Source organism: Salinilacihabitans rarus, assembly GCF_024296665.1.
In the GTDB taxonomy this organism is placed as follows: domain Archaea; phylum Halobacteriota; class Halobacteria; order Halobacteriales; family Natrialbaceae; genus Salinilacihabitans; species Salinilacihabitans rarus.
In genome coordinates, this window is sequence record NZ_CP100762.1 from 1 (window position 1) to 53,751 (window position 53,751).

Genomic DNA, 53,751 nt, shown 5'->3' on the forward strand with positions numbered 1-53,751 from the left:
AATTTCCGCGAGGCGGGTACCCTACCCGAAGCCTCTTAAGAGGCAACGCCCTACGACTGCGTGATGAGCGACACTGTGGACGACGTCGACCTCCCTTACGACGAGGACGAGGCGTCCCAACAGGAGAAAATACGGGCGCTCGAGGAACGCCTGGAGGTCCTCGAGTCGCAAAACGAGGAGATGCGCGACAAACTCCTCGACGCGAACGCCGAGAACAACAAGTACCAGCAAAAGCTCGAGCGACTCACCCACGAGAACAAGAAGCTCAAGCAGTCCCCGCTTTTCGTCGCCACGGTCCAGGAACTCACCGACGAGGGCGTCATCATCAAACAGCACGGGAACAACCAGGAGGCGCTGACCGAGGTCACCGAGGAGATGCGCGAGCGACTCCAGCCGGACGCTCGCGTCGCGGTCAACAACTCTCTATCTATCGTCAAGACCCTCTCCAACGAGACCGACGTCCGCGCCCGCGTGATGGAAGTGACCGAGAGCCCGGACGTCAGCTACGAGGACATCGGCGGCCTCGACGAACAGCTCCAGGAGGTCCGCGAGACCGTCGAGATGCCCCTCGAGAAACCCGAGATGTTCCAGAACGTCGGCATCGAGCCGCCGTCGGGCGTGTTGCTCTACGGGCCGCCGGGGACGGGCAAGACGATGCTGGCGAAGGCCGTCGCCAACCAGACCGACGCCACCTTCATCAAGATGGCCGGCTCCGAACTCGTCCACAAGTTCATCGGGGAGGGCGCCAAACTCGTCCGCGACCTCTTCGACGTCGCCCGCGACCACGAACCCGCCGTCATCTTCATCGACGAGATCGACGCCATCGCCGCCAAGCGCACGGAGTCGAAGACCTCCGGCGACGCCGAGGTCCAGCGGACGATGATGCAACTGCTCTCGGAGATGGACGGCTTCGAGGAGCGCGGCGAGATCCGGATCATCGCGGCGACGAACCGCTTCGACATGCTCGACCGCGCCATCTTGCGCCCGGGCCGGTTCGACCGCCTCATCGAGGTGCCAAAGCCCGACGAGGAGGGGCGCGAACTCATCTTCAAGATCCACACCCGCGACATGAACGTCGCCGACGACGTCGACTTCGAGGCGCTGGCCGCCGAGGCCGAGGACGCCTCCGGCGCCGACATCAAGGCGATCTGCACCGAGGCCGGCATGTTCGCCATCCGCGACGACCGCACCGAGATCCGGATGGAGGACTTCCGCGAGGCCTGGAAGAAGGTACAGGCCGAGGCCGAGGAGAACGCCGAGGTCTCGAAGACCTTCGCCTGATCGCTCGGCTCGACGCCCGTTTTCTCCAGTTTCAGCCCGTAGCCGCCGCGTTTTTACGACCTCGCGTGTGTCCTCGTCCTCGCCGTCACGGCGCGCCCAGCGTCGCGAACGCGAGGTACGGCAGGACGAACAGCGCGACGAACAGCAGGAGGAGGATCAGGAGGTAGCCGACGCCGGTGCCCGCGGCGGTCAGCCACGACGGGTGCTCGAACTGCGCGCGGTCGAGTGCCATGGGTACACGCTGGCCCGACGCCGCTATAAGCGTACCGGGAATCCCGGTCAACGATCGTCCGGTTTCCCGGTTCGGACCGTTTTTATCGCTCGGGTCGCTACCGCTCTCCAATGACGAAAATCGTCGTGGTGGACAACCACGGGCAGTTCACCCACCTCGAACACCGGGCGCTTCGCGACCTCGGCGTCGACGCCGACCTGATCGACAACGACACCCCGCCCGAGGACGTCGACGCCGACGGCGTGGTCCTCTCCGGCGGCCCGGACATGGACCGGATCGGCCGCTCGGCGGCGTACCTCGACGCCGACGTGCCCGTCCTCGGCATCTGTCTCGGGATGCAACTGATGGCCGCGGAACTCGGCGGCCGCGTCGGCGGCGGCGAGTACGGCGGCTACGCCGACGTCACCGTCGAGGTGCTCGACGAGGAGGACCCGCTGATCGGCTCGCTGGCCCCCGAGACGCGCGTCTGGGCGAGCCACGCCGACGAGGTCAAGGCGGTGCCCGAGGGGTTCGACCGCACCGCGAGAAGCGACGTCTGCGGCGTCGAGGCGATGAGCGACGCCGACCGGAACCTCTACGGCGTCCAGTGGCACCCCGAGGTCGCCCACACCGAGGAGGGCGAGGCGGTCTTCGAGAACTTCCTCGCCATCTGCGAGTCCGCCTGACGGCGGGCCGGCGCGCGACCGACCGACGGTCGGACCGGACGAGCGGTCACCCTGTGTGCGGACACGGACCCGCCCCTCGCCGGCGAGGCCGGAGACGACGGTGAGGCGGGCTGTACCCGCTCAGCCGTCGATCCCCCGCGCCGACGCCCGCAGCCGTTCGAGGACCGACGGCCGGCCGCGACACCGCAGGGTGACCGCGTCCCCGGCGTAGTCGACGTCGTCGACCGCCGTCCGGTCGTACGCCCGCGAGACGACCCGCATCGCCTCGTCGCAGTTGGGCAGCCGGATCGTCGCCCGGTCCGTCGGGAGTCGGTTCAGGACCGCGTCGACGAGCGCCCCGAGGTTCGTCCCCTCGCGGACGCTCACCGGGATCGGCGCCGCCGCGGACGCGGGCGCGCGGTCCTCGGCGAGCGCGACCCGTCGCGCCCGTTCGTCGGCCCCGAGCAGGTCGACCTTGTTCAGCGCCGGGACGATCCGCTCGTCCTCGACGCCCTGCTCGGCGAGCGCGTCGAGCGAGACGGCGAGGCGCTCGCGGAACGTCTCGACGGGGTCGCTCGCGTCCGCGACGAGGACGACGACGTCGGCGGCCCCGGCCTCCGAGAGCGTCGCGCTGAACGACCGCACGAGGTCGTGTGGGAGGTCGTCGACGAAGCCGACCGTGTCCGTGACGAGCGTGGGCCGCCCCTCCAGCGTCGCCCGCCGGGTGGTCGTCTCCAGGGTCTCGAACAGCCGGTCGGCGACCGACGCCGCGGCGTCCTTCCCGGAGACCGCGTCGGCACCGGCGGTCGCGCCACCCGCGGCGGCGTCGCCGTCCGCGAAAGAGACGTCGTCGGCCAGCCGCCGCAGCAGGGTCGACTTCCCGGCGTTCGTGTAGCCCGCGAGCGTCACGAGGTCGAACCCCTGCTCGCGGCGGCGTCGCCTGAACTGTTCGGTCGGGTCCGGCAGGTCGTCTAGCGTGCGCTCCAGTCGGTCGATCCGGTCGCGGACGTCGTAGACGGGCGTCCCGCTCTCGGTGACCTCGTTGAGCAGGCCCTCGTCGGCGGACTCGATCAGCCGCGGCAGGTCGTACCGGAGCCGGGCCAGTTCGACCTGCAGTCGCGCCCGGCGGCTCCCCGCCCCTCGCTCGAAAATCCCGAGGACGAGCCGATAGCGGTCGAGCAGGCGCGTCCCGTCGGGCAGGCGGCGTTCGAGCGCGTGGTGCTGGCCGGGCGTGAGGGAACCGTCGACGACGACGGTGCCCGCGCCCAGGTCCGCGGCGCGGGCGGCGAGTTCGGCGGCCTTGCCGCTCCCGAAGTGCGTCCCCGGGTCCTCGGGGCCGACCTGCGTCACCGCGTCGACGACTTCGTAGCCGGCGGCGCTCGCGAGCGCTTCGATCTCGTCGGTCTCGACGGGGCCCGACGCCGACCGGGCCGCGACGATAGCGTCGATTCCGTTCGCTTCGTTCGCTTCGTTCGTTCGTGACGTTCGCATTCGTGACGGTAGTGTGACTGGCGTGTGATCGACGGCGGTACCCGCCCCGGCCCGAACGCGAACGGCGGAGCCGGGACTATCAGAAACGAACGGGAGCCGGGTCGCGACGCCACTGGACGGCGCTCGGGCCGTCGCGGCGGGGCGAACCCGACTCAGACGAACGAGAGGGTCTCCATGGACCTCGATCCGAGGTCTCCGGCCGGCCGGAAATCCGTTTCGGACGTGTGTCACCAGTTACCGCCCTCGGCCGGGCGACGCGGCCGCGGTCCGTGTGGGAGGGGCCGTCGCGATGCGGTGGGTTCGGAGTTCAGTGGAGCCGAGGAAGCGCCTCCTCCACGCGTTCGAACCGCGCCCCGAAGTCGGGCGTCCCGAACCGCCGGCGGAACTCGCGTTCCGTCTGGGCGACGGCGACGGGGAGCAGGCTCATCCCGAACACCACCAGCCACCCCTCCGGGCCGATGGGGGCGGTGCGCAGCGCCAGCGAGACGCCGGGCAGGTAGACGGCGCCGGCGAGGAGCAGTGCCGACAGCGCGAGCGCGCCCCAGACGTACCGGTTCTCCGTGACCTCGTTCCGGAGGGCGTCGGCGCTGATCTCCCGCATGTCGAAGACGTGCCAGAGCTGGGCGAACGCCAGCGTGAGGAACGAGACCGTGACGGCTTCCTCGGTCCCCATCCCCCCGGCGTACAGGTCGCCGGCGACGGCGAGCGCGCCGACGGTCGCGGCCGAGATCAGGACCCCGTACAGCCCGAGTTCGGCCCAGTTGGTCCGCGTCATGATCGGTTCGTCGGGATCCCGCGGCGGCCTCTCCATGACGTCTTCGCTGCCCTCGCAGGCCCCGAGCGCGAACGCCGGGAAGACGTCGGTCACGACGTTGAGAAACAGGATCTGCAGGGGAAGTAGCGGCAGCGGGAAGCCGAGCAGCGAGGCGAGCAGGATGGCCAGCAGTTCGCTGAGGTTACAGGACATGAGGTACAACACGAACTTCCGGATGTTGCTGAAGATGATCCGCCCCTCCCTGACGGCGTGGTAGATGCTCCCGAAGTTGTCGTCCTGGAGGATCATGTCCGACGCCTCCTGGGCGACCTGGGTTCCCCGCTGGCCCATCGCGACGCCGATGTCGGCGCTTTTCAGCGCCGGCGCGTCGTTGACCCCGTCGCCGGTCATGGCGACGATGGAGCCGACTGTCTGGTGGAGGTCGATCAGGTCGAGTTTGTTCTCGGGGCTGACCCGGGCGAAGACGGACGCGCTCACGAAGCGGTCGACCTCCTCCTCGGAGAGGCGTTCGGGGTCGTCGAGGTGGCGTCCCTCGACGACCTCGGCGTCGTCGGCGTCGACGAGCCCGACGCTCCGGGCGACGTTTCTGGCCGTCCCCGCGTGATCGCCGGTCACCATGACGACGCGCATCCCGGCGTCCTGACACCGCCGGACGGTCGGCCCGACCTCCTCGCGGGGCGGGTCGATCAGGCCGACCAGCCCGATCAGCGCCAGATCCTCGTACGGTCGTTCCTCCGGGCTGTCGACGGTCTTTCTGGCGAGCGCGAGGACGCGTAGCCCGTCGTCGGCCATCCGATCGCTCTTCTCGATCCACGCCGCGCGCTCGCTCGGCGATAGCTCCTCGACCCCCTCGTCCGTCACCAGCCGGGTGGACGCGTCGACGACCGCCTCCGGGGCGCCCTTCACGGCGACCGCGTACCGCTCGTCGACCTCGTGGTACGTCGCCATCATCTTGACCGACGGGTCGAAGGCGACCTCCCGGACCTGCGGCGTCTCGTCGAGGAGGGCGTCCCGATCGAAGCCGCCGTGTAGCCCCGCGAGCAGCAGCGCGACCTCCATGGGATCGCCGGTCGCCTCGGTCTCGCCGTCGGCCCCGGTCACGGAGGCGTCGTTACAGAGCACGCCGACTTCGAGGGCCGCCCGCAAAACGGGGTCCCGCGGCTCGTCCCGCGTCTCGCCGTCGCGGCGAAACGTCTCGACTGCGTCGTCGGCGACCTCGACCGAACCGGTCGCCAGTTCGTAGGCGGCGACGGTCATCTCGTTTTTCGTCAGCGTGCCGGTCTTGTCGGTACAGATGACGTCGGTGGAGCCGAGCGTCTCGACGGAGGCGAGGTCGGTGACGAGCGCGTTGCGGTCCGCCATCCGCCACATCCCCCTCGCGAGCACCAGCGTGGCGACGACGGGCAGCCCCTCCGGCACCGTCGCGATCGCCAGCGCGATGGCCGTCTCGACCATCAGGAACGGGTCCTGACCCCTGAGCCAGCCGGAGACGAGCACGATCGTCGCCACCACGAGCAGGAACGGAACGAGCGTCCGGCCGAGCTCGTCGAGTTTCTCCTGCAGCGGGGTCTTCTCCTCGGCGGCCTCCCGGAGCGACGCCGAGATCCGCCCCAGTTCCGTCTCCGTCCCCGTGGCCACGACCACCGCCTCGGCGGTCCCTCGCGTCACATACGTCCCCTTGTAGAGCATGTTCTCCCGGTCGGCCAGGGGCGCGTCCGCGTCGACGGGATCGTTCGTCTTCCCGACGGGGACGGACTCGCCGGTGAGCGCCGACTCGTCGACCTGGAGTCTGGACGGCTCGACCACCCGCAGGTCGGCCGGAACGACGTCGCCGGCTTCGACGACGACGACGTCGCCCGGGACCAGTTCGTCCGCCGGAATCTCCCGGTCGTCGCCGTCGCGCCGGACCCGGGCTTCGATCTCCGTCATCTCCTGTAGGCTCTCCATCGAACTGACGGCCCGCATCTCGGTGACGAAGCCGATGATCCCGTTGACGACGAGGACGGCGACGATCGCGGCCCCTTCGACGACGTCCCCCAGCAGGAACGCCCCGCCGGCCGCGACCGCGAGTAGCAAGACGATGACGCTCTCGAACTGCGCCGCGAGGATCTCCCACCAGCGTCGTCGCTCGGCGTCGCGCAACTCGTTGGACCCGAACCGCTCGCGTCTGCGCTCGGCTTCCGACTCGGTCAGACCCTCGTCCATCGATACGTCGACCCGGTCTAGAACGTCGTCGACCGGCTCCGTCCACAACGTCCGCTGCTCGTTCTCGTCTCGTATCATGTCTCGTGGCGGCGTCGGTGTCGGGCCGGTACGGCCTCGCACTCCGGGGTCACACCGGGGACCGCCCGGTCGGTTCGCGAGGCGCTCTCTATCCGCCGAAATAACCCGGAAGTCACTCGGCCGTTCCGGTCACCGACGTCGGTACCCCACAGGTAGACCGAGGGCCAACGGTCGCATTAAGCGGATGGAAGATTCTCTCGTGGTAGTAATCGCCGTCAACGAAACTGTGGGTCACTCCCCGAACAGGTCGTCGACCGCCCGCCGCGCGGCCAGCGCGGCGTCGTCGGCGACGACCTCGGGATCGGGGCCGCCGGCCTCGTCGGGGGCGTTGAGGTAGACGTCCACTTCGAGCACCCCGTCCTCGAAGACGACGGTGACGTCGTAGTCGCGGACCGTAGACTGCTTGTACCGCGAGAATATCACCTCCTCGGCGGCGTCGGCGGCGGTCCGCACGACCGCCTCGTCGGACGGGTCCTCGGTCGACATCGCTTACGCGCCGCCGGCGCCCGGGCCGCCGGGGCCGGTCGGGCCGCCCATCGCGCCGCCCGCGCCGCCGAGCATCTCCTGAAGCTCTTCCTGAAGCTTCTCGAACTGCTCCTGGACGCGTTCTTCCTGCTTCTCGAGGGTTTCGAGGCGGATCTCGAGGTTGTCGACCTTCTCTTCGAGGTCCTCCTCGGCCTCGTCGTAGTCGGTCTCGACGAGCAGTTCGCCGATCTGCCGGTACATCGTCGTCTCCTCGTCGATGTCATCGAGTTCGTCGAGGGCGTTCTCGGCCTCGGTGAGCGAGGAGTCGGCCTCCTGCTTCTGGACGGCGACCGTCTGGGCGGTCTCCTGGAGTCCCTGCAGTTCCTCGATCTTCTCCTGTGCCTCGGGGGGCAGATTTCCTTGCATACCTCGACCCTTGCCCTCCGGACTGATAAAGCCAAGCTTTGCGTTCCGTCGGCGTCGGCCGGCCCGTCGACGGCGTCTCAGGCGCGTTCGTCGCCGTCGCCGACCGCGGCGGCCCGTTCGGCGACGTCGGTTAGCCCGAACCAGGTGTTCAGCGCCGCTCGAAGCGCGACGAGGTCGCGGGCGTCGACCTCGATCCGTACGGTCCGGCAGTCGCGGTCGATGGTCGTCCGCGAGCGCTCGTCGTCTATCTCGCCGACCTCGCGGGCGACGCTCTCGGCGACGATCCGCGCCCGCCGCCGGTCGTCGTACTCGAACTCGAGGACCGCGTCGTGGGAGAACAAACCTCGGAGATCGGTTACTCGACGTCGACTTCCTTGACGTCCCGGCTGCGCTCTTTCAGCAGAACGCGGTGGCCACAGTACGGACAGCGGACGCCGCCGTACTCGTCGAGCTGGACGTCGCGTTTACAGCGGGAGCACTTGTAGCTCATGCGCGTTCAGGTCACTCGTCGCCGTCGTCGGCCAGTGCGGCCCGGATCGACCGCCGGACCGTCCGGCCGGCGGGCGTCTCGGGGCGGTAGGCGCCGCCGGTGAAGACCTCGCCGGTCTCCTCGTTCTTCCAGATGCCGGTGCCGACGCGGGTGACGTCGTCGCCGTCGACCTGGGAGTTGCGCATGTCGTCTTCGATCTCGGTGACGCGACGGCGCGCGACGCGACCGTAGCGAGCGCCGAACCGTCCCGCGCTGCCGACCTTTCCTTTCCGTCGTTCGGCCATGGTACCGCAACGTACCCGAAGCGGCCAGATAAACCTGTTGAGTTACGAGCGCTCGTCGCCGCCGTCGGCCGCTCGCCGGGCGGCCGGCCCCGCGAGCAGTTCCCGGACGATCACCGCGAACGCGGCGAGGTAGCCCGCCGGCGCGAGCGGCACCGCGAGCAGTCCGGTCCCGACCCCGGTCGCGGCGATGGCCGTCCGGAGGGCGAGTCCGCTCATCGCGAGCAGGGGGACGACGGCCAGCACTGCGTCCGCGCGTTCGATCACGGCTAATTAGATCTAATTACCCGCGGGCGGAAAAGGGGCCGACAACCGGCGAGCGCTGTCACTTCCATCGGCGAGCGACCGTCATCGGGAGGCGGGCGGTCACCGAAGCCCCTCCTCGACGAGCGCGTCGTTGAGGTCCTCGCGGATCACCTCGCCGAGTTCGCGGTCGCGGGCGGTCGTCACCACGCGGTTCTCCTGGACGCTCGACCCGTCGCGCAGCAGCATCCGGACGTTGCCGCCGTCGTCCGCGCGGGTCACCTTCGCGCGCAGGCCCGACTGCGATCCGGTGCCGCCGGCGTCGATCGGTCCCGGGATCACCTTCTTGACGTGCGGGTGGTCCGCGACGACCCGAATCGCGCGCATCCCCGCCCGCCCGCCGATCAGCGTCGAGTGGCTGCCGCCGATCTTCTCCGCGGGCGCCAGATCGACGACGTCGAGCGCGCGGCCCTCGCGCCGGTCGAGTACCGTCTCCACGGGGTCGTCGCCGTCGACGCGATAAAACGGGTAGTGGACGTCCCGCCGGACGGCCCTGATGACGTCGCGGTCGCCGGCCGCGTACACCTCCTCGGGGCGCTTGCGGCGGATCTCGTCGCCGATCCGGCCCGCGAAGTTCCGCAGTTCGACGATCTCGGCCTCGCCCTCCTCGGGCGTCGTCGTGACGGTCGTCGCGCCGACGCGTGCCTCCCCGTCGAGCATGGTGAGCGTCGCCCGGTCGCGGGCCGCGTCGAGGACGACCGCGTCGGCGTTGGCCTCGCGACAGACCAGACAGTAGTCGCCGGGGCGGTCGAGCGGCGAGGCACACTGCCGGCACTCCATGGCGGTGGTTGCGGTCGGCGACCTAAAATTGGCGCGTTTTCGACGCCGGCTCAGGGCCCCGCCATCGCGTCGGCGAGTTTCGCCCCGCAGTTGCTGCAGTAGACCGACCCCTCGGCGACGACCGCCTCGCACTCGGGGCAGGCGATGCCGTCGCCCGGTCCGGGTTCGACGCCCGCGGACAAAAGACCGTCAGCTACCCCAGCGCGACCGGATCGACCTTGAGGTACTCGCGCATCACGACCGTCGCGTACGACCCCTTCGGCAGCGCGAACGACAGCGTCAGCGGCTCCCGGCCGAGGTCGAGGTCGGTCCGGACGAGGATCGCTCGACGCGTCCCCGTCGAGTGGAACTCCCCCGGCAGGTCGAAGTCCGCCGGCGAGAGGTCGAGGTCGGAGAGCACGGCGCGTTCGATCTCGCCCTGCTCGCCGTCGGCGAGGTCCGTCTCCGTCCCGACGAGCGGCGCGGTGACGAACGCCCGCCCGCGCTCGCAGTGGCGCGCGACCGAGCGCACCCGGCGCTCGTCGACGCGCTGCTCGCGGTCGGTGTCGGGCAGTTCGAGGCCCTCGGGGGCGTCCCGGTCGGCGAAACAGACCACGTCGCCCGCGACCGGCCGGTCGAACGGCAGCCCCCGTTCGAGGCGCGCGCTCAGCATCAGGTTGAACGCGTACGACTGGGCGGCGTGGACGAACAGCCGCTGGAGGTTGGAGGGGACCCGTTCGAGCGCCCGGCGGAAGGTCTCGGGGCCGGGGTCGCCGTCGCACTCGGCGAGTTCGTGCAGCATCGAGCGCTCGTACCGCAGGCGGTTCGGGAAGCGGTCGAGCGCCTCGCTCCAGTCGCGACTCTCCGCGACGAACTCCCTCGCGGCGCGGGTTCCCTCCGGTTCGGCCTCGGACGGCCGGCCGACGTACGCCAGCACCGCCTCCTCCCAGTTCCCGCGGACGATTTCGAGTCCGACCTCGTGGGTGATCGGCCGGCGACTGCCGAACCGTTGCCCGCCGAAGAAGTTGGGGACGCCGATCGTCCCGTCCTCGCGGCCGCCGAACGCCCGCAACTCCTCGGTGATCGCCGCGGCGTTTGCCGGCGCGTCGGCGTCGCTCACGACGAGTTCGAACGCGTTGCCCGCGAGGTCGCCGAACTCGATCGCCCGGCCCGCCCGGCCGAGCACCTCGATCGCCGCGCCGTTCACGTCGGGGAGGGCCGCGGGGTCGGCGCCGTAGACGGAGAATAGCTGGGTGGTGACCGCGTGCTTGTCCTTCGTGCCGGCCCACGAGACGCGCTCGCGGGAGATTCCGAGCGCGTCCGAGAGCCGGGCGGCGAAGTCGTTGGTGTCCCACCCGCGCAGGGTGGCCCGGAAGACGAGGTGCGGGTAGGCGTCGGTCGGCGCGTCGACGGGTTCGGTCGGGAAGCGTTCGAGTTCGCGCACGCGGAAGTCGGCGTCGTCCGCGCGCAGGCGGCCGCCGACCCCGTCGGTCTCGCTGACGTAGTACTCGATGCCGACGGCCTGCTCGGTCGGGTGGGCTCGGCGCATGCTGGCTGCCGTCCGTTTGGTGCGCCGACGGTAAACCGGTTCGTTCTCGGTCGTCGGGGTTCGATCGACTCGTTTCCGTCGATCGAACCCCTCGAACGTGGGCTCAGTTCGGCTTGACGAGGATCTTCACGTGATCGCTCTCGGGGTCGAGGAGCCGCTCGAACCCGTCCTCGACGATCTCTTCGAGGCCGATGCGGCCGGTGATGAACGGGTCGGGGTCGAGGCGTCCGTCGGCCAGCATCTCGATCACCATCCCGTACTCCTCGTCGGCCCGCGGCCCGCCGAGGTACGCGAGGGTGCCGGTCACCGTCCGCTCGCCGAGGACGACGGTGTTCAGGTGGCTGCTCACTTCCTCCTCCCAGATGCTCACGACCGTCGTCAGGCCGCCCGGCGCCGTGCTCTCGACCGCCGCGTTGTACGAGGCCTCGACGCCCGCGACCTCGAACGCGACGTCGACGCCCCCGCCGGTGGCCGTCGCGATTTCCTCGACGGCGTCCGTGCTCGACGGATCGACGAGTACGTCGGCCCCGCACTCGCTCGCGCGCTCGCGTCTCGCCGCCCGCGGTTCCGAGACGTAGATCGTCCCCGCGCCGGCCACCCGGGCACACTGGACGACGGCCAGTCCGATCGGGCCGCTCCCGAACACCGCTACCGAGTCGCCGGCCTGCAGTCCGGAGCGACGCACCGCGTGGAGGGCGACGGCCAGCGGTTCGACCAGCGCGCCGTACTCGACCGGGACGTCGTCGCCGAGCGGAACGACGCGCTCCGCGTCGAGGACGGCGCTCTCGGCGAATCCGCCGTCGCCGCCCGAGAGGCCGACGAACCCGATCGAATCGCAGATGTGGTACGCACCGCGCCGACACTGGCGACACTCGCCGCAGTAGAGGATCGGGTTGACGGCGACGGCGTCGCCGGGTTCGAAGTCGGTCACCGCCGAACCGACCCCGGTGACGACGCCGCTGTACTCGTGTCCCATTCGGATCGGCGCGGTCTCCCGTGACACCGGGTGCGGTTCGTCGGCGGGTACGAAGATGGGGCCGGCGGCGTACTCGTGGAGGTCCGAGCCGCAGATGCCGCAGGAATCGACCTCGATTCGGACCTGTTCCGGACCGACGTCCCCTTCGTCGACGTCTTCGACGCGAATGTCCCCTCGGTCGTGATACGTTGCTGCTTGCATGGTCGATGTACGGTACCACTCCCCACAGCATAACTGCTCCTAGGGGCTATCGAACCGGTTTACCACCGGCGGACGACCCGCTGCCGTCGACGATCAGTCCGCGACGTCGGCGACGAGGTCGCGGACGTACGCGAGTTCGTCCTCGACGACGGTGTGGCCCATCCCCTCGTAGATCCGTTCGGTGACGTCGGCGCCGCGGTCCTCGTAGAGGCGGACGGTGTCGTGGACGCGCTCGACGGGGACGTGCGGGTCGCGGTCGCTACAGCCGAAGAAGGCGGGGGTCCCGTCCAGCGAGCCCCGGTATCGATCGGGGTCGAGTTCGTCCCCGATCAGCCCGCCCGAGAGGGCGACGACGCCGCCGTACCGGCGGGAGTTCCGGGCGGCGTACTCGGTCGCGAGGCAGGCCCCCTGCGAGAAGCCGAGCAGGACGATCCGATCGGACGGGACACCGTCGCCGCCGTCCCCGTCGTCGAGCGTTCCCGCGGTCACGTCCGCGACGAGCGAATCGAGGACCGCGAGCGCGGAGTCGAGGTGTGGCTGGTTGGCCTCCAGATCGGCGAGGAAGGAGTTCGGGTACCACGTCCCCCGGTGGGCCTGCGGCGCGACGTACGCGACGTCGTCCCGGTCGATCTCGGCCGCGAAGTCGAGCATCCCGCGGGCCCGCGCGCCGCGGCCGTGGACGAGGATCAGCGCCGCCGCGGCGTCGGCGAGGGTGGCGCCGGCGCGCTCGACGGGCGGGTCGCCGTGGGGGTCCGTCGTCATGGGCTGTCGGAGGGCGCCCACGGGCAAAGGCGTTGGCGAGGCGGCGAGGCGGACGGCGGCTCAGAGCAGCGAGAGGTCGCCCGTCACGCGGTCGACGAGGTCGTCCTCGGCAGGGCCGACCGCGAGCGCGGTGACGGTCCCCGGTTCGAGTTGGGTGTGGCCCGCGTCGCGGACGACGGCGTTCGGCAGTCCCTCGCGGTCGGCGATCTCCGACAGTTCGTACAGTTCGCGCTCGCCGGAGCCCTTCAGGACGACCTTCTTCTGGCCGCCGTCCTTCCAGCGCCGGCGGGCGCGCTCGTCGGCCTTCTCGTAGGCCGACAGCGAGGCGTGGGCGACCTGCGCGGCGAGCTTTCCCGTGCCCATCCCGACGTCCGTGCGGGCGACGATGGCCTGCTTCATACGACCGGCGTCGACGCGAGGCCTAAAGGCCCCACCGATCCCGCTACCTATTTGACCGTCGACTCGGTAGCCGAGGTATGGACATTTCGCGACGGGCGTTCGCGAAGCGCGCGGCGGCGACGACGGCGCTCGTGGGCGTCGCCGGCTGTATCGGTGACGGCGACGACGACGAGTTCGAGCTATCCGGCGATGACGTCCTGCCGCCGGCGGTCGCCGGCGATCCGGACGCCGACGTCACCGTGATGGCCTTCGAGGACTTCAGCTGTCCGCACTGCGCGCAGTACGCGCTGGGCGTCTACCCGCGGATCGAGGCCGCGTACGTCGACCCCGGCCACGTCAGGTACGAACACCGCGACTTCCCAATCCCGGTCGACGAGACGTGGTCGTGGGCCGTGGCGGGCGCGGCGCGGTCGGTCCAGGAACGTGGCGGCGACGAGGCGTTCTGGCCGTTCGTAAGCGAGATCTACGAACACCTCGGCGACTACTCCTACGAGACGATCGCGGCCGTCGCCGACGGGGTCGGCGTCGACGGCGAGGCCGTGGCGGCCGACGCCGAAGAGGGCGCCTACCGGGACGACCTCGAAGCCGAGCGCGGGCGCGGGGCGGACGCCGGCGTCGAGGGAACGCCCACGGTCGTCGTCGACGGCGAGGTCACCGAGAACTACGAGTGGGAGACCATCGAGTCGGCCATCGAGGACGCCCTCGAATAGCCGCCCCGTTCCGGGAGCTTTTACACCGCGCCCCGCGACTCCCCGCACATGATCCTCTCGGACGCGGACATCCTCGCCAGACTCGAGGCGGGCGACCTCGTCGTCGACCCCCTCGACGACCCCGACCTGCAGATCCAGCCCGCGAGCGTCGACCTCCGGCTGGACCGGCAGTTCCTCGAGTTCCGCCGGACGAACATCCCCTGTATCCACCCCGACTCGGCGCGCGAGGTCGACGAGTACGTCACCGAGACGGTCGTCGAGGAGGGCGACGACTTCATCCTCCACCCCGGCGACTTCGTCCTCGGGACGACCCACGAGCGCGTCGAGATCCCCCCGGACCTCATCGCGCACGTCCAGGGGCGGTCGTCGATCGGCCGGCTCGCGGTCGTCGTCCACGCCACCGCCGGCATCGTCGACCCCGGCTACCGCGGCCAGATCACGCTCGAACTCTCCAACCTCGGCACCGCCCCGGTCGCGCTCACGCCGGGGATGCGCATCTCCCAGCTCATCTTCACCGAACTGCGCACGCCCGCCGAGCGCCCCTACGGGAGCGAGCGCGGCTCGAAGTATCAGGATCAGGCCGGCCCGCAGGCCTCTCGCATCGGCGTCGACGAGGAGTTCGGCGGCGACGGGCGAGGCGGCGAGGACTGACCGGGACCGGCGTTCGGTCCTCGCTCTCTCAGGCTCCCGGATCGGGCCTCGGCAGTGCCCGGTGGCGCCGCGGCGGGACGAGGTAGCTCCCCCAGCGCCGGAGCCGAACGTACCGGAGGATGCCGTTGCCCTGCCGCGGGCCGACCCCGTGTCGGCGAAACTCCGCGCCGACCATCGCCCGCCTCGCGCGGGTGAACGCGGCCAGTTCCCGCTGGAGGGAGACGAAGTGGAGGCCGGCGACGTCGCCGTCGGTCGTGTTGACGTCGCGCCGGAGCAACGCCGGCTCCCCGTCCTCGCGCGCCCGGGCGACCTTCTGTGCGTGGCCGACGATACCGTGCTCGCGGGCGTGGTCGTGGGCCTCGTCGGCGACCGCGGCGGCGCCGGCGTCGGTGCCGAGGCGGTCGCCGTACTCGCCGACCGACTCCCGCTCGGCGTGGTCGGGGCTGAAAAGCCGCGCGACGCGGTTCTCGTGGGTGCTCTCCTCGAACCACCCCTCCAGATCGAGTTCGAGCGTCTCGAAGTGCTGTGTCGTGCCGCCGGCGAACGGCCCCTCCCGGATCGTCACCCGATCCTCGGTCGCCTGACTCTCCCGGAACCCCGACCGGAAGCCCATGAAGAACGGCGCCGCCTCGGGCACCGGTTCGCCCGCCGGGACGCCGTCGAGGCCCTCCTGCCGGGCGGCCGGCAGCCCCGGCCCGACGAACCCCGTCCGGCGGTCCGTCCGCTCGAAGACCCCGTCGAGCGACGCCGACGGCGACCGGCCGTTGAGCCGTTCGCGGTCGCCGAACAGGGCCTCTTCGACGGCCAGTACCGTGGCGGCGTCGTCGCTCGCGAGGTGCAAGAGCGCGTCGTTCGCGTCCACGGTCACGTCGCTCTCGGCGGCGAGGACGACGATCGGGTCCGGCTCCGGGAGGGCGACGGCGTCGAGGGCCGCGTCGTACCGGTCGAAGTACGCCGGCGTGTACCCCAGCGTGAAGAGGACGCCGTCGGGGCGTCGCGCCGTCGCTCGCTCGACCGCGCGCAGGGCCGTCGCCACGGTCTCGCGGGCCGTGGCGTCCGGGTCGCGCGTCAGCGACAGGCCGAGGAAGACGTGGTGGGCTGGCGGCCTGACGTTGCCGTCCTCGTCCGTCCGCAACGTGTCGTTCCAGGCGTGCTGTCGCTCGGGGAGCGAGTCGGGGTCCGCGACGCCCGGCGGGGCGTCCACCGACTGCTCGCCCCCGAGGCAGGCCGCGAGCGCGGCGCTCCCGCCGGTCGCGACCGCCGCGCGCACGAACGCCCTGCGGGACCGGTCCGGCGTCGCGCTCGGCTCCGTCCGGTCGTCGGTGGGACACATCCTCAGTACCCCGAGAGCTCCAGCCGCGCCGTCGTGACGAAGTTCGTCACCCCCGACGGGTGTGGCAGTTGATCGATCGCCCCGAGCACGAGCAGCCAGACGATCACCCGCTCCCCCTGGATCGGCTGACCGTCGACGTACTGGGCGGGGTGGTACAGGTGAGAGGGCGTCCCCTCGTCGGACCGCCGGTGGGCGGCGGCCTCGCCCGGACCGATCTCCGCCCCGTCCCGGCGCACGACGACGACCTCCAGATCGTCCCGCAGGGGAATCTCGACCGCCTCCGGCCCGTCGGGGTTGCCAAACCGGACGATCGTTCCCGGCTCGCCTTCGAGGTAGAACTCCGCCTCGGGGGTCGTCCACTCCTCGCCGTCGAAGAACTCGACCGTCGCGCCGTCGTCGGTCCCGGGCGTCACGTCGATCGCCTGCGTCGAGACGTAGTGCTGGACGACCGGCTCCTCGTAGGCGCCGCCCTCCCCGTAGCTCTCGGCGTTCTCCTCGACTTTCCGGAGGAACCGCGTGACGAAGCCGGGGCCGGTCCGCCGGAAGACCGGCGAGAACACCCCGTCGGCGTAGAACTCGTAGGCGATGTCGTAGTTGTAGGGGCCAAAGCGGAGCCCGGAGTGAAAGTCCACGCTCTCCCGTCCGACCGCGCTGGAGTGGTAGTGGGACTTCAGCTGGAAGCCACTCGGCGTGCCGTCGCGGGCCGGAAAGTCGAGTTTCCCGAGCAGCCCCGGGCCGCCGACGGTCGAACTGTGGACGTCCCAGAAGAGGAGGTCGCCGCTGAACACGGTGTCGTCGTCCGGGAAGTACCACTCGCGGGTGTTCCGTCCCTCCCGCGGGGGCAGGTAGTAGCCGGTGAACGTGATCGGGCTGTTCATCGCCTCGAACACGGGACTGCCCCGGTACGACGCGGAGAGGGTGACGCCCTGCGCGTCGGGGGGCTCCCACTCGACCGCCCACTCGTCCTGCTCGAACGACTCGTCGGGGGGTTCGATCCGGTGGTAGCCGTCGTTGGCCGTGTAGTACGGGCGCTGCTCGGTCGGCACGTCCGGGACGGCGTCGAGCACCGACTCCGCGGCCGGTTCGATCGTCTCGACGAGTTCGTAGAGCGGGTACTCCACGGCGTGGTCGAGGACGGCGACGTCCACGACGACGGGGTTCTGCGGGTCCGAGCCGTCGACGAACGCGCTGATTATGCGTACGTCGTCGCCGTCTTTCACGTGCATCACCGCGGTCCCGCCGTGGCCGTGACGGAGGTCCGCCTGCCCGAGTCCGGTGTAGCCCCCGGCCGCGCCCTTCCACGACGGGTACCACTCCCGCTCGCTCACGTCCCCGAGGGCCTCCCGGACCGGCTCGGCGTCGTGGATCGCCTGCCCGAGCGCCATCTGGTAGGCGTTCTGGGTCACCGTCCAGCCGACGTCCTGCGGGTCGGTGATCTCGAGTGCGACGATCTCGTCGCGGCGACGGTCGACGAGCCCGTAGACCGTCCGCCGGTTCTCGGCCGTGACCTCGAACTCGGCCTCGTCGCCGTCCGGGAAGCCACGCTCGCGCACGGTCAGCGAGGTCGGCCCCTGGAGGCTGATCGTCTCCAGGTGGTTCGTGAGCACCTCGTACGCCTCGAAGGTCCCGATCCAGTCGCCGACGAGGTCGTGGACCTCGGGGTCGGCGAGGAGCGTCTCGATCGCCCGCCGCTTCCGGGTGGCGTGCAGTCGCTCGTAGGTGTCGTTGTCGAACTGCCGGGCGGAGGCGAAGTCGGCGGTGTCCATCCGGAGCGAGGGGATTCCGTCGGCTGTCGACTCGCCGTCCGGATCCGAGATCCGCGACGGATCGTCGGGTTCGCCGGACTCGGTACAGCCCGCGAGCGCCGCGACGCCGCCGAGCGCCGCGACCGCGACGTAGTCGCGTCGGGAGAGGTCGCTCATCGTGACGCCGTACGCCGCCCGGGTATAGTTTGGTTGGGGCGTTTCTCAGGCGCCGCCGGGGCCGCGGAGGACCCACAGTTATCCCGAGTGCGGCCGTACCCCCAGCGTACGAATGAAATTCGTCGAAGAGATCGTCGTGGAGGAGTTCCTGCCGACGCTGCGCTCGCTGCTGGCCGGCGAACTCCGCGACCGCGGGCTCACCCAGAGCGAGGTGGCCGAGGTGCTGGGGATCAGCCAGAGCGCCGTCTCGAAGTACGCACACGGCGGCGTCACGACGAACGACCGGATCGCCGACGACGAGCGCGTCCGCGACCTCGTCGAGCGGCTGGCCGACGGACTCGCCGACGGCCACGTGACGCCCGCGCAGGCGCTCGTCGAGGCCGAGGTGCTGATCCGCGAACTCGAAGCCGGCGGCGACCTCCTCGCGCGCCTCCACGAGGAGGCCGTCCCCGAACTGGCCGACCACGACGCGAGTTTCCGGGTTCACGACCCCGACAGCGACGTCCGCACGAGCGAGCGGGTCCTCTCGTCGCTCCGGCGCGGACTGCGCATCCTGAAGAACGCGAGCGGCTTCGCGGGGCTCATCCCCGCGGTCGGCTCGAACCTCGTCGCCTGCGTCCCCGACGCGACCGACGTCGACGACGTCGCGGGCGTCCCCGGACGGATCTTCGACGTGAAAGGTCAGGCGCGGGTGCCCGCGGACCCCGAGTTCGGCGTCTCCGAGCACGTCGCGACCGTCCTGCTGGCGGCCCGGCGCCACGGCAGCGACGCCGCCGCGGCGATCAACGTCCGGTACGACCCGGAACTGCTGGCCACGCTGGAAGAGCAGGGACACGTCCTCGCGGAGTTCGACGAGTCCGGCGACGTCGCCTCCAGCGTCGGCGCGGCGATCGAGGAGGTACCCGAGGCGTCCGTCCTCTACCAGACCGGCGGCCAGGGGATCGAGCCGTTGACCTACGTGCTCGGCCCGGACGCCGAGTCCGTCGCGGACGCGGTCCGGGCGCTGCTCTGAGATGAGCGAGGACGTCCAGACGTTCTACGGCCGCTGGGCCCGCCTCTACGACCTGCTGGCGCGGCGAACCCCCGGAATCGCCGCCCTCAGGCGGCGCGCCGCGGCGGCCTGTCGGCTCGACCCCGGCGACACCGTCGTCGAGATGGGCTGTGGGACGGGCGCGAACCTGCCCTACCTGCGCGAGGCCGTCGGCCCCGAGGGGACGGTGATCGGGGTCGACGTCACCCGGCCGGCACTCGACCGCGCGCGCGACCTGACCGCCGGCTACGACGAGGTCCACGTCGTCCGCGGCGACGCGACGCGGCCGCCGGTCGACGCCGGCGACGCGGACGCCGTGCTCGCGGCGTTCGTCGCCGGGATGCTCCCCGACCCGGCCGGCGCGGTCGACGACTGGTGCGACCTCGTCGCCCCCGGCGGGCGCGTCGTGCTCCTCAACGCCGCGAGCAGCCGGCGGCCGTACGCCCCGCTCGTTAACGCCGTCTTCCACGCCGTCGTCGTCCTCTCGACGCCGCCGACGACGAAACTCCGGTACGAGCGCGACCCCCGTCGGCTGCTCGACGAGCGGATCGCCACCGCCCACGGTCGCCTCCGCGAGCGGGCGGCCGCGGTCGCCGACGAGACGCGCGTTTTCGGCACCGTCCGGCTGACGGGCGGGAGAATCGAGTGAGTCGGAGAACCGTTACCGCGCTTCGAGGCCCTCGAACGCCTCGATCTTCCGGCGGGCGTCGTCGGGGATCGGTCTCGGCCGCTTCGCCTCGGGATCGACGAAGACGAGCGTCGTCTCGCCGGTCGCGGCGGCCTCGCCGTCGACCCGGAGGTCGTACGCCTGCGTCCAGCTCGTCTCGCCGAGGTCGGTCGTCCGGACGACGACGGCGAGGTCGTCGTCGATCGTGACGGGCCGTTCGTAGGAGAGTTCGAGGTGTGCGAGCACGAAGTCGTACTCCTCGACGCGGACGTCGAGCACCTCGTCGAGGTAGGCGACCCGCGCCTCCTCGAGGTAGGTCGCGTAGACGGCGTTGTTGACGTGTTCCAGCGTGTCCAGGTCGCGGTAGCGGACCGGGACGTCGACGGTGAATGCGTCGCTCATCGTCGGCGTGGTGAACGCGACTGCGGCGTAAGTGGCCTGCGCTTTCGGCAGCCCCGACACCTCTCGCCCGTCTGATAGTCGTCTGACTGGCGACGGACGCACGTCCGAACACGATCCTGTGAATTTATGTACAGGAACGTTGCCGCCCGACGTATGGCTCGCGAAGACGAACTCCTCTGGACCGTCGTCGAGAAAGTGGCCGATCGGAAGGGCGTCGACCCGGTCGATCTGGAGTCGCCGCTGTACGAGACCTTCGACACCGATGCCCTGCAGGCGCTGCTCGACTCGGCCGACCCCGACGGGCCACGCGTCTCGGTCACGTTCACGTACGGCGGCTACGCGATACAGGTGGACGACTCGGGAACGGTCCGCGTCACGGGGTCGTGCCCGGACGCCGACCCGGCGAAAGCCGGCGCGTGAGTCGGGAGTCCGGCGGCCACGCGACCGCCGAGACGCCACGCGGGCGCTACGATCCCTCGCCCGACGCCCCGTACGCCGCGGCGTGCTCGTCGCAAAACTCCGGGTCACGTCCCTGCGCGCGCAGCAGGTCCTCGTGGTAGTGGGCGTCGAACAGCCGGCACCGCTCGTCCTCGCAGAAGGCCTCGCCCGTCTCTACGAGGTGGACCGCCGCGAGGACGTACCCCTTCAGGGCGTCGGTCGTCCGCGGGTCGTCCTCGATCAGGAACGCGCCCTCGATCCGGTCCTCCAGGACCTCCCGCGGCGGCGCGTCGCCCGACAGCAGCGCGTGTTTCTGCTTCGCCCGGTAGTAGGCCTCGGGCTTTGCCGGCGCCTCGTAGAGGCCGGGGACGGAGACGAGCGCCGGTTGGCCGAGGACCGCGACGCGCTTGTGCCAGCGGCCGTCGTGGTCGCCCCAGGTGGCGAGCGCCCGGTCGAGCAGCGCCACGTGGAGGTGGGCGAGGTCGCGTTTCGCTTCCGGCAGCGCGTCGTTCAGCGCCCGCTGGACGGACAGGCCGTCGTAGAGAACCCCGCCCGCGCGCTCGGGGTGGTCGAGCGCGCGTTCCTCGTAGCGGACGGTGCCGAGCATCGTGTTCCCCGTCTCGCGGTCGTACGGCGAGCGCACGCGCGCCTCGGCGAACCGCTCCGGGAGGGCCTCGGTCCGGTGGACGTCGAGGAAGCGGCCGCCGACGCTCACGTCGGCGTCGATCCGCGCGCGGAGCCAGTCGGCGATCGCGTCGGCGTCGGCCACCGTCGTCGGCGCCCCGTAGAGCGTGACTCGATCGACCATGTATTCGGTAGTCGTACCACGCGGTAATCGGTTACGGTCCGAATCCGTCGGGGCGTCGTCTAAGCGGAGCGATCGGTCGACTCGAAGGCCTCGCTCAGGTCGGCTCGATACCGGTCGGCGAGTTCGCGAACGACGAGTTCGTCCCGGGGATCGACGCCGAGTACGGAAAGTGCCAGAACGTAGGCGATAACCCCGACGGGGATGCCGGACAGGGCGATGAAACCGTCGGAAACGCTGGCGCGTATCGCCCACATGACCACCAGCGCGACGCCGCCGGCCGCGATCGGCGTGTGGAACGTCCGGTCGAACGGCCACAGGTCCTCGAACCGTCGCAGGAGGAGCACCTGGACCCCGTTCTGTACGGCGATCGCGAGCGAGGTGCCGAGAGCGGCGCCGACGAGGCCGAACTGTACGATAAACAGGTACGTCAACGCGACGTTGAGTGCCGCCAGGAGCCAGTCTAAAAGCATTCGAGCGTACTGGTGATCCGTCATCATCAGCAGCCAACCGGTCGCACCCACGGCGCTGCCGACGAACACGCCGCCGAGGTACACGACCAGTGGAACGTACCCCTGTGTGTACGTCGGGCCGAACAGGGCGAGAAACTCCCGCCCGTACACGACGAGCGTGACGAGCACGGGGACGACCGTGGTGACGATCAGCCGCGTGACGGACGTGTAGAGTTCGTTGAGCACGTCGATGCGACCGTCGGCGTACAGTTCGGACGCGACCGGTGGTAACAGCTGGTTGAACGATCGCAGCGGAATCCACGCGATCGCGACCAACACCAGGAGGGCGTTGTAGACGCCGGCCGCGACCGTCGTCAGTAGCGCCCCCACCAGCAACACGTCGATTCGGTTCTGGAACACCTTTCCGAGGCTGCTCATCGCGACGGGGACGGCGTGGTTGTAGAATCGTCGCACCTCGCTTCGGACCTCGCGCAGGGACGGGGCGATTCCCGTCACGCGCGTCGTAATCGGGACGGCCAGCGCGGTGAGGGCGGCCGTTCCGACGACGATCGCGCCGGTGACGCCGACGACCGAGTATCCGAGTGCGAGCGCCGCGCTCGCGCAGACGAGCCGAACGGCCGGCCGGAGCAGTTTGTTGAACGCCACTTCGCCGCGGGCGGAACCGACCGCCCGGAAGATCCCCGAGACGACCGTGATGGTACCGAGCAACCCCACGAGGAACCCGAACCCCCGCATCGTCGGCACGAACGACGGCTGGCCGACGGTGAGGTCGTCGATCCACGGGGCCAAGAGCCAGACGCCGACTCCAAGCAGGACGCCGAATCCGGCCGTGGTGGCGTACGCCAGCCCCACGACGGTCGACCGGCGTCCGGACCGTCCCGCGTAGGCGGGAACGTACCGTTGCAGTGCCGGCACGCTCCCGAAGGTCACGATTCGGACGAGTATCTGTGCGATCCGCCACGCCATCGCGTACACGCCGTAGGCCGTCGGTCCGAGGCCGCGCGCGAGGACGACCTCGACGGCCGTCCTCAACGCTCGTTGCCCCGAAATCCCGCCGGACGTGACGACCGCACCGTGAGCGATAGCCAGGAGCGCGTCGCGTTCCTCGTCCGAGATCGATTCCTCGTCCCCTCGACTCACTATTCGTACCCGTACCACTCGACCTGACGCTGAAAAGTCAATCGTTCCGGACGGTGTCTCACTCCTCGAGAAACGCCGGCCCCGCGACCGCCTCGTCGGCGGCCTCCCGCCAGGAGTGGGAAGGCTCCCAGCCCAGTTCCTCGCGGGCTTTCGCCGTCGTGAACGCCGACGCCTCGCCCTCGATGTCGCACTCGTCGGGCAGGTCGCCGAAGACGGCCTCGACGGTCTCCGCGGTGGGTCGGCCGAGGGCGTTCTCCGCGGCGACGGCGAGGTAGGGCTCGTGGCCCTCGACGTCGGTCCCGAGGGCGGCGTCGACCATCGAGACCACGTCGCGGACGTCGACGTACGACCAGAAGTTGCCGCTCGGGTCGGCCGTCTCCGGGTCGAACCCGGCCAGTTCCTCGCGGACGCGGTACTCGCCGGGGTACTGCACCCACGAGGGCCGGATCGAGACCACGGAGATCCCGTGGCGGCGGACGACCCGCTCTGCGAGTTCCTCGCCGACGAGTTTCGAGGTCCCGTAGCCGTCCTCGGGCCGGGGCGGGTGGGCCTCGTCGATCGGCAGGTACTCCGGGAGGAACGGTTCGGCGGCGAAGGGCATCCCGTAGAGGCTCTCGCTCGATGTCCAGATCACGTCGGCGCCGACCCGGCCGGCCGCCTCGAAGACGTGGTAGGTGCTGGCCACGTTCGTCACGAACGTCTCCGTCTCCGGGGCGAGACCCATCGCGGGGATCGCCGCGAGGTGGATCACCGCGTCGGGGTCGTAGGTCTGGACGACTTCCCAGGCCTGTCCCTGATCCGTGAGGTCGGCCGCGAGGAACGAGACCCCCTCGCGCTCGCCCGGCGGGCGTTCGAGGTCGACGGCCACGACGTCGTGGCCCTCGCTCGCGAGGTGGTCGACTACCCAGCTTCCGACTCCGCCGGTCGCGCCGGTGACGACGAGTCGCATACCCGAACGCTGACACCGAGCCACGAAAACGGTGTGGGTTCCGACGACGGCTCGCGGCCGCCGATTCGTCACTCCACGTCGATGCGTCCGACGTGACCGGCGGCCTCGTGGGGGATACAGCAGAATTCGTGGGTGCCCTCGACCTCGAACGTCCGCACGTACGACCGCCCCGGGACGACGGCGCCGCGGCCGTCCGCCCAGCCCTCGCGGGCCGCGTCCTCGCCGTCGAAGTCGCCCGACGCCCAGTAGGGGGCGTCCGCGGGGATGGCGTCCTCGTAGGCGGTGACCGTGTGGGGTTCGCCCTCGACGTGTTCGAACGCGACGGTCTCGCCGGCCCCGATCGTTAGCTCGTCGGGTTCGAAGCTCGCGGCGTGTAGCTCCACGACGTGGTCGACGTCCTCGGGGACGCCCTCGACGACGTTCGGTCCGCCCTCGAGGTCGTCGTAGTCGTGGCCGCGACCGTGTCCGCCGCCGTGGTCGTCGCCCGGCGCCTCCTCGAGCGCGCCCGCGACGGCGAACTGCGCCCGCAACGCGGCCGCGGCGAAGTCGGCGGCCGCCGGGTCGACGCCCTCGTCGGTTTCCAGGGCATCGGCGTAGGTCTCGAGTTCGCCCTCGAAGGCCTCGTAGGTGGCGTGATCGGCGGCCCCGACCGCGTCGTGGACGCGGGCCCCCTCGAACCGCCGGAGGGTCCCCCGTGCGACCGCCGCGGCCGTCTCCGGGTCGACGCCCTCGAGTGCCGCGAGGACCGCTGCGTCCCACCCCCGGGCCTGCATCGCGGAGAGGACGGCCGCGTGCGCGGCGGCGTCGTCCTCGGCGAGGACGTACGCGGCGTCGAACGCGGCGTCGGTCGCGGCGTCGGCGCCGCTCTCGACCGCTTCGAGGTCCCCGTCGGCGGCGGCCGTCTCGAGTCCGGCCAGTTCGCCCTCGAAGGCGGCGTACAGCTCCACGTCGGCCGCGCTAACCTCGTCGTGGACGATCGAACTCTCCCAGCGCTCGGTCGTCTCGTCGGCGATCTCGGCGGCGGCCTCGAACGCGCCGGCGGCCGCGAGCCCCGCCACGTCGCCGATCCGCGCGGCGAACAGTCCCACGTCGAACACCAGCGCGTTCCGGTGCGAGAGCCGCCGTCGCTGTGCGTTCCGGAGCTGTTCGTCGGCGATCCCGGCTTCGGTCCGCGTTCGCTTCAGGTCCGCCTCCGCGAGGCCCTCCAGCCGGAGTTCCTCCAGGGCCTCCTCGAGTTCCTCGTAGGCGTCGTGGTCGGTCACTTCGAGTTGTTCGTGAGCGCCCCACTCGTCGGTCGCCCCCTCGAATCGGGCGAGCGTGTCGCCGGTGACTGCCGCACCGACCGCGAACTCCTCGGCGACCCCGAGCGCGAGGGCGTCGTCGACCCGCGCACGGATGGCGTTCCACTCGGCCGCGACGCCGAGTTCGGGGCCGACCGCCGCGTCCGCGCTCTCGTCGTCGTTTCCGTCGCCCGAATCCGCGCCCGCGTCGGTGGTACAACCGGCGATGCTCGCTCCGGCCGCCGCCGCGGCCAGCGCCACGATCGTTCGTCTCGTCGGCATGGTTTTAGGTCGGCCTAAAAATATGATGGCGGTTTCGGTTATTCCCGCGGACTGGGCATCCGACCGGGAACACGCGGGACGTCTGGAGTCGGCGACGGATTCGCTCGCCGGCGTGAGAACCCGTCCGGTTGGTCCGCGATGGGGTCGGATCGGCCGACGCCGACGGGATCAGTCGTCCGCCGGTTCCGCGCGCGTCGTCAGTTCGACGGGGTCGGCGTCGACGCCGAGTTCGTCGATTGCCTCCTGGGCGGCGCGCTTGCCGGAGACGAGCATGGCGCCGAAGGTCGGCCCCATCCGCGGGAGGCCGTAGGCGGTGGCGACGGCCATCCCGGTGGCGATCAGGCCGTCGTGGACGAGGCCCGTGTGCTCGACGACGGCGTCCTCGCTCTCGCCGACCCACATCGAGTCGTGGCCGGGCGAGTCGTGGCCGGGCGCGCCGTACTGCTCGCTCTCGGTCTGGTCCATGACCTGTCCGCGCTCGCGGGCCTCGCTGACGCCGGGCGCGTTCAAGACGCCGCGCTCGTCGAGTTTCGTGACCGCCATCGCGTCGTGGCCGGTCGCGTCGATCACGAGGTCGGCCTCGACGGCGATGGGGTCGACGCAGGTGATCTCGCGGGGCAGGGCGTGGACCGGCGTCCAGTTCATCACGATGCCCGAGACCCTGTGGTCCTCGCGGACGACGACGTCCGTGAACTCGGTCATGTTCTGCATCTTCGCGCCCGCGTCGCAGGCGGCCTTGATCAGCCCCGAACAGGCCTCGGGGCCGTTCGCGACGTACAGTCCCTCGCTGTCGGCGGCCGGCTTGTAGTCGACGTCGAGTTCGTCGAGGACCCGTTCGGCCGGCGAGCGCACCGTCACCTTGTTCATCAGGAAGCCGCCGAGCCAGAAGCCGCCGCCCAAGTAATTGTTCTTCTCGACGACCATCGTCTTCACGCCGCGCTCGGCGAGTTCCTTCGCGGCGGTCAGCCCCGACGGGCCGCCGCCGACGACGATGACGTCGGAGTCCGAGAAGTCCATGAACTCCTCGGTCCACTCCTGGCCGATCGCGCGCGTGACGTCCGCCTCGCCGACGTCGCTGAACTGGTCGAACTCGGTCATACAACTGGGTGGTATCTCGCGGTAGTGAAAAAGCTATCGCGACGGGCACGCGACCGTGACGGTCACGGACGCCGGCCGTTTCGCCGACGGAAAAGTAGATTACTCGCGGCGTGAACTCCCCGACGTGGGCGACGACGCCGCCCGAAGGCTCAAGGCTCGGCCCGCCGAATCCGAAGGAGAGAATGAACCGCCGCGCGTTCCTCGCGCTCGCCGTCACGTTCTCGGGGTGTCTCGAACCCTTCCGGGGGAACGGCGACGAGATCCGGGAACCGGAGGACCTCGAGATCGTCTGGTCGGACCTCGTCCGGGACGACCCCGGAACCGAGGAGGAACGCGTCTACGTCTGGGGAATCGTCAGGAACCAAAGCGACAGGGAGTTGAGCTACGTCGAGATCCGGGCGACGTTCCTCGACGGGGAGGGGGAGGAACTCGATACGGTCATCGAGAACGTCGAGGACGTCACCTCCGGCGAGGAGTGGGAGTTCGAGATCGAGTTCCCCGACTTCGGCGAACGGGCCGCCGAAGTCGCCGACTACGAACTCGAGCCCGCGACGGGCGTTTGAGCGCGTCCGTCGGTTCCGGGGACCGCGGCCCGCGGGATCGGGCGTCGCCCCGACGGACCGACGGCGCGCCGAGCGCGCGGGACCGAACGCGAACGACTCCATGACCGACCACGACGAGGGCGTCTCGACGCTCGCCAAGCAGGGCAGCATCACGTTCGTCGGGAACGTGTTCAACGGCGTCTTCGGCTTCGCCATCGTAATGGTGATGACCCGGTTCGTCAGCCCGTCGGTCTACGGCCTGTTCGTGCTCGCGACGTCGGTCATCCTCTTCACGCAGGTGTTCGCGAACCTCGGACTACCGCTGGCGATCGACTACTTCGTCCCGCAGTACCTCGAGGAGGGCGAACCGGGGAAGGCCAAGGGGGTGATCGTCCAGGTCACCGCGACCGTCCTCGTGACCTCCTCGCTCGTCGGCCTCACACTCGCGGTGAGCGCGTCGTACGTCAGCGAGTTCTTCGCGGAGCCGTCGCTGCGCATCGCGTTGCTGCTGCTCGCGGCCGCCATCCCGATGCTGGCGATCTACAACGTGTTGCTCACCTCCTACTACAGCATCAAGCGCCTCCAGTACCGCGTGGTGATGCGCGACCTCGTCCGGCCGACGGTCCGGTTCGGGGTCACCCTCGCGCTCCTGCTGGCCGGCTTCGGGCTGCTCGGGCTGATCGTCGGCTACCTCGTCGGCCTGCTGGTCGCGATCACCGTCGGCGCCGTCGTCTTCGTCTACAAGGCATGGGAGATCATGGCCGCGAAGATGGAACTCGTCGCGCCGGCGCCGCTGGTGCGGTACTCGGTGCCGCTTGCGATGACGAGCGTCGTCTACGTGCTGATGGGCCACGTCGACTACTTCGTCCTCGGCTTCTACCTCGAGTCCGACGACGTCGGCATCTACCGCGTCGGCTACATGCTCGGCTCGGCGCTGACGATCATCTTTAGCTCGCTCGCGCCCGTCTTCAAGCCGCTGATCGCAGAGACCCGCGACGACACCGCCCTCGTCGAGGAGCGGTTCCGGATCGCCGCCCGCTGGATCGCCGGCTTCACCCTCCCGATCGCGATCACGCTCTCGCTGGGCGCGCCCGCCTACCTCTCGGTGCTCTACACCCCGCAGTACGCCGAGGCCAGCGCCGTCGTCGCGCTCCTGTCGGCCGCGTTCCTGTTCAACGTCACCTTCGGCGGCCCCGACGGGACGCTGTTGCAGGGGATGGGCTACTCCCGGGTCGTCTTCGCGAACACGCTCGTCCTCTTCGGCGCGAACGCCGTCGTCTCGTTCGCGCTCGTCCCCTTCTTCGGCATCTTCGGCGCCGCGATGGGGTCGGCGACCGCGCTCTCGCTCGTCGGCGCGCTCACCCTCGTCGAACTCCACCGCCTCGACGGCGTCCACCCGTTCACCCGCGACTTCGCGAAGGTCGTCCTCTCGGGGGTGCCGCCGCTGCTCGTCGGCGCGCCGATCGTCCTGCTCGTCGACTCCAACCTCGTCGTCGCCGCCGTCCTCCCCGTCGTCGTCTTCGCGACGTACGTCCTCTCGCTGGTGCTCACCGACGCGTTCACCGACGACGACGCCCGCATGGCCGCCGAGTTCGGCCCGAGCGTCGAGAAGTGGCTGCCGGCGGGGCTGTTGAAGTAGGTCAGCCGCCGGTCCGAATCCGCTCTTCGGCCGCTTCGAGCGCCGCCTCCGCGTCGAAGGCGTCGACGATCCCGCGCAGCGCCGTCTCGTCTTCGTCCGCCAGTTCCTCGGCGTGGGCGGTGATGTTCGGCACCGCGCGGATCACGTTGTCGACGATCGGGACGTCCGCGACCCGCGGCGAGCGCGACAGCGGGTTGAGGTCGATCACGATCTCGGTCTTGCCCATCTCGTCGAGCGCCTCGGCGCGGTCGCCGTCCTCCAGCGGGACGACCACGACGTCGGCGTCGTAGATGCCGTCGGCGTCGACCTTCGCGCGCTCGTGGTCGAGGCCGGGGATGCGGGCGTCGGCCTCGATCCCCTTTACCTCCGCGGCGCCGTGCTCGCGCAGGTGGTCGGCGATCGCCCGGACCCGCTCGGGGGTGCGGTTGAAGAGGTTGACCTCGAGGTCGGCGTCGACGGCCTCGGCGAGGTCGACGACCTCCGCGGCGACCAGCGCCGCGACGTTGCCGTTGATCGAGAGCACGGGGTCGTCCGCCAGCAACAGGTGGGCCGCGGCCGCGCGCTCGGCCGCGTCGGCGGAGGGAATGGTCTCCTCGCCGAGCAGGTAGTCGAAGGCGCTGCCCCGCCCCTCGGCGTGCATCCCTTGGAGGTGGGTGATCCCCTTCTCGACGCCGCGCTCGATCCGGTGGCGCGTGACGAGGTCGGCGTACCGCGGGTGGTCCGCCGGAATCTCGTCTTCGTGTTCGACGTCGGCGGGGACGGTCTCGTGGTCGCTCACGGCCGAACGGTCGCGAGCGTCGATAAAAAGCGGTACGATTCGGCTGGTCGGACTACTCGGTGAAGGTGATCCAGCCGTTCGGGGCGTGTTCCTTGACCGCCTTCATGGCCTCGCGGGCCTCGGTCCGGGTCTCGTAGGTCCGGGTACTCTCGGTCATCGGGACGCCGTAGCGGTCGACGAGCTTCCACTTCCAGCCGTCCTCGCCGGTGTGAAGCTCGAAGGAGACGCTGTCGATCTCGAGGATGCTCGCCGTCTCGATCATGTCCCGCAGGTCGTCGAGGGCCTCGCGGGCCGCCTCGGTGGACTCGTAGCCCTCCGAGCCGGCGGCGACGGTGAGCCCCTCCTCGTTGATGAGCCGCCAGCGCCAGCGGTCGTCCTCGTCTGCGAACAGTTCGAAGGAGGCGACGTCGAAGTCGACGCGGCCGGCCATCGGCGCGAGCTTGCGCACGCGGTCGACGTCCTCGACGATCTCGTCTTTCGTCGGCTCGGCGTCGACGGAGCCCGCGAGCACGTCGCGGTCGGCGTCGACGAGTTCCCAGTGCCAGCCGTCGTCCCCGCCGAGGCGGATCGCCGCGGTCTCGATCGTGAAGATCGGCGCGTCGGCGGCGTGGCGTTCGAGGTCGCGCGCGGCGCTGACGGCGGTCTCGCGGTTGTCGTAGCCGACCGAGGAGTCCGCGATCATCTCGCGGTCGCGGTCGACCAGCCGGAACTGCCAGTCGCCGCCGCGGTACACCTGCACGGCGACGTCGCCGATGGTGTGTTCCCGGGCGGTCGCGGCCGCCTCGCGGATCGCCGGCAGCGTGTCGAGCAACTCGTCACGCGTCGGGTGAGCCTTGTCGTCGACGGCGACGGTCTCGCCCGAGGGCAGGACGAACCGCCAGTGCCAGCTCTCGTCGGCGTAGGTCTGGAAGATCGCGTTCTCCATCTCCCGGACCTCGGACTCGAGGTTGTCGATCAGCCGGTCCATCGCGTCCTTGGCGTCGCCGCGGGTCGGGTGGGTCGTCGGGTCCTCGGCGACCAGCTTCCCGCCCGCGTCGATGAGCCGCCAGCCCCACTCGTCGTCCTCGTTGACGAAGAGTTCGAACGCGGCGGTGTCGATCTCGAGCAGTTCCGCGTCGGGCGCCTGCTCTTTCAGCGTCATCATCGCCTCCGCGGCCTCGCCGCGGGTGGTGTGTTCCTCGCCGCTGTCGGCGAGTACGTTCCCGTCCTCGTCGATGAGCCGCCAGCGCCACTCGCCGTCGTCGGCCTCGTAGACCTGGAACGCCGCGTGCTCGAACTCGATGAGGTCGGCCTCGCGGGCCTGTTCGCGGACGCGATCGATCGCGGTCTCGGCGGCGTCGGCGGTGAAGTGGGCCTCGTCGCTCGCGGCGATGATCTCGCGGTCCTCCGTGACCAGCCGCCAGTTCCACCGGACGTTCGACTCGGGGGGCTCTTCCTCCTCGTCGGCGTCCTCGGCGACCTCCTCGACCTCGTCGGCGTCGACGGGGTAGATCTCGTACTCGGCGTCGTCGATCTCGACGACGTCGGCGCCGCGGGCGTGCTCGCCAAACTGCCGGGTCTGGTGCTCGGCGGCGGCGTGTTCGGCGGCCGCGTCCGGGCCGCGCGCGACGAGGTGTTCGTTCTCGTCGACCAGCCGCCACTGCCACTCGTCGCCGTCCTCGTACAGTTCGTACGTCGGTTCGCCCGCGACGGTGATCGACGCCGACTCGAGTTCGGGCAGCAGGTCCTCGACCGCCTCCTCGGCGTCGCGCCGGGAGCTGAACTCGGCGGCGCTCTCGGCGATCTCGCGGTCCTCCTCGTCGACGAACCGCCAGATCCAGCCGCCGTCGTCGCGCTGGCGGAGTTCGACGCCGATGTGGTCGACGTCGAGCAGCCGCGCCTGATCGAAGCGCTTGGCGAACTCGTGGGCGGCCTCCTCGGCCTCGTTCTGGTCCGCGAAGCCGGTCTCGCTCTCGGCAAGCGGTGTGCGGTCGTCGTCGAGCAGTTGCCAGTACCAGCGGTCGCGGCGCTCGACGTACGTGAACGCCGCGCCCTCGATCTCGATGACGTCGGCTTCCGGCGCGCGGTCCTTGAAGAAGCTCACCGACTCCTCGGCGCCGTCGCGCTGTTCGAACTCGCGTGCACAGGCGCCGACGATGCTGCCGTCGTCGCGGGCGAGCGTCCACTGCCAGTTGCCCGCGCGGTCCTCGTAGAGCCGGAACGCCGACGTCGTCAGCTCCATCAGCCCCGCGGAGCCGATCTGGGATTTCACCTGATCGATCGCCTCCTCGGCCTCCGGTCGCGTCACGGCGCTGTCCTCGCTGGCCGCCAGCGCCTCGAGGTGCAGGACGTGCCACTTCCAGTCGCCTTTCTCGTCGCGGAAGACGGCGTACTGGGCGCCTTCCAGCGCGTCGCCCGTGAGGATGTCCGGATCGTCGCTCGCTCCCTCCTCTTCGACGAACATACCTTTTCGACCGGTGACGACCGGAATCAGGGCGGTGACGACCGCGATGAGGCCGATCCCGACCGCGTAGGACGCGATGACTTCGATCGTCCAGTCCGGCCCGGTACCGCCCCACTCTTTGACCCTGATGTTACTCGGGTAGAACACCCCGAAGGAGCCGACCCCGACGAGGGACACGAGGAACCCGACCGCGGCCGCCTGCAGGCCACGCCGCCTGACCGGCAACATCATGACGATACCGAACAGCAAGAGCGAGAGGCCGAGCCCCCCGAGGACCCCGGCCACCCGGTTGATCTGCAGATTCTCGGAGCCGATGAGCGCGTAGGTCCCCGCGTAGAGGACCACCGCCATCGCGGCCCCGAGGAATCCGAAGACGAACAGCCAGTAGCCGTATACGTCTTTCGGCGACTCCGGCTCACCGACGTAGTGTTCGTACAGCCGGAACAGTTTTTGGTGAAAGTCTTTGACTGGAGACATTCGTTGACTCGAACGGATAACTGAAATGGACCATAATAAACTTCCGGCTATCTGTCAGATAGTACAACAGAACGCGGCCCCACACGTTCGTCGCCGCTCGTTCGGGCGGTATCGTCGCACAGAGAGGCTCTGGCGTCCGATCGGGTCGGCGTCGGCGGCGCGATCCGGGGCGACGGGCCGGTTTTCGGGTCGAAGTTTCGACACTCGAAGCGGGGGGTACCACCCGCGCACGGTCACCGTAGCACCGCGCCCGCGGGGTGGGTCGAACAGACCGACGGCTCGTAGCCCGCGTCCGACAGCCCCGTCCCGAGCGCGAAGACGGTGTCACCGAGCATCGCCATCGACGCCTGTCCGTCCGCCGCCGCGACCTCCGCGAGCGCCTCCCCCACCGCGGGCGTCAGCAGGTCCGCCTCGCGCGCGAACCGCCGCGAGGCGAAGACGAACGAGGCGAGCGTCGGCTCCCGGACCACCCGCGAGAGCGCCCGCTTGCCCGCGCGCGAGAGCGTCCCGGTGTCGCCCGAGAGCACCTCGGCCGTCGAGAGGTCGCCGAAGGAGACGTACTCGACGCGCGCGCGGGCCGGGACGGCGTCGAGTTTCCCGTGGCCCGGCGCGCCGGGTTCGAGGCGGATCGGGACGCCGCCGCGGGCCTGCGCGACGACGTCGCCGAGGCCGGTACCCGCCTGTACCTCCGCGCCGTGGGCGATCGTCACGAGTTCGTTCTCCGAGAGCCGCCGGTCGAACACCCGGTTGGCGGCGAGCGCGGTCCCGAGCGCGAGCGCGCCCGAGACGCCGAAGCCGGCCCCGAGCGGGAGGTCCGACTCGGCCTCGACGCGCGCGGGCGCCTCAAGCGTTTCGAGGACGGTCGTCACGGGTTCGATCTCGATCCGGTCGCCGTCGAGGACGACCGCCGGGTCGTCGGCCGGGCGGACGGTCACCTCGACGCCGTCGGTGAGCGTGAGTCCGGCACCGCGGGACCCCGCCTTCGTCGGGTCGTCGTCGGGGTGAGCGCTGAAAAAGCCCGTGACGTGTCCCGGAACGAACGCCGTCGCCTCGTCGGTCATCGCCCGTCCCTTTCGTCCCGGCCGTAATAATCCTGAAGATCCGCGCGTCGGTCCCGACTCACTCCTCGCCCATCGCCTCCTCCAGCCACGTGATCGTCGGCGAGGCCGTGGCGCCGTGGACGAGGATCGACGTCAGGACGACAAAGCCCACAAGCGCCCAGAGCTCGTCGCCGTCCCGGAAGGGGGCGACGTTGAGGCCGTACGACAGGTAGTAGAACGAGCCGATGCCGCGGATGCCGAAGAAGGCGACGACCGCGCGCTCGCGCCAGTCGCGGTCGAACCCCGCCAGCCCGACGGCGCCGGCGACGGGCCGGACGAGGAAGACGATGGCCAGCCCCGCGAACACGAGGTCCCACGTGAGCGGTTCGAGGAGGCCGCTCGCGAGCGCGCCGCCGAAGAGAATCACGATCGCGGCCATCAGCAGGTACTCGGCCATCTCGGCGACGGCGTGTAGCGCCTCCTGGTAGTCGTGTCTGCGCTCGTACTGGCGCATCGTGAGCGCGGCGACGAAGACGCCAATGAAGCCGTACCCCCCGAGCAGTTCCACGACGCCGTAGACCAGCAGCGTCCCCGCGACGGCCTCCAGGCCCCGCAGCGAGCGCGACAGCGACGTCTCCGCGGCGACGCCGAACGTGACGGCGGCGACGAGCCAGCCGAGGCCACCCCCCGCAAGCGTGCCCACGACGATCTTGTACGCGACGTAGACCAGCGCCCACTCGCCGATCCACGCCGCGGGGTCGTAGCCGACGTACGCCACGAGGATCGCGAGGTAGGTAAACGGGAACGCGAGGCCGTCGTTCAGCCCCGCCTCCGAGGTGAGCGCGAACCGGACCTCGTCCTCCATGCCGGCCTGCTCGGGGTCGGGTTCGGCCTCCATCCCCGCGCCCGGTTTCGGCACCTGCACCTCCGCGGCGAGGACGGGGTCGGTGGGCGCGATCACCGCGCCGAGCAACAGCGCGGTCGGCAGGAGCAACCCCGCCCACAGGCCAACCAGCGCCGCCAGCCCGATCGACAGCGGCATCGTGATCCCGAGCAGGCGGGCCGTCGAGGCCCACTCCGGCCACTGCGGCCGCCGGTCGAGTTTCAGCCCCGCGCCCATCAGCGCGACGATCACCCCCAACTCCGTCAGCCGCTCGGCGATGGCGGCGTTCTCGATCGGGTCCGGGTCGGGCAGCGTCGGCGCCAGCGAGAAGACGACCGCGCCGAACGCGAGGTAGACGATCGGCAGCGACACCGCGCGCTCGGAGACGAGTCGCGGCAACAGGACCACGCCGAGGACGGCGATTCCCGCGACGACCATCCCGACGACGAACCCCTCGATCGCCATCCGTACGCGAGCATACACGAGGGGCCGGATAACCGCTGGACTTGCAACGACCGGCCGCCGACTTTTCGCGGCGTTCGGCGTAGCGGGTCGACGTGTCGAGACCCCGACGCGACCCCGCCGCGGGACGCCGGGCGTTCCTCGCCGCGGCCGCCGCGGCGACCGCCGCGCTCGCCGGCTGTTCGGAGGAGCAGGACGTCACCCACGAGGAGGTCCCCGAACCCGTCGAGGAGCGCCAGCCGCTGCACCACCGCCTGCCGGACCTCCCCGTCCCGCAGTACCTCGAAACCGTCGAAGCGGGCGTCGAGGAGGGGATCGCGGCCGACGTCGACGACGAGGAGTCGCTTCGCGAGGCCCTCGAAGAGCGCGACGTCGCCGTCGAGGTCCTCGAACGCGACGGGCGCTTCCTCCTGGTCGAACACGTCGCAGACGCCCCCGAAGCGGGGGTCCTCGAAGACGTCGGCGTCGTCGCCGGCGCGTTCCTCCCCTACGCCGTCGGGAGCGAGGACCCCGGTCGACTCGAGGCGACGCTGCTGCAGGCCGACGGGAGCCCCTTCGGCTCCTACGACGCGCTCGTCACGTGGGCGCTGTCCCACGACGGGAGCGAGTTGCCACTCGGCGCGTACGCCGAACTCGTCGCCGCGACGCTCGAAACGGAACAGGAGGTGCCGGTAGAAGCGGAGTCGTGAGAGCCCTCCGGGCTCGGACGCTGCCGGTCCCACGAGACTCGCTTCGCTCGTCTCGCTGGCTCTCAACGTCTTCGCCTACGGGCTCGGACGGTGCCGATCCCGCGGGAACGCGGTCGCAGCGAAGCTGCTCCCTGCTCCCGCTCGACGGTCGCGTCGTCGCCTACGGCGACAGACGCTGCCGGTCTCGCGGGAACAGGACCGCTTCCCGGATGTTGTCGAGGTCGAGCATCGTCATCAGCAGGCGCTCGCCGCCGAGGCCGAAGCCGGCGTGGGGCGGCATGCCGTACTTGAACATCTTCGTGTAGTACTCGAACTCGTCGGGGTCGAGGCCCTGCTGTTCGAACCCCTCGACGAGGTGCTCGAAGCGGTGTTCGCGCTGGCCGCCCGAGACGAGTTCCATCCGCGGGTGCATCAGGTCGAAGCCCGTCGAGAGTTCCTCGTCCTCGTCGTCGTCCATGATGTAGAACGGCTTGATCTCGCTTGGCCAGTCGGTGATGAAGTAGTGGCCGCCGACGTCCGCCCCGAGGGCCTTCTCGCCCTCGGTGGGGAGGTCGTCGCCCCAGACGAGTTGCTCGTCGAGTTCGCCCGTCGCGTTGATGCGCTCGATGGCCTCCTCGTAGCTGAGACGGGGGAACTCGCCCTCGGGGACCGAAAAGTCGTCGGCGATGCCGAGCGTCTCGAGTTCCTCGGCGCAGTTCTCGGCGACGGCCTCGTAGGCCGCCTTCACGACGCCCTCGACGACGTCCATCGCGTCGTGGTGGTCGCAGAACGCGCCCTCGAAGTCGATCGAGGTCGCCTCGTTGAGGTGCCGCGGCGTGTTGTGCTCCTCGGCGCGGAAGATCGGGCCGATCTCGAAGACCCGTTCGAGGTTGGAACCGGCCATCAGCTGCTTGAACAGCTGCGGGCTCTGGTTCATGAACGCCTCGCGGCCGAAGTAGGTGATCGGGAACAGTTCGGTGCCGCCCTCGGTGCCGGTCGCGACGATCTTCGGCGTGGTGATCTCCGTACAGCCGACCTCGCGGAACTGCTCGCGGGTCGCGCGCAGGACCTCGCTGCGGATCTCGAAGATCGCCTGCACCTCGTCCTTGCGCAGGTCGAGGGTGCGGTTGTCCAGCCGCGTCGAGAGTTCGGCGTCGACCTTCCCGGAGGGGTCGAGGGGCAGTTCGGGGTCGGCCGGCGCGATGACCTCGACCGACTCGGGGACGACCTCGACGCCGGTGGGCGCGCGGGGCTCCTCCTCGACCGTCCCGGTGACGGTCACGACGCTCTCGCGGGAGACCCCCAGACCGGTCTCGACGAGGTCGTCGTCCATCTCGTCTTTCTCGAACTTGATCTGGATCTTCCCGGTCGCGTCGCGCAAGATGAGGAAGGCGATGCCGCCGAGGTCGCGAACCTCGTGGACCCAGCCGGCGACGGTCGCCTCGTCGCCCGGCTCGGCGTCTTCAGTGTAGGTTCTGTCCTGCATACCTCCCGGTTGTCCCAGCCGCGACTTAAGCGCACTCGTTCGGCGCCGTCGTCGCTCGTGGACCGTCATCGGAATCTCGTCTCTCGGGCGGGCAGTCACCGACGCCATCAGGTCGAGGTCGGTCCCCGGGAGGAGTTCGAGGTGGTACCGCCGGTAGACGGTCGCGAGGATGAGCCGCGCCTCCAGCATCGCGAACCGGTCGCCGATACACCGGCGGGGGCCGGCGGCGAACGGGAAGTAGGCGAGTTTCGGCAGCGACTGCTCCATCCCGTCGGTCCAGCGCTCCGGGCGGAACGCCAGCGGGTCGTCGTACCACCGCGGGTCGCGGTGGACGACCCACTGGTGCATCCGGACGGCCGCGCCGGCGTGGGAACCGCCGGGGGCAGGACGTAGCGCGGAGAAACGCGAGCTGGTTGCCGACGATCGGCAGGCCGTCGGGGCCGGACGGACGCTCCTCGGCGATCGCGGGGGTGTCGCCGCGCATAGCCAGGCGAAACGGAAGCCAGCGCTCTATGTCCGTCGGCGACGGGCGACCGGGGACGCCCGCGGCCCGCGGACGCGAACTTCCGCACCGTTTTGACGCTGGAACGCCGACTGTCAGCCATGGATACGCTCGAATTCCTCGCCGCCGCGATCCGAGATGCCGAGACCGTCGTCGCGCTCACCGGCGCCGGCGTCTCCGCCCCGTCGGGCGTCCCCACGTTCCGCGGCGACGACGGCGTCTGGGAGCGCTTCGACGAGGAGCAGTTCACGTACGGGCGCTTCCAGCGCGATCCGGCCGGCTTCTGGGCGGATCGGCTCGCCCTCCAGCGGGAACTGTACGGCGAGGATCACGAGCCCAACGCGGCCCACGAGGCGCTCGCGGCGCTGGCCCGCGACGGCTACCTCGACGCGATCCTCACCCAGAACACCGACGGGTTACACGGGCGCGCGGCCGAGACGGCGGACGGCACGGAACTGGTCGAACTCCACGGCAACGCCCACCGAGTCGTCTGTGCCGACTGCGGCCGCCGGAGCGACGCGAACCCGGTCCTCGAGCGCGTCGCCGACGGCGACCTCCCGCCGCGGTGTGACTGCGGCGGCGTCTACCGCCCCGACGTCGTCCTCTTCGGCCAGCGGCTCCCGGACGACGTCCTCCGGCGCTCGCGGGCGTTCGCCCGCAGGAGTGACGTCTTCCTCGCGATCGGCTCCTCGCTGGTCGTCGAACCGGCCGGATCGCTGCCGCGGCGGGCCGGCGAGACGGGCGCGACCGTCGGCATCGTCAACCTCGACGTGACCCCCTGTGACGCGGTCGCCGACGCCACCCTCCGCGAGGACGTCACCGAGGTCCTGCCGCGGCTCCGCGCGGCGGTCGAAGGCGAGCGCGGCGGCTGACCGGCGGGCACGAGCGGGAAGCGAGAACGGGCGTCAGGCGTCGTTGGCCGCGTCGACGGTCTCCTGGACGGCGTCGACGCCCTCGTCGTGGGCGAGGTTGCCGACGACGATCACGTCGGCGCGGTTCGCCATCGCGTACGCGGAGTCGTAGTCGTGGATGCCGCCGCCGTAGAACAGCGTCGCCTCGTCGAGGGCCTCGCGGGCGGCCTCGACGATCGACTCCTCGCCGTACGTCCCCGAGTACTCGACGTAGACGATCTCCTGACCGAACATCCGCTCGGCGATCTTCGCGTAGGAGGCGATGTCGTCCGCGGTGAGGTCGCAGTCGGCCTCGGTCAACTGCGCGACGTCGGCCTCGGGGTTCATCACGATGTACGCCTCGGTCCAGGTGCGACCCCAGTCGAGGTCGCCGTCGACGCGCACCCACTCCTTGTGCGCGCCGGTGATCCAGAACGGCGAGCCGGCGTTGAACACCGTCGGGATGAGGTAGCCGTCGAGCGCGTCGTCGTCGACGACGACGCCCGGGTTCGACGGCTCCTGGTACAGCGGCACGTCGTGTTCGGCGCAGGCCTCGATGACGGCCGCCATGTTCTCCTCGGTGATCCCCATCGTCCCGCCGATCTCGACGGCGTCGGTCCCGGTCGCACAGAGGTCTCCGTAGGTGACCTCGTCCGGAAGCTCCTTGTCCGGATCGATCTTCAGGATGTGGTTCCACTCAGCCCAAGGCGCAGTCATACCGCCCCGTTTCCCGACAACCGGCAAAAACGCTCCGAAACCGTCCGTCAGCCGGCCGACGTCTCGCGTCGATTACCGTTCGGCGATCCAGACCATCTCCTGGTCGGTCGACTCCAGGGGCGCACGCTCGAACCCGCCGTAGACCTCCCACGCGGAGAACGGCGAGAGCCGGAACAGCAGTTCGAACTCGCGGCGCGAGACGAGAGCGAGCGGCGCCTCGTTCTCCGCGACGACCTCGCCGTCGGCGTCGAGCACCTCGGAGCGGATGCGGGCTACCTGCTCGACCTCGTCGACGAGTTCCGTCACCGTCCGGTGGACGTACGTCGCGCCGTCGACCTCGAACTCCGTCTTCTCCCACCGGCCGTAGGTCTCGCAGATCACGTCGAAGTTCGGGGCGAACGCGTTCAGCGCCAGCCGTCCGCCCGGCGCGAGCGCGTCGTGGAGCCGTTCGAGCGCCGCGAGCTGGTCGTCGATCTCGAGCAGGTGCAGGAACGCCCGGAACGGGACGATCGCGAGCGCGTACTCCCGCTCCGGGTCGAACTCGGTGACGTCCGCCCGACGAACGCTCGGTTCGAGCCCCGCCGCGGCCGCGTTCTCGCGGAGCACTTCGAGCATCCCCTCCGAGACGTCGATACCGTAGGCGTCGACCCCGTCGCGGAGCACCTCGAGGTAGACGCGACCGGTGCCACAGCCGACTTCGAGGACGGGACCGTCCGCCTCGCGGGCCAGTTCGCGGTAGAAGTCGACGTCGTTCGCGTCGATCACCTCGCCGTAGTAGGCGTCGTAGAACGCGGCGAGGTCGTCGAAGTAGTCGGCGGCCTCCATGCCCGAGGCCTCGGTCGACGGGGAAAAAGCGTTTCCGGGGGTGTGCCAGTCGGTGCCGCCGTCAGATCCCCTGCCCCATCAGGTGGCTGCGCAACACGTCGGCCTCCTTGTTCCCCGCGCCGGTGTTGAGCAGGACGACCGTCTCGTCGCCGTCGAACTCGCCGCGGTCGGCGAGTTCCCACGCGCCGCTGGCCGCGGCGGCGCAGGTGGGCGCCATCTCGATGCCCTCGCGCTCGGCGACCGCGATGGCGGCGTCGAGGATCTCGTCGTCGTCGGTCGCGACCGCGCCGCCGTCGCTCTCGCGCAGCGCCTCGAGGATCCACGGGCTCGCCCCCGGATCGGGGATCTCGATCCCGCCACAGATCGTGTCGGGGTGCTCGACGGGTTCGTGGACGTCCCGGCCGGCCTCGAACGCATCGACGATGGGCGCACAGCCGGTCGCCTGCGCGGCGTACAGCGCGGGCACCTCGTCGATCAGCCCGAGGTCGCGGAACTCCGTCGCCCCCTTGTGCATCCCGACGAGGCCGACGCCGCCGCCGGTCGGGTAGACGATCGCGTCGGGCACCTCCCAGTCGAGTTGCTCGACGATCTCGTACAGCATCGTCTTCTTGCCCTCGTGGCGGTACGGCGTGACGAACGTCTGGACGGGGTACCAGTCGTCGTGTTCCTCGACCGCCTCCTCGTAGGCCGCGCCCGCGTCGCCGATCCGGCCGCCGACGACGGTCAGGTCGCCGCCGTGGACGTTCACCATCGCCTTCGTCGTGAAACCGGCGCGGGCGGGCAGGAAGACGTGTGCGTCGAGGTCCGCCCGGCCCGCGTAGGCCGCGGCGGCCTGCCCCGCGTTGCCCGCCGAGGCGAGCGCGACGTCGCTCGCGCCGTGTCCGACGGCGGCCGTCGTCGCGACCGTCTGGCCGCGGTCCTTGAACGTCCCCGTCGGGTTGCGTCCCTCGTCTTTGATCAGGACGCGCCCGACGCCCAACTCGTCCGCGAGGTCCGGACACTCGACCAGCGGCGTCGCGCCCTCGTCCATCGTCACCGCCGCCTCGCGGGCGAACGGCAGCAGTTCCTCGTAGCGCCACATCGAGTCGAACGGGCGCGCGGCCAGCGTCTCCCGGTCGAGGTCGACCGCGTCGTAGTCGTAGGTCGGGTCGAGGATGCCCCCGCAGTCGTCACAGCGGTGGGTCCCCTCCTCGGGGTCGAACCGCGCGCCGCAGTCGACGCACTCGAGGCCGTCGTAGGCGTCCGTCGTCTCCATACTCCCGCCTTGCGGGGGCGGGGACAAATCCCTGTCCATAGACCGGTCGCGGGTTGCCGTCGCGTGCAGGCCTTTGTGTCCGCCGGTCGAACAGTCGTCCATGGGATCGAACCCGACGGTGATCGTCGCCGGCGCCGGCCTCGCCGGGCTTGTCGCCGCCCGCCACCTCGCCGCGGGCGGCGCGGACGTGACGTGTTACGAGCGCCGGGAGACGGTCGGTGGCCGCGTCCGTACAGCCGAGCGCGACGGCTTCCGGTTCGACCGCGGCTTTCAGGTGCTGTTCACCGCCTACCCCGCGGTCCGGCGGGAACTCGACCTCGATGCCCTCGACCTCCGGCGGTTCGCGCCGGGCGCGGTGCTCGCGCGGCCGGGCCACCGCTCGACGCTCGGGGACCCCCTGCGCGACCCGCGCTCGCTGCCGGAGACGCTGCTGAACCCCGACGTCTCCGTCGCCGACGGGCTCCGGGTCCTCCGGCTTCGCCGGGACCTCGCCCGGACCGACCCCGAGGCGATCTTCGACGGCGACGGCGACGACCGGTCGATCCGCGAGTACCTCCGCGAGCGGAGCTTCTCCGAGGGCTTCGTCGAGAACTTCGCCGCGCCCTTCTACGGCGGGATCACCCTCGACCGCTCGCTGTCGACCTCCGGTCGGGTCTTCGAGTACACCTTCGCGATGCTCGCACGCGGCGACACCGCCGTCCCCGTGGACGGGATGGGCGCGATTCCGCGCCAACTCGCGGCGAGGGCGCGGGGGGCCGGCGCGACCGTCGAGACCGGCGCGACCGTCGAGGCGGTCGCCGACGAGGGCGACGGCGTCTCGGTGACCGTCGACGGCGCGGCCCGCGAGGCCGACGCCGTCGTGGTCGCGACCGACCCGCCGACCGCCCGGGAACTGACCGGCGTCGAGGACGTGCCGACCGAGGCCCGCGCCTGCGTCACGCAGTACTACGCGCTGCCGGCGGAGGCCGACCTCGGGACGGGAAAGCGGCTGGTGCTCAACGGGGTCGAGGACGGGCCGAACCAGGTCGTCCCCCACAGCGAGGTCGCACCGGAGTACGCCCCCGACGACGCCGCGTTGCTCGGCGCGACCTACCTCGGCGAGCGCGAGGAGCGCGAGGAGGAACTCGCCGAGCGCACCCGGCGGACGCTCGAATCGTGGTACCCCGAGCGCCGGTTCGACGGGTTCGAACTCCTGCACACCGACCGGATCGAGTTCGCGCAGTTCGCCCAGCCGCCGGGGATCCACGACCGGCTGCCGGGGCCGCGCGCGGCCGGCGGCCGGGTCTACCTCGCGGGCGACTACACCGCGTGGTCGTCGATCCAGGGGGCGATGGAGAGCGGGCGAACGGCCGCGAAGGCGGTCGTCGAGGACCTGTCCTGACTACAGGAGCCGCCGACACTCCCCCAGCGGCGGGAACCAGAGCGTCTCGTCGCCTTCCTCGTCGCGGATCGCCGGGTGGAACGCGTCGGCGTCGTCGATCAGCGGCGACCCGAAGTCGCGGCCGGCCATCCCGTTGACCGTCGCCCCCGGCGCCAGCCGAGTGAACGCCGGGAGGACGAGCACGTCCGCGCCCTCGTAGACCCCGGGGCCGTAGAGGAAACACGGCAGCTTCCGGCCGTCGACCGACAGCGCGGGGTGGTCGTGGCCGATCACGTACCGCGCGGCGTCGCTTTCGGGTCGCTCGTGACCGTGGACGACGACCGTCTCGCCGTCGGCCAGTCGGCGTTCGGCGGCGGTCTCGCCGTCGTAGATCCGGTCGAGCAGCGCGTCGTGGTTCCCGGGGGTGACGACCAGCGACGCGCCGGCGTCTGCGACCCGCTCCTCCAGCGCCGCGAGGTCCCGCTCGACGCCGCGGGGGACGGTCGAGAACGAGTGCAGCAGGTCGCCCGCGACGACGACGGTTCCGGGGTCGACGCGCCCGAGGAGGGCGTCGAGGCGGGCGAGCGCGTCGCCGCCGTCGTCGATCGGGGCCTCGACGTCGGAGGCGGCCGCGCGCCCGAGGTGGAGGTCCGCGAGGACGAGCGCGTCGCTCTCCGGGATGTACGCGGCGCGGTCGAGGAGGTCGAACGGGACGTCGACGGGGGTCATTCCTCGCCGCCGTCGGGCCGCACCTCCGCGTCGGGGCCGAGCGCGCTCGCGAGGTCGTACTCGGTGCCCGTGAGGACGAACAGGACGTCCTCCAGCGGTTCGAGCACCTCGGGGAGGACGCGGACGACGAGGTAGGCGATGCCGATCAGCGCGACCACCGACAGCGGCTGGGAGATGAAGTTGTGCGCGACGAGAAAGGAGGTGCGACTCGCCGGGGCGCCCATGTACGTCGTCACGACGTAGATCAGCGGCTCGTACTGGAACCAGCCCCACGGCGAGGCGAGCGCGATGAAGACGTTCCGGAAGAGGTTGAGCAGCCAGATGACGCCGACGGCGAGCGCGAACGCCGCGAGTTTGCGCCGCAGCGACGCGCTCACGGCCGCGATCAGCCCGCCGAAGATGGCCATGCTCCCGATGCCGGTACAGGCCATCACGATGTAGGTGGTCCGTCCGGTGACCGTCTCCTCGGGGTCGAACGCGAAGCGGCTCCGGTACCCGTCGGGGCCGACGTCGAGGCCGGGGCTGTGGCCGAGCAGTTCCATCCCGTAGTGGGTCTGGGCGGCGGTCGTCTCGATCAGCCACCGGCGGACGAACGGAATCGTCTCCGCGGGCAGGTAGATCAGCCCCATGAGCGCGACGGCCTTCGAGAGCAACAGCAGCGACTCCCGTCCCCGAAAGAGGAGGTAGCCGGTGTACGCACACAGCGGGAGCGCCGCGAGGCTCAGGACCGTCTCTATCGGGCTCTGGGCGTCGTAGTAGTAGTACGGGACCATCGTCAGCCAGAAGAGGCCGAACAGCACCCACGCGCCGGCGGCGACGTACCGGGCGCGGTCGAGGGCGCCCCGCCACTGGAGGGCGAACGCGAGCGCGAACGTCCCGATCGAGAGCCACGCGAGGGCGTCGGTCGCCGGGACCGTTCCGGCGAGGGCGGGCCGGAGGGCCGGCGAGAACGTCGCCGCGACGAGTTCGAGGGCGCTCGCGGGGACGGCACCGACCGGGACGGGCGGGGTCGACATACTCACGCGATCCGACGGACTCTCGCGGTATCAACCTGACGCCTCGTCGTGCGACGGTGCGAGGAGACCGCGTAGCTTTTTGCTCGCCTCGCGAGAAACGACGGTATGGTCGACGTCCTCGACAACAAGCGGGCCGCGACCCGGTTTCGCATCCTCGTCGAGATCGCCGAGCGCCAGCCCGCGGTGAGCCAGGGCGAGATCGCCGCGGAGGTCGGCGTGACGAGTCAGGCCGTCAGCGAGTACATCCGCGACCTCGTCGACGACGGCCTCGTCGAGAAGGAGGGTCGCTCGCGCTACCGCGTCACCAAGGAGGGCGTCGACTGGCTCTTTCAGGCCGCCGGCGACGTGCGCCGGTTCGCCGACCACGTCACCGAGGACGTCCTCGGGGCCGTCGGCGAGGACGCGGCGATCGCCGTCGACGACCTCGCGGAGGGCGACCCCGTCTCGCTCTCGCTCGAAGACGGCCTGTTGCACGCCAGCGCCGGGGAGGCGGGGCCGGCGACGGGCGTCGCGACCACCGACGCCGAGGCGGGAACCGACGTCGGCGTCACCAGTTTCGAGGGCGTCATCGACCTCGAACCCGGCTCCGTCACCGTCTGGCAGGTGCCGACGGTGCGGGCGGGCGGCAGCCGCGCCGTCGACCGCGAGGCGATCGCCGAGGACTGCGCCGACGCCGACCTCGTGGGGGCCGCCGGCGTCGAGGCCGTGGTGACCCTCCGCGAGGCCGGGATCGAACCGACGGTCGGCTTCGCCGTGGGCGACGTCGCCGCCGACGCGGCCGAGCGCGGCCTCGCGGTGACCGTCGTCGCCACGGTCGACGCCGTCGGCCGGGTGACCGACACCCTGCGCGACGCGGACGTCGCCTACGAGGTGCTCGAAGGCTGAGGGGGCGACGACCGGACGACCAGTTGCGCCATCCGGCACCAGCTATTTCCGCCGCGGCCCGCTGGGGGACGGTGGAGGACAACAGCATGGCGACCGGAACGGTGACGTTCTTCAACGATACGGGAGGCTACGGCTTCATCGAGACCGACGACGCCGACGAGGACGTGTTCTTCCACATGGAAGACGTCGGCGGCCCCGACCTCGAAGAGGGTCAGGAGGTCGAGTTCGAGATCGTTCAGGCCGACAAGGGCCCGCGCGCGAGGGACCTCACGCGGCTGTAGGTCCCGAGACGCGGCCGGGAGCGGACATCGGAAGCGGACGGCGACGGCCGGACGGCGCGGGCGGACGAGACGTGGGGCGGACCGCAGGAGCTACCGATGAACCAGAACGACGTACACAGACGCTGGGAGAACCGATCGAGAGCCTATTCGCCGGGATACTACGCCTACTACGGGCCGAACGAGGCGAGCGAGCGACTCCGGGAAGCGCTCGACGACGCCGTCGGCCCGGACGCGGCCGTGCTCGAACCGGGCTGTAGTTCGGGCCGGCACCTCGCGCACCTGCACGACCACGGCTACGACGACCTCGCCGGCGTCGAGATAAACGGCGACGCGCTCGACGTGATGGCGGAGAGCTACCCCGACCTCGCCGACGCCGGGACGTTCCACGTCGGCCCCATCGAGCGCGTCGTCCCCGAGTTCGACGACGACGCGTTCGACGCCGTCTTCTCCGTCGAGACGCTCCAGCACGTCCACCCGGACAGCGAGTGGGTGTTCGCGGAACTGGCCCGCGTCGCCAGCGACCTCATCGTCACCGTCGAGAACGAGGGGGAACGGGCCGACGGGGACGACGAGGACGGGAACACGGGCGAGGGCGAGCCCCGGACCGACGCCGGGGCGAGCGGGGACGCCGGCGACGGCGAACCCGAGACCGCGCCCGTCAGCTACGTCGACGGCGAGATTCCGCTGTACTACCGGCGGTGGGACCGCGTCTTCACCGACCTCGGCTTCGTGGAGGTCGAGTCGCGCTCGCTCGGACGGGACACGTTCCGCGCGTTCCGCCGGACGCGGCGCTGACCCCTCTCAGTTCGCGTGCTCGCTCGCCGTCGCGTACGCCTCGCGGACGCGCCGGAACGACTCCTCGTCGCCGCCGCGGTCGGGGTGGACCTCCTTGACGCGCTCGCGGTAGGCCGACCGGACCTCCGCGCGGGTGGCCGTGATCGGCACCCCGAGCGCCTCGTAGGCCGCGAGGACTGCCTCGTGGACGTGGCTATCGGCCGGTTCGGACTCGGCGTCGGGCACCTCGAAGGGCAGGCGCGCCCCGAGGTGCCGACCCGGCATCTCGTGCTCGCAGAGGACGACGTACGTCTCCGTCGCGCTCCCGATCCGGAAGAAGTCGTGGGCGTCGTACGTTACCGCGACGTCGCGCTCGGGTAGGTAGAAGGCGACCGTCGTCCCCGCGATCGGGTGGTCCTCGACGAACCGCTCGTCGATCTCACGCAGGTAGGCGCGGATCTCGGTCCGGCGGCGCCCCTCGCTGGAATCGCCGGTCGGCGCCGACCGGCGACTCGGGTACAGCCGCTCGCCGGCGACGAACAGGGCGGTCGCGACCAGCGCGAACCCCGCGCCGATCGCCAGCCCGGCGAGCACCGCGGTCGGGATCGCCTCGAGGAGGTCCGCGGGCACGGCCGGCCGTACGCCTCGCGGGGACAAGAAGGTCACGTCCACGCCGGCTCGAAGGCCGGTACGGACGCCGTCAGCCGATGTACCGCAGGTCGTCGTCGCTCGGGACGTCCATCGACCGCTGCTGTTCCATCTCCTGGATCTTGCCGATGACGTCCTCCATCTCGTCGGCGCGGTCGTCGAGCGAGCCGTAGTCGAGTTCGAGGCCGAGCAGTTCTTCGAGCACTTCGAGTACCGCCCGGGCGCTCTTCGGGTCGACGAGGTAGCCGCTGGTCTCGCCCATCAGGCAGCTCACCTGGAACCCCCGGCGGTCGCCGAGACCGAGCAGGAGCCCGGAGACGCCGACGATGCCGCCGGCGGGTTCGTCCTCGCGGAACTCGACGCCGACCTCCTCCAGCGGGTCGATCATCGACTCGTCGCTGACCGCCCCGAGGACGGCGTACTCGTCGATCAGTTCGCCCGTCGGGATGCCGCCGAGGGCGTACACCTCGCTCGCGCCGAACTCGGCGGCGACGTCGAGGAAGGCGTCGGCCAGCACGTAGTGGCCGGCGTTCGACTGGGCCTGGTGGTCGCCGATCAACACGAGCAGGTCCCGCCCGTCGGGGGTCGCGTTCTCGACCGCGTGCACCTCGGCGCAGGTGAGGTCTGCGACGCCGTCCTCGACGGTCACCTGCGGGGGGAACTCGCGGGAGTAGACGCGCCGAACGAGCGTGCTCTCGGCCTCACACTCCTCGAGGACGTGGTCGGCGGCGAGTTTCCCGACGTGCCCGACTCCGGGCAGGCCCTCGACGAGAACGGGGTCGTCGAGTTCGACCTCCGCGACCGCGTCGATCTCGAGTTCGTCCATACCGTATCAGCGAAGGCGACGCTTAAGAGCGCGTCGGTACTCGCCGTGGGGGTCGGCCGGATCGAACGGGGCCGGCGCGCTGTTCTCGGCGTCGGCGCCGCAGTCCGGACAGGTGTCAGAAAGGGTGTACACCGGGCGGTCGTGGGCCTCGCGCCACGCCGAACAGACCCGGATGTCCGACTTCATCGCCCGCTACTCGTCGTCGGTGCGTCGCTCGCGGTGGTACTCGCCGTCGCCGCCCCGGGATTCGACGGCCGCGATCGCGCGGTCGGCGCTCGCCTCGAGTTCGGCCTCGGCGGTCTTGTAGTCCGGCGCGCGGACCTTGATGCGGTACTCGGGCGCGCCGACGTAGGTGACCTCCAGTTCGACCTCCTCGGGGACGTCGCCGTTGCCCTCGGCGGCCGCCAGCGCCTCGCGGATGCCGTCGACGCCGCTCTCGGAGGGGTTCTCGAGGTCGACGTAGCCGGTGACGTTGACGTACGGCACCGAGACGTTCTCGCGGGCGGTCTCGACGATCGACTCGATCTCCTCGTCGTCGAGGTCGGTGTCTTCGAGCGCCTCGGCGCCGTGGATCGCGGCCTGCTTGAAGCCGTCGTAGAGGCTGCCGTGGACCGCGAGCAGTTCGTTCGCGATCGAGATGTACTGCTCGTCCTCGATGTCCTCGCCGAACGCCAGCCCCATCCAGTTGTCGGCTTTCTGCTCGTTTTTCCACTCCTGGATCTTGTCCGAGCGCTGGTGGTCGTTGACGTCCTTCAGCGAGAGGTCGATCTGCTGGGAGCTCTCGTCGACGTCGAGCACCTTACAGACGACGATCTGGCCCTCGCGGACGTGATCGCGGACGTTCTTGATCCAGCCGCTCGCGACCTCGGAGATGTGGATCAGGCCGCGCTTGTCCTGATACTCCTCGAGGTCGACGAAGACGCCGAAGTCCTCGATCTCGTCGATTCGACCGACGACGAGTTCGCCGGGGTCGGGCCAGCCGCTGTACTTCATCGTGCTTCGACCGTTTCGACGACCTCGTGGTCGATCTCGGCTTTGCCGCCGGTCGGGCGGGCGAGCGTCGTCCCGCAGACCGCGCAGGCGACCTCCGTGGAGGCCTTGCCGAAGACGACCTGTTCGTTCTCACAGTCACTGCAGCGGACTCTGTAGAAGTTCCCTGCCATCGTGATCACTCCTGGAACTCGAGGCGGCCCGCGCGCCAGCCCTCGCGCAGGTGGGCCTTGCCGCAGTTGCCACAGCGGTACTTGAGGTCGGTCTTCTTCGTCGGCTTGTCCCCGCTGGGTACCTTCGAGAACTTCCCGCTGTTCCCGATGGTGGAGATGGCGCGACCGCGCTGGCGGTCGGCGACTTTCTTCATGCCGGTCGATCGGCCGGTCCGGACCTTCTCGACCTCGTGTTCGTGGTGTTCGTTGCAGTGCGGGCAGTACGTATTGAATCGGCGTGGCATCTGCATGGTTAACTCACTTGGAGTGGGCTTGGACAGCGCCGTTTAAAACGCATTTGGTTCGCCGTCGGTCGGTCGCGCGCCGGCCCGCGCCGAACGGTCGGTGAAGGCTTCGAAGCGCTTAATTTTCCATCGGCCGAACCGCCGCGTATGAAGCGGCTCATCATCCACGGGGACCCGGGCATCCGCAAGGGCGCCGTCGTCGAGGTCGGCGGGGAGGAACTCGTCTGCTTCGGCATCAACCGCAACGGCGAGTGGCACGGCCCCGACCGCGTCCAGTTGTGGTGTACCGTCGGCCAGCAGTCGGAGTTCGAGGACTACGAGAAGCGCAACTACGTCCCCCACTGGCTCGACGTCGAGCGCGTCGACGCCGACGAGGTGACGGTCGTCCGCCCGAAAGGCGACCTCGCGATCTGAGCCGTTCGACGACGCGTCCGGCCGCAGGCGCGTCCGACCGCGACCGTCCCGGGCCGTCCGTACCGCTGCACTCGACGGCGACGGCGGGGCGGTCCAGCGAGTTCTACAGCACCTGCGCGACCGGCAGGGACTGCCGGCCGCGCAGCAGATGACTATCTGGTCCTCGTTCTCGTAGCCCACAGGGGGGACCGGAATGACGATAGAGATACCAGCGGACGATTACGAAACGCTCGCGTACGACACGCGCGGCGACGTGCTTCGACCCGGGGACGACGGCTACGACGAGGCCCGATCGGTCTGGAACGGGATGATCGACCGCCGGCCGGCGGTCGTCGTACGCGCGACCGGGGCGGCCGACGTGTGTACGGCGGTCGACTTCGCCCGGGAGCGTGACCTGCCCCTCGCCGTGAGAGGCGGCGGCCACAACGTGGCCGGGAGCGCCGTCTGCGACGACGGGGTCGTCGTCGACCTCTCCCCGATGTCGTCGGTCCGGGTCGATCCGGTCGCGCGAACCGCCCGCGTCGGACCCGGCGCGACGATGGGGGACTTCGATCACGAAGCGCAGGCGTTCGGCCTCGCGACGCCCGGCGGCGTCATCTCGACGACCGGGGTCGCCGGCCTCACGCTCGGGGGCGGGATGGGGTGGCTCAGCAGGCAGTACGGCCTCGCGATCGACAACCTCCGGTCGGTCGATATCGTCACCGCGGACGGCGAGGTGGTGACCGCCAGCGAGGACGAGCACGCGGACCTCTTCTGGGCGGTCCGCGGCGGGAGCGGCAACTTCGGGGTCGTCACGTCGTTCGAGTTCGACCTGCACGAGGTCGGTCCGGAGGTGCTGTTCGGCCCTGCCGTCTACCCGTACGAGGACGCCCCCGACGTGCTCGCACGCTACCGCGAGTTCGCCCTCGACGCGCCGCGGGAGTGTTCCGTCTGGGTGAACAGCGTGGGGGCGCCGCCGCTCCCGTTTCTCCCGGAGGAACTGCACGGAACGACGGTGCTGGTCCTCGTGTACTTCTACGACGGCGACCTCGACGAGGGCGAGGCGGTGCTCGCCCCGCTCCGGGAGTACGGCGACCCGATCGCCGACGCCGTGGCGCCGACGCCGTACGTCGAGGCCCAGCGCAGTCTGGACGACCTGTACGGGGAGGGCGCCCGCAACTACTGGAAGTCGGCCAACTTCGTGGACCTCCCCGGGGAGACGATCGATACGATCGTCGAGTACGCCGAGCGGGCCCCGACGCCGGAGTCCGAGATCCTCCTCCACCACGTCGGCGGCGCGGTCAACGACGTCGCGTCGGACGCCACCGCGTATCCACACCGCGAGACGGAGTTCGTCGCGACCATCGCCGCGCGCTGGGAGGAGACGACGCGGGACGACGAGTGTGTCGCGTGGGTCCGGGCGTGTCACGACGCGCTCGCCGCCGCCGCGACCGGCGGGACGTACGTGAACTTCGAGGGCGACCGGGAGGGCCGCGAGCGGAACGCGTACGGCGAGAACTACGGCCGACTCGCCGAGGTGAAAGCCGAGTTCGACCCGGGGAACGTCTTCCGGCTGACGCAGAACGTGACGCCGGCGGACTGAGCGGACGGCGGGCGAACCGGCCTCCGCTCGCCCCCTCTCCCGTCGACAACCGCCGCATAACTAACCCCGGACCGACCGGAGCCACTCGTATGTGGCCGTGGGAACACGCCGTCGTGGGATATCTCGCCTACTCGCTGACCTGTCGACTCCGCTACGGCGACGCGCCCGGGGGCGCCGAGACGCTCGTCGTGGTCGTCGCGTCGGTCCTCCCCGACGTGATCGACAAACCGCTCGCGTGGGAGTTCGGCGTCGTCGAGAGCGGCTACGCCGTCGGCCACTCGGTCTTCGCCGCGCTCCCGCTCGCCGTCGCCGCGGGCCTGCTGTCGCGACGTGCCGGCCGACCCCGCCTCGGGGTCGCGTTCGGCCTCGGCTACCTGCTGCACCTCCCGGGGGACCTCGTCCTGCCCGCCGTCACCGGGCGCGGGGTCCCCCTCGTCCGCCTCCTCTGGCCGGTCGCGACCGTCGAGGCCGGCGGGCCGCCGGCCGGGTTCGCCGAGGGGTTCCTGACGATGGTCGGCGGCTTCGGAGCGCGGCTGGTCGCCGGCGACCTCGCGGCCACCGAGTCCGCGGGACTGGGGCTGGTCGGCCTCACGTTCCTGCTGTGGCTCTACGACGGCGCGCCGCTCCTGCGCGACCTGCTTCTCGCGGCCGGGCGCGCGGTCGGGCGGGCGGCGGGGCGGTAGCCCCCGACGGCGGCGATCCGCCGCGATCGGAAACCCACAATCCTTTTGCAAGCTACCCCGCAGGAGTACACACGAATGAGCCGTACCGTCGGCCTCGTCGTCCCCGCGTTCCGGCCCGACGTCGACGCCCTCTCGTCGTACGTGCGCGCCCTCCACGAACGGCTCCCGGTCGAGACGATCCGGATCGAACTCGACGACCCCCTCCCCGGCACGGCCGACGCGCTCGCCGACTGCCCGGCGACCGTCAACGCCGTCGCCGCCCGCCGCGGGAAGGGCGCGGCCATCACCGCCGGCTTCGAGGCCCTCGACGCCGACGTGCTCGCGTTCGCCGACGCCGACGGGAGCACCCCGCCCACTTCGATCGGCGCCGTCCTCGACTCGGTGCTGGGCGGGCGGGCCGCCCTCGGCGTCGGCTCGCGTCGCCACCCGGACGCGACGGTCGAGGCCCACCAGACGCTCGCCCGGCGCCGGCTCGGCGACGCGTTCGCGTGGCTGGCCCGCCGACTGCTCGCGGTCTCGCTGACGGACTACCAGTGCGGCGCGAAGGCCATCGACGCCGACGCGTGGCGGGCCGTCCGCGATCACCTCTGCGAGCCGGGATTCGCGTGGGACGTCGAACTGATCGCGCTCGTCGACGCGCTGGGCTACCGGATCGAGGAGGTGCCGGTGACGTGGCGGGACGACCCCGAGTCGACCGTCTCGCCGCTCGCCACGGCGTCGGAACTCGCGGGTGCGCTCGTACGCTCGCGCCACCGCGCGAAACTCATCCGTGGGGACCGCGTCCACGCGGCGATCGCGACGCGGACGCCCACGCGGGTACCGCTGACAGACCGCCTCGGCGCCGACCCGACCGATGACTGACCGGCTACCGGAGGCGATCCGCTCCCGGCTCTCCGCGCTCGTCTCGGCGGCCCGGGTCGGGCAGTTCGCCTCCGTCGGCGCCGTCGGCGCCGGCGTCGACAACCTCTCGCTGTACCTGCTGGTGGAGCTCGTGGCCCTCGAACCCATCCTCGCGAAGGTGGTCGCCTGGGAGGTCGCCATCGCCGTCATCTTCGCGGTCAACGAGCGGTGGACGTTCGCCACGTTCGGCTCCTCGAACCCGCGGGCGCTCGGCCGACGGTTCCTCCGGTCGAACGCGGTCCGGTTCGCCGGCTTCCTCGTCACCCTCGGCGTGCTCGCGTTCTTGCACTACGGGTTCGGCGTCTGGTACCTCGCGGCGAACGTCGTCGGCATCGGCGTGGGCTTTTTCGTCAACTACACCGCCGAGAGCCTCTACACGTGGCGAGTCCACCGCGGCGAGCGGTAGAAAGTCGCATACGGTGGCCGAATCACAACCCTTAACTACCGTACCGGGTTACGAAGAACCAGCGGGATGGGATAGCCAGGAGATTCCGGCGGGCTCATAACCCGCAGACCGGTAGTTCAAATCTACCTCCCGCTATGTTTTGGCGCGAACTGACCCGTAAGCGCCGACCGAACACTCTCGTTTCGCTCGTCGGTGTTGCCCCCGAGAAGGTAGTCTCTCCCGCTTGGGACCCCGCTCCGTGCTAACCCCACCCGTTTTTGTTACTGCGTCCCAACCGGCGAGCATGTCAGATCGACGCCTCTCGATCCCCGACCGCGTACGGAAGCCGGAGTACACGGGCGAAAATCGGTGCGTCCCGTGTACCGTCGTCAACGTACTGATCGCGCTCGCGGCGAGCGTCCTCGTCGGGGTCCTCGCCGCGGTCGAACTGGGCGCGCTCGTCCTCGCCTGTTCCCTGCTGGCCATCTACCTCCGGGGGTACCTCGTCCCCGGAACGCCCGCGCTCACCGAACGCTACCTGCCGGACCGGGTCCTCGCGTGGTTCGACGAGGACCCGTTCGAGGACGACGCGCACACCTGGGAGACCCTCGAAAAGCTCGAAGCCGAACGCGAGAACGCCGTCGACCCGGAGGCGTTCCTCCGCGAGGCGGGCGCGGTCGAACCGCGGGAGGAGGCCGACGCGGCCGGCCACGAGTT

The 53,751-nt window shown here is 70.6% G+C and carries 60 protein-coding genes, 1 tRNA gene and 1 pseudogene (1 of these 62 only partly in view); 22 read left to right on the plus strand and 40 right to left on the minus strand.

The window, feature by feature from the left end:
* The first annotated feature begins 63 nt into the window (after positions 1-63).
* Complete coding sequence (gene pan1 / locus NKG98_RS00005; protein WP_254767690.1) at positions 64-1,281, plus strand: proteasome-activating nucleotidase Pan1; 1,218 nt, start codon at positions 64-66, stop codon at positions 1,279-1,281.
* 85 nt (positions 1,282-1,366) lie between these two features.
* Here pan1 and NKG98_RS00010 read toward each other — a convergent pair whose 3' ends face one another.
* The gene (locus NKG98_RS00010; RefSeq protein ID WP_254767691.1) at positions 1,367-1,513 is read right to left on the minus strand and encodes a hypothetical protein; all 147 of its coding nucleotides are present in this window, start codon (positions 1,511-1,513) and stop codon (positions 1,367-1,369) included.
* Positions 1,514-1,623: 110 nt separating this feature from the next.
* On the opposite strand from NKG98_RS00010, the gene NKG98_RS00015 reads away from it, so the two are divergent.
* Positions 1,624-2,178 (plus strand): GMP synthase subunit A, encoded by a 555-nt coding sequence (locus tag NKG98_RS00015; RefSeq protein WP_254767692.1) that lies wholly within the window; start codon positions 1,624-1,626, stop codon positions 2,176-2,178.
* 120 nt (positions 2,179-2,298) lie between these two features.
* Here the strand turns inward: NKG98_RS00015 and hflX are convergent, their stop codons facing one another.
* From hflX to pth2, 14 genes are all read right to left on the minus strand, one after another.
* A complete protein-coding gene (gene hflX, locus NKG98_RS00020) occupies positions 2,299-3,648 on the minus strand; it encodes a GTPase HflX (RefSeq protein ID WP_254767693.1) in 1,350 nt (449 codons plus the stop codon).
* Between the two features lie 307 nt (positions 3,649-3,955).
* The gene (locus NKG98_RS00025) at positions 3,956-6,706 is read right to left on the minus strand and encodes a cation-translocating P-type ATPase (RefSeq protein ID WP_254767694.1); all 2,751 of its coding nucleotides are present in this window, start codon (positions 6,704-6,706) and stop codon (positions 3,956-3,958) included.
* A gap of 231 nt (positions 6,707-6,937) precedes the next feature.
* On the minus strand, positions 6,938-7,192 hold the full coding sequence (locus NKG98_RS00030) for a DUF3194 domain-containing protein (RefSeq protein ID WP_254767695.1): 255 nt from the start codon (positions 7,190-7,192) through the stop codon (positions 6,938-6,940).
* Positions 7,193-7,195: 3 nt separating this feature from the next.
* Positions 7,196-7,597, minus strand: a complete 402-nt coding sequence (locus NKG98_RS00035) for a prefoldin subunit beta (RefSeq protein ID WP_254767696.1) — start codon at positions 7,595-7,597, stop codon at positions 7,196-7,198.
* A gap of 77 nt (positions 7,598-7,674) precedes the next feature.
* Complete coding sequence (locus NKG98_RS00040; protein ID WP_254767697.1) at positions 7,675-7,938, minus strand: KEOPS complex subunit Pcc1; 264 nt, start codon at positions 7,936-7,938, stop codon at positions 7,675-7,677.
* Between the two features lie 14 nt (positions 7,939-7,952).
* Positions 7,953-8,087 (minus strand): DNA-directed RNA polymerase subunit P, encoded by a 135-nt coding sequence (locus tag NKG98_RS00045; RefSeq protein ID WP_049922995.1) that lies wholly within the window; start codon positions 8,085-8,087, stop codon positions 7,953-7,955.
* A gap of 11 nt (positions 8,088-8,098) precedes the next feature.
* The gene (locus NKG98_RS00050) at positions 8,099-8,371 is read right to left on the minus strand and encodes a 60S ribosomal protein L37a (protein ID WP_254767698.1); all 273 of its coding nucleotides are present in this window, start codon (positions 8,369-8,371) and stop codon (positions 8,099-8,101) included.
* Between the two features lie 42 nt (positions 8,372-8,413).
* The gene (locus NKG98_RS00055) at positions 8,414-8,635 is read right to left on the minus strand and encodes a hypothetical protein (RefSeq protein ID WP_254767699.1); all 222 of its coding nucleotides are present in this window, start codon (positions 8,633-8,635) and stop codon (positions 8,414-8,416) included.
* A 99-nt stretch (positions 8,636-8,734) separates the two neighbouring features.
* Positions 8,735-9,451 (minus strand): DUF2103 domain-containing protein, encoded by a 717-nt coding sequence (locus NKG98_RS00060; protein ID WP_254767700.1) that lies wholly within the window; start codon positions 9,449-9,451, stop codon positions 8,735-8,737.
* Positions 9,452-9,501: 50 nt separating this feature from the next.
* The gene (locus NKG98_RS00065; RefSeq protein ID WP_254767701.1) at positions 9,502-9,633 is read right to left on the minus strand and encodes a zinc-ribbon domain-containing protein; all 132 of its coding nucleotides are present in this window, start codon (positions 9,631-9,633) and stop codon (positions 9,502-9,504) included.
* Positions 9,634-9,644: 11 nt separating this feature from the next.
* Complete coding sequence (truD, locus tag NKG98_RS00070) at positions 9,645-10,979, minus strand: tRNA pseudouridine(13) synthase TruD (protein WP_254767702.1); 1,335 nt, start codon at positions 10,977-10,979, stop codon at positions 9,645-9,647.
* Between the two features lie 103 nt (positions 10,980-11,082).
* Entirely contained in the window at positions 11,083-12,156 is a 1,074-nt protein-coding gene (locus NKG98_RS00075; RefSeq protein WP_254767703.1) for a 2,3-butanediol dehydrogenase, read from the minus strand.
* A gap of 93 nt (positions 12,157-12,249) precedes the next feature.
* Positions 12,250-12,918: an alpha/beta hydrolase gene (locus tag NKG98_RS00080; RefSeq protein ID WP_254767704.1), complete on the minus strand. Its 669-nt coding sequence runs from the start codon at positions 12,916-12,918 to the stop codon at positions 12,250-12,252.
* 60 nt (positions 12,919-12,978) lie between these two features.
* Positions 12,979-13,317 carry a peptidyl-tRNA hydrolase Pth2 gene (gene pth2, locus NKG98_RS00085; RefSeq protein WP_254767705.1) on the minus strand — a complete coding sequence of 113 codons (339 nt, stop codon included), beginning with the start codon at positions 13,315-13,317 and terminating at the stop codon, positions 12,979-12,981.
* 77 nt (positions 13,318-13,394) lie between these two features.
* On the opposite strand from pth2, the gene NKG98_RS00090 reads away from it, so the two are divergent.
* Entirely contained in the window at positions 13,395-14,027 is a 633-nt protein-coding gene (locus NKG98_RS00090; protein WP_254767706.1) for a DsbA family protein, read from the plus strand.
* 48 nt (positions 14,028-14,075) lie between these two features.
* Positions 14,076-14,678, plus strand: coding sequence for a dCTP deaminase (gene dcd, locus NKG98_RS00095; protein ID WP_254767707.1), 603 nt, complete (start codon positions 14,076-14,078; stop codon positions 14,676-14,678).
* 28 nt (positions 14,679-14,706) lie between these two features.
* Here dcd and NKG98_RS00100 read toward each other — a convergent pair whose 3' ends face one another.
* Complete coding sequence (locus NKG98_RS00100; protein ID WP_254767708.1) at positions 14,707-16,011, minus strand: DUF7405 family protein; 1,305 nt, start codon at positions 16,009-16,011, stop codon at positions 14,707-14,709.
* 2 nt (positions 16,012-16,013) lie between these two features.
* Complete coding sequence (locus NKG98_RS00105; RefSeq protein WP_254767709.1) at positions 16,014-17,933, minus strand: hypothetical protein; 1,920 nt, start codon at positions 17,931-17,933, stop codon at positions 16,014-16,016.
* 112 nt (positions 17,934-18,045) lie between these two features.
* Here NKG98_RS00105 and NKG98_RS00110 point away from each other — a divergent pair, with 112 nt between their 5' ends.
* Both NKG98_RS00110 and NKG98_RS00115 read left to right on the plus strand, forming a co-directional pair.
* Positions 18,046-18,945, plus strand: coding sequence for a thiamine-phosphate synthase family protein (locus NKG98_RS00110; RefSeq protein ID WP_254767710.1), 900 nt, complete (start codon positions 18,046-18,048; stop codon positions 18,943-18,945).
* 1 nt (position 18,946) lies between these two features.
* Positions 18,947-19,612, plus strand: coding sequence for a class I SAM-dependent methyltransferase (locus tag NKG98_RS00115; protein WP_254767711.1), 666 nt, complete (start codon positions 18,947-18,949; stop codon positions 19,610-19,612).
* Between the two features lie 12 nt (positions 19,613-19,624).
* On the opposite strand, the gene NKG98_RS00120 is transcribed toward NKG98_RS00115, so the two are convergent.
* Positions 19,625-20,032 (minus strand): acyl-CoA thioesterase, encoded by a 408-nt coding sequence (locus NKG98_RS00120; protein WP_254767712.1) that lies wholly within the window; start codon positions 20,030-20,032, stop codon positions 19,625-19,627.
* Positions 20,033-20,185: 153 nt separating this feature from the next.
* Here NKG98_RS00120 and NKG98_RS00125 point away from each other — a divergent pair, with 153 nt between their 5' ends.
* Positions 20,186-20,452, plus strand: coding sequence for a HalOD1 output domain-containing protein (locus tag NKG98_RS00125; RefSeq protein WP_254767713.1), 267 nt, complete (start codon positions 20,186-20,188; stop codon positions 20,450-20,452).
* Positions 20,453-20,498: 46 nt separating this feature from the next.
* On the opposite strand, the gene NKG98_RS00130 is transcribed toward NKG98_RS00125, so the two are convergent.
* The 5 genes from NKG98_RS00130 to NKG98_RS00150 form a co-directional block, all read right to left on the minus strand.
* Positions 20,499-21,278 carry a DUF7001 family protein gene (locus tag NKG98_RS00130; protein WP_254767714.1) on the minus strand — a complete coding sequence of 260 codons (780 nt, stop codon included), beginning with the start codon at positions 21,276-21,278 and terminating at the stop codon, positions 20,499-20,501.
* A 59-nt stretch (positions 21,279-21,337) separates the two neighbouring features.
* Positions 21,338-22,888: a lipopolysaccharide biosynthesis protein gene (locus tag NKG98_RS00135; RefSeq protein WP_254767715.1), complete on the minus strand. Its 1,551-nt coding sequence runs from the start codon at positions 22,886-22,888 to the stop codon at positions 21,338-21,340.
* Between the two features lie 58 nt (positions 22,889-22,946).
* Positions 22,947-23,837 (minus strand): NAD-dependent epimerase/dehydratase family protein, encoded by an 891-nt coding sequence (locus tag NKG98_RS00140; RefSeq protein ID WP_254767716.1) that lies wholly within the window; start codon positions 23,835-23,837, stop codon positions 22,947-22,949.
* A gap of 68 nt (positions 23,838-23,905) precedes the next feature.
* Positions 23,906-25,399 carry a DUF5059 domain-containing protein gene (locus tag NKG98_RS00145; RefSeq protein WP_254767717.1) on the minus strand — a complete coding sequence of 498 codons (1,494 nt, stop codon included), beginning with the start codon at positions 25,397-25,399 and terminating at the stop codon, positions 23,906-23,908.
* 168 nt (positions 25,400-25,567) lie between these two features.
* Positions 25,568-26,497 carry a sulfide-dependent adenosine diphosphate thiazole synthase gene (locus NKG98_RS00150; protein WP_254767718.1) on the minus strand — a complete coding sequence of 310 codons (930 nt, stop codon included), beginning with the start codon at positions 26,495-26,497 and terminating at the stop codon, positions 25,568-25,570.
* Between the two features lie 182 nt (positions 26,498-26,679).
* On the opposite strand from NKG98_RS00150, the gene NKG98_RS00155 reads away from it, so the two are divergent.
* Together NKG98_RS00155 and NKG98_RS00160 are read left to right on the plus strand one after the other, a co-directional pair.
* Entirely contained in the window at positions 26,680-27,060 is a 381-nt protein-coding gene (locus NKG98_RS00155) for an FxLYD domain-containing protein (RefSeq protein WP_254767719.1), read from the plus strand.
* A gap of 100 nt (positions 27,061-27,160) precedes the next feature.
* The gene (locus NKG98_RS00160; protein ID WP_254767720.1) at positions 27,161-28,678 is read left to right on the plus strand and encodes a flippase; all 1,518 of its coding nucleotides are present in this window, start codon (positions 27,161-27,163) and stop codon (positions 28,676-28,678) included.
* Position 28,679: 1 nt separating this feature from the next.
* Here the strand turns inward: NKG98_RS00160 and NKG98_RS00165 are convergent, their stop codons facing one another.
* The 4 genes from NKG98_RS00165 to NKG98_RS00180 all read right to left on the minus strand — a co-directional run bounded on the left by NKG98_RS00165 (position 28,680) and on the right by NKG98_RS00180 (position 34,764).
* Entirely contained in the window at positions 28,680-29,456 is a 777-nt protein-coding gene (locus NKG98_RS00165) for a 4-phosphopantoate--beta-alanine ligase (protein ID WP_254767721.1), read from the minus strand.
* Positions 29,457-29,508: 52 nt separating this feature from the next.
* Positions 29,509-32,376, minus strand: coding sequence for a DUF1508 domain-containing protein (locus NKG98_RS00170; protein ID WP_254767722.1), 2,868 nt, complete (start codon positions 32,374-32,376; stop codon positions 29,509-29,511).
* A gap of 233 nt (positions 32,377-32,609) precedes the next feature.
* Positions 32,610-33,437 carry a pantoate kinase gene (locus NKG98_RS00175; protein WP_254767723.1) on the minus strand — a complete coding sequence of 276 codons (828 nt, stop codon included), beginning with the start codon at positions 33,435-33,437 and terminating at the stop codon, positions 32,610-32,612.
* 58 nt (positions 33,438-33,495) lie between these two features.
* A complete protein-coding gene (locus NKG98_RS00180) occupies positions 33,496-34,764 on the minus strand; it encodes a cation:proton antiporter (protein WP_254767724.1) in 1,269 nt (422 codons plus the stop codon).
* A 92-nt stretch (positions 34,765-34,856) separates the two neighbouring features.
* Here NKG98_RS00180 and NKG98_RS00185 point away from each other — a divergent pair, with 92 nt between their 5' ends.
* A complete protein-coding gene (locus tag NKG98_RS00185; protein WP_254767725.1) occupies positions 34,857-35,450 on the plus strand; it encodes a DUF8159 domain-containing protein in 594 nt (197 codons plus the stop codon).
* Between the two features lie 160 nt (positions 35,451-35,610).
* Here NKG98_RS00185 and aspS read toward each other — a convergent pair whose 3' ends face one another.
* Complete coding sequence (gene aspS / locus NKG98_RS00190) at positions 35,611-36,915, minus strand: aspartate--tRNA(Asn) ligase (protein ID WP_254769504.1); 1,305 nt, start codon at positions 36,913-36,915, stop codon at positions 35,611-35,613.
* Between the two features lie 51 nt (positions 36,916-36,966).
* Positions 36,967-37,278, minus strand: a pseudogene (locus NKG98_RS00195) (cytochrome P450); the annotation flags it as partial.
* 240 nt (positions 37,279-37,518) lie between these two features.
* Here NKG98_RS00195 and NKG98_RS00200 point away from each other — a divergent pair.
* Positions 37,519-38,289 carry an SIR2 family NAD-dependent protein deacylase gene (locus NKG98_RS00200; protein ID WP_254767726.1) on the plus strand — a complete coding sequence of 257 codons (771 nt, stop codon included), beginning with the start codon at positions 37,519-37,521 and terminating at the stop codon, positions 38,287-38,289.
* A 33-nt stretch (positions 38,290-38,322) separates the two neighbouring features.
* Here NKG98_RS00200 and NKG98_RS00205 read toward each other — a convergent pair whose 3' ends face one another.
* The 3 genes from NKG98_RS00205 to NKG98_RS00215 form a co-directional block, all read right to left on the minus strand.
* Positions 38,323-39,024 (minus strand): phosphoglycerol geranylgeranyltransferase, encoded by a 702-nt coding sequence (locus NKG98_RS00205; protein WP_254767727.1) that lies wholly within the window; start codon positions 39,022-39,024, stop codon positions 38,323-38,325.
* 72 nt (positions 39,025-39,096) lie between these two features.
* Complete coding sequence (locus tag NKG98_RS00210) at positions 39,097-39,849, minus strand: class I SAM-dependent methyltransferase (RefSeq protein ID WP_254767728.1); 753 nt, start codon at positions 39,847-39,849, stop codon at positions 39,097-39,099.
* Between the two features lie 61 nt (positions 39,850-39,910).
* Positions 39,911-41,104, minus strand: coding sequence for a threonine synthase (locus NKG98_RS00215; protein ID WP_254767729.1), 1,194 nt, complete (start codon positions 41,102-41,104; stop codon positions 39,911-39,913).
* A gap of 100 nt (positions 41,105-41,204) precedes the next feature.
* On the opposite strand from NKG98_RS00215, the gene NKG98_RS00220 reads away from it, so the two are divergent.
* The gene (locus NKG98_RS00220) at positions 41,205-42,485 is read left to right on the plus strand and encodes an NAD(P)/FAD-dependent oxidoreductase (protein ID WP_254767730.1); all 1,281 of its coding nucleotides are present in this window, start codon (positions 41,205-41,207) and stop codon (positions 42,483-42,485) included.
* Here NKG98_RS00220 and NKG98_RS00225 read toward each other — a convergent pair whose 3' ends face one another.
* On the minus strand, positions 42,486-43,193 hold the full coding sequence (locus NKG98_RS00225; RefSeq protein WP_254767731.1) for a metallophosphoesterase: 708 nt from the start codon (positions 43,191-43,193) through the stop codon (positions 42,486-42,488).
* On the minus strand, positions 43,190-44,209 hold the full coding sequence (gene artA / locus NKG98_RS00230) for an archaeosortase A (RefSeq protein ID WP_254767732.1): 1,020 nt from the start codon (positions 44,207-44,209) through the stop codon (positions 43,190-43,192). The genes NKG98_RS00225 and artA overlap by 4 nt, the downstream gene beginning before the upstream one ends.
* A gap of 105 nt (positions 44,210-44,314) precedes the next feature.
* On the opposite strand from artA, the gene NKG98_RS00235 reads away from it, so the two are divergent.
* The 3 genes from NKG98_RS00235 (at position 44,315) to NKG98_RS00245 (ending at position 46,170) form a co-directional block, all read left to right on the plus strand.
* Positions 44,315-45,094: a DUF7839 domain-containing protein gene (locus tag NKG98_RS00235; RefSeq protein WP_254767733.1), complete on the plus strand. Its 780-nt coding sequence runs from the start codon at positions 44,315-44,317 to the stop codon at positions 45,092-45,094.
* A gap of 86 nt (positions 45,095-45,180) precedes the next feature.
* Positions 45,181-45,375 carry a cold-shock protein gene (locus NKG98_RS00240; protein ID WP_254769505.1) on the plus strand — a complete coding sequence of 65 codons (195 nt, stop codon included), beginning with the start codon at positions 45,181-45,183 and terminating at the stop codon, positions 45,373-45,375.
* A 96-nt stretch (positions 45,376-45,471) separates the two neighbouring features.
* The gene (locus NKG98_RS00245; protein WP_254767734.1) at positions 45,472-46,170 is read left to right on the plus strand and encodes a class I SAM-dependent methyltransferase; all 699 of its coding nucleotides are present in this window, start codon (positions 45,472-45,474) and stop codon (positions 46,168-46,170) included.
* Between the two features lie 6 nt (positions 46,171-46,176).
* Here the strand turns inward: NKG98_RS00245 and NKG98_RS00250 are convergent, their stop codons facing one another.
* The 6 genes from NKG98_RS00250 to NKG98_RS00275 all read right to left on the minus strand — a co-directional run bounded on the left by NKG98_RS00250 (position 46,177) and on the right by NKG98_RS00275 (position 49,076).
* Positions 46,177-46,779, minus strand: coding sequence for a J domain-containing protein (locus NKG98_RS00250; RefSeq protein WP_254767735.1), 603 nt, complete (start codon positions 46,777-46,779; stop codon positions 46,177-46,179).
* Between the two features lie 70 nt (positions 46,780-46,849).
* Positions 46,850-47,623: a proteasome assembly chaperone family protein gene (locus tag NKG98_RS00255; protein WP_254767736.1), complete on the minus strand. Its 774-nt coding sequence runs from the start codon at positions 47,621-47,623 to the stop codon at positions 46,850-46,852.
* A gap of 6 nt (positions 47,624-47,629) precedes the next feature.
* Complete coding sequence (locus tag NKG98_RS00260) at positions 47,630-47,809, minus strand: RNA-protein complex protein Nop10 (protein ID WP_254767737.1); 180 nt, start codon at positions 47,807-47,809, stop codon at positions 47,630-47,632.
* Between the two features lie 6 nt (positions 47,810-47,815).
* Positions 47,816-48,616: a translation initiation factor IF-2 subunit alpha gene (locus NKG98_RS00265; protein WP_254767738.1), complete on the minus strand. Its 801-nt coding sequence runs from the start codon at positions 48,614-48,616 to the stop codon at positions 47,816-47,818.
* A complete protein-coding gene (locus NKG98_RS00270) occupies positions 48,613-48,786 on the minus strand; it encodes a 30S ribosomal protein S27e (protein WP_254767739.1) in 174 nt (57 codons plus the stop codon). The genes NKG98_RS00265 and NKG98_RS00270 overlap by 4 nt, the downstream gene beginning before the upstream one ends.
* A 5-nt stretch (positions 48,787-48,791) precedes the next feature.
* Positions 48,792-49,076 (minus strand): 50S ribosomal protein L44e, encoded by a 285-nt coding sequence (locus tag NKG98_RS00275; RefSeq protein WP_254767740.1) that lies wholly within the window; start codon positions 49,074-49,076, stop codon positions 48,792-48,794.
* A gap of 141 nt (positions 49,077-49,217) precedes the next feature.
* Between NKG98_RS00275 and NKG98_RS00280 the strand changes: the two genes are divergently transcribed.
* The 7 genes from NKG98_RS00280 to NKG98_RS00310 all read left to right on the plus strand — a co-directional run.
* Entirely contained in the window at positions 49,218-49,484 is a 267-nt protein-coding gene (locus tag NKG98_RS00280; RefSeq protein ID WP_254767741.1) for an HAH_0734 family protein, read from the plus strand.
* 193 nt (positions 49,485-49,677) lie between these two features.
* A complete protein-coding gene (locus tag NKG98_RS00285; protein ID WP_254767742.1) occupies positions 49,678-51,066 on the plus strand; it encodes an FAD-binding oxidoreductase in 1,389 nt (462 codons plus the stop codon).
* Between the two features lie 89 nt (positions 51,067-51,155).
* Positions 51,156-51,749, plus strand: a complete 594-nt coding sequence (locus NKG98_RS00290; RefSeq protein ID WP_254767743.1) for a metal-dependent hydrolase — start codon at positions 51,156-51,158, stop codon at positions 51,747-51,749.
* Positions 51,750-51,824: 75 nt separating this feature from the next.
* On the plus strand, positions 51,825-52,610 hold the full coding sequence (locus tag NKG98_RS00295) for a glycosyltransferase (protein WP_254767744.1): 786 nt from the start codon (positions 51,825-51,827) through the stop codon (positions 52,608-52,610).
* Complete coding sequence (locus tag NKG98_RS00300) at positions 52,603-53,055, plus strand: GtrA family protein (protein ID WP_254767745.1); 453 nt, start codon at positions 52,603-52,605, stop codon at positions 53,053-53,055. Before NKG98_RS00295 ends, NKG98_RS00300 begins: the two co-directional genes overlap by 8 nt.
* A gap of 60 nt (positions 53,056-53,115) precedes the next feature.
* A tRNA-Met gene (locus NKG98_RS00305) sits at positions 53,116-53,190 on the plus strand.
* Positions 53,191-53,338: 148 nt separating this feature from the next.
* Positions 53,339-53,751, plus strand: partial view of a DUF8054 domain-containing protein gene (locus NKG98_RS00310; RefSeq protein WP_254767746.1) — the start only. Its footprint extends 472 nt past the window's final position; the window shows 413 of its 885 coding nt (coding positions 1-413); its start codon is at positions 53,339-53,341; its stop codon lies beyond the right edge, outside the window.

Excerpts from the sequence above, each read along its gene's own strand:
- NKG98_RS00300 (WP_254767745.1), top strand. The coding sequence starts at position 52,603 with ATGACTGACCGGCTACCGGAGGCGATCCGCTCCCGGCTCTCCGCGCTC.
- NKG98_RS00245 (WP_254767734.1), top strand. The coding sequence starts at position 45,472 with ATGAACCAGAACGACGTACACAGACGCTGGGAGAACCGATCGAGAGCC.
- NKG98_RS00290 (WP_254767743.1), top strand. The coding sequence starts at position 51,156 with ATGTGGCCGTGGGAACACGCCGTCGTGGGATATCTCGCCTACTCGCTG.
- NKG98_RS00130 (WP_254767714.1), bottom strand. The coding sequence starts at position 21,278 with ATGGTCGATCGAGTCACGCTCTACGGGGCGCCGACGACGGTGGCCGAC.
- NKG98_RS00210 (WP_254767728.1), bottom strand. The coding sequence starts at position 39,849 with ATGGAGGCCGCCGACTACTTCGACGACCTCGCCGCGTTCTACGACGCC.
- NKG98_RS00150 (WP_254767718.1), bottom strand. The coding sequence starts at position 26,497 with ATGACCGAGTTCGACCAGTTCAGCGACGTCGGCGAGGCGGACGTCACG.
- NKG98_RS00110 (WP_254767710.1), top strand. The coding sequence starts at position 18,046 with ATGAAATTCGTCGAAGAGATCGTCGTGGAGGAGTTCCTGCCGACGCTG.
- NKG98_RS00255 (WP_254767736.1), bottom strand. The coding sequence starts at position 47,623 with ATGGACGAACTCGAGATCGACGCGGTCGCGGAGGTCGAACTCGACGAC.
- NKG98_RS00145 (WP_254767717.1), bottom strand. The coding sequence starts at position 25,399 with ATGCCGACGAGACGAACGATCGTGGCGCTGGCCGCGGCGGCGGCCGGA.
- artA (WP_254767732.1), bottom strand. The coding sequence starts at position 44,209 with ATGTCGACCCCGCCCGTCCCGGTCGGTGCCGTCCCCGCGAGCGCCCTC.
- NKG98_RS00175 (WP_254767723.1), bottom strand. The coding sequence starts at position 33,437 with ATGACCGACGAGGCGACGGCGTTCGTTCCGGGACACGTCACGGGCTTT.
- NKG98_RS00225 (WP_254767731.1), bottom strand. The coding sequence starts at position 43,193 with ATGACCCCCGTCGACGTCCCGTTCGACCTCCTCGACCGCGCCGCGTAC.
- NKG98_RS00240 (WP_254769505.1), top strand. The coding sequence starts at position 45,181 with ATGGCGACCGGAACGGTGACGTTCTTCAACGATACGGGAGGCTACGGC.
- NKG98_RS00080 (WP_254767704.1), bottom strand. The coding sequence starts at position 12,918 with ATGACGACGGACCCCCACGGCGACCCGCCCGTCGAGCGCGCCGGCGCC.
- NKG98_RS00025 (WP_254767694.1), bottom strand. The coding sequence starts at position 6,706 with ATGATACGAGACGAGAACGAGCAGCGGACGTTGTGGACGGAGCCGGTC.
- NKG98_RS00075 (WP_254767703.1), bottom strand. The coding sequence starts at position 12,156 with ATGCAAGCAGCAACGTATCACGACCGAGGGGACATTCGCGTCGAAGAC.
- NKG98_RS00170 (WP_254767722.1), bottom strand. The coding sequence starts at position 32,376 with ATGTCTCCAGTCAAAGACTTTCACCAAAAACTGTTCCGGCTGTACGAA.
- NKG98_RS00125 (WP_254767713.1), top strand. The coding sequence starts at position 20,186 with ATGGCTCGCGAAGACGAACTCCTCTGGACCGTCGTCGAGAAAGTGGCC.
- NKG98_RS00275 (WP_254767740.1), bottom strand. The coding sequence starts at position 49,076 with ATGCAGATGCCACGCCGATTCAATACGTACTGCCCGCACTGCAACGAA.
- NKG98_RS00090 (WP_254767706.1), top strand. The coding sequence starts at position 13,395 with ATGGACATTTCGCGACGGGCGTTCGCGAAGCGCGCGGCGGCGACGACG.
- NKG98_RS00180 (WP_254767724.1), bottom strand. The coding sequence starts at position 34,764 with ATGGCGATCGAGGGGTTCGTCGTCGGGATGGTCGTCGCGGGAATCGCC.
- NKG98_RS00295 (WP_254767744.1), top strand. The coding sequence starts at position 51,825 with ATGAGCCGTACCGTCGGCCTCGTCGTCCCCGCGTTCCGGCCCGACGTC.
- NKG98_RS00200 (WP_254767726.1), top strand. The coding sequence starts at position 37,519 with ATGGATACGCTCGAATTCCTCGCCGCCGCGATCCGAGATGCCGAGACC.
- dcd (WP_254767707.1), top strand. The coding sequence starts at position 14,076 with ATGATCCTCTCGGACGCGGACATCCTCGCCAGACTCGAGGCGGGCGAC.
- NKG98_RS00155 (WP_254767719.1), top strand. The coding sequence starts at position 26,680 with ATGAACCGCCGCGCGTTCCTCGCGCTCGCCGTCACGTTCTCGGGGTGT.
- NKG98_RS00115 (WP_254767711.1), top strand. The coding sequence starts at position 18,947 with ATGAGCGAGGACGTCCAGACGTTCTACGGCCGCTGGGCCCGCCTCTAC.
- aspS (WP_254769504.1), bottom strand. The coding sequence starts at position 36,915 with ATGCAGGACAGAACCTACACTGAAGACGCCGAGCCGGGCGACGAGGCG.
- NKG98_RS00260 (WP_254767737.1), bottom strand. The coding sequence starts at position 47,809 with ATGAAGTCGGACATCCGGGTCTGTTCGGCGTGGCGCGAGGCCCACGAC.
- pan1 (WP_254767690.1), top strand. The coding sequence starts at position 64 with ATGAGCGACACTGTGGACGACGTCGACCTCCCTTACGACGAGGACGAG.
- truD (WP_254767702.1), bottom strand. The coding sequence starts at position 10,979 with ATGCGCCGAGCCCACCCGACCGAGCAGGCCGTCGGCATCGAGTACTAC.
- NKG98_RS00160 (WP_254767720.1), top strand. The coding sequence starts at position 27,161 with ATGACCGACCACGACGAGGGCGTCTCGACGCTCGCCAAGCAGGGCAGC.
- NKG98_RS00285 (WP_254767742.1), top strand. The coding sequence starts at position 49,678 with ATGACGATAGAGATACCAGCGGACGATTACGAAACGCTCGCGTACGAC.
- NKG98_RS00140 (WP_254767716.1), bottom strand. The coding sequence starts at position 23,837 with ATGCGACTCGTCGTCACCGGCGCGACCGGCGGAGTCGGAAGCTGGGTA.
- NKG98_RS00280 (WP_254767741.1), top strand. The coding sequence starts at position 49,218 with ATGAAGCGGCTCATCATCCACGGGGACCCGGGCATCCGCAAGGGCGCC.
- NKG98_RS00235 (WP_254767733.1), top strand. The coding sequence starts at position 44,315 with ATGGTCGACGTCCTCGACAACAAGCGGGCCGCGACCCGGTTTCGCATC.
- NKG98_RS00120 (WP_254767712.1), bottom strand. The coding sequence starts at position 20,032 with ATGAGCGACGCATTCACCGTCGACGTCCCGGTCCGCTACCGCGACCTG.
- NKG98_RS00035 (WP_254767696.1), bottom strand. The coding sequence starts at position 7,597 with ATGCAAGGAAATCTGCCCCCCGAGGCACAGGAGAAGATCGAGGAACTG.
- NKG98_RS00100 (WP_254767708.1), bottom strand. The coding sequence starts at position 16,011 with ATGTGTCCCACCGACGACCGGACGGAGCCGAGCGCGACGCCGGACCGG.
- NKG98_RS00205 (WP_254767727.1), bottom strand. The coding sequence starts at position 39,024 with ATGACTGCGCCTTGGGCTGAGTGGAACCACATCCTGAAGATCGATCCG.
- NKG98_RS00220 (WP_254767730.1), top strand. The coding sequence starts at position 41,205 with ATGGGATCGAACCCGACGGTGATCGTCGCCGGCGCCGGCCTCGCCGGG.
- NKG98_RS00010 (WP_254767691.1), bottom strand. The coding sequence starts at position 1,513 with ATGGCACTCGACCGCGCGCAGTTCGAGCACCCGTCGTGGCTGACCGCC.
- pth2 (WP_254767705.1), bottom strand. The coding sequence starts at position 13,317 with ATGAAGCAGGCCATCGTCGCCCGCACGGACGTCGGGATGGGCACGGGA.
- NKG98_RS00045 (WP_049922995.1), bottom strand. The coding sequence starts at position 8,087 with ATGAGCTACAAGTGCTCCCGCTGTAAACGCGACGTCCAGCTCGACGAG.
- NKG98_RS00105 (WP_254767709.1), bottom strand. The coding sequence starts at position 17,933 with ATGAGCGACCTCTCCCGACGCGACTACGTCGCGGTCGCGGCGCTCGGC.
- NKG98_RS00030 (WP_254767695.1), bottom strand. The coding sequence starts at position 7,192 with ATGTCGACCGAGGACCCGTCCGACGAGGCGGTCGTGCGGACCGCCGCC.
- NKG98_RS00015 (WP_254767692.1), top strand. The coding sequence starts at position 1,624 with ATGACGAAAATCGTCGTGGTGGACAACCACGGGCAGTTCACCCACCTC.
- NKG98_RS00265 (WP_254767738.1), bottom strand. The coding sequence starts at position 48,616 with ATGAAGTACAGCGGCTGGCCCGACCCCGGCGAACTCGTCGTCGGTCGA.
- NKG98_RS00050 (WP_254767698.1), bottom strand. The coding sequence starts at position 8,371 with ATGGCCGAACGACGGAAAGGAAAGGTCGGCAGCGCGGGACGGTTCGGC.
- NKG98_RS00270 (WP_254767739.1), bottom strand. The coding sequence starts at position 48,786 with ATGGCAGGGAACTTCTACAGAGTCCGCTGCAGTGACTGTGAGAACGAA.
- NKG98_RS00060 (WP_254767700.1), bottom strand. The coding sequence starts at position 9,451 with ATGGAGTGCCGGCAGTGTGCCTCGCCGCTCGACCGCCCCGGCGACTAC.
- NKG98_RS00215 (WP_254767729.1), bottom strand. The coding sequence starts at position 41,104 with ATGGAGACGACGGACGCCTACGACGGCCTCGAGTGCGTCGACTGCGGC.
- hflX (WP_254767693.1), bottom strand. The coding sequence starts at position 3,648 with ATGCGAACGTCACGAACGAACGAAGCGAACGAAGCGAACGGAATCGAC.